47 protein-coding genes (2 of these 47 only partly in view) are annotated in these 57,671 nt (G+C 41.0%); 10 read left to right on the top strand and 37 right to left on the bottom strand.

Features of this window, described 5'->3' with window-relative positions; translation table 11 throughout:
• A protein-coding gene (locus LVD17_RS21075; RefSeq protein ID WP_233760998.1) for a SusC/RagA family TonB-linked outer membrane protein crosses the window boundary here: on the bottom strand, positions 1–867 show its 5' end (the start). 2,217 nt of this gene lie to the left of the window's left edge; the window shows 867 of its 3,084 coding nt (coding positions 1–867); it begins with the start codon at positions 865–867; the stop codon falls past the left edge of the window.
• 446 nt (positions 868–1,313) lie between these two features.
• Between LVD17_RS21075 and LVD17_RS21070 the strand changes: the two genes are divergently transcribed.
• Complete coding sequence (locus LVD17_RS21070; protein WP_233760996.1) at positions 1,314–2,342, top strand: LacI family DNA-binding transcriptional regulator; 1,029 nt, start codon at positions 1,314–1,316, stop codon at positions 2,340–2,342.
• A 24-nt stretch (positions 2,343–2,366) separates the two neighbouring features.
• Here the strand turns inward: LVD17_RS21070 and LVD17_RS21065 are convergent, their stop codons facing one another.
• Positions 2,367–2,546, bottom strand: a complete 180-nt coding sequence (locus LVD17_RS21065) for a hypothetical protein (protein WP_233760994.1) — start codon at positions 2,544–2,546, stop codon at positions 2,367–2,369.
• Between the two features lie 305 nt (positions 2,547–2,851).
• A complete protein-coding gene (locus LVD17_RS21060) occupies positions 2,852–4,126 on the bottom strand; it encodes an uL10 family ribosomal protein (protein ID WP_233760992.1) in 1,275 nt (424 codons plus the stop codon).
• 383 nt (positions 4,127–4,509) lie between these two features.
• Here LVD17_RS21060 and LVD17_RS21055 point away from each other — a divergent pair, with 383 nt between their 5' ends.
• The gene (locus LVD17_RS21055) at positions 4,510–7,488 is read left to right on the top strand and encodes a T9SS-dependent choice-of-anchor J family protein (RefSeq protein ID WP_233760990.1); all 2,979 of its coding nucleotides are present in this window, start codon (positions 4,510–4,512) and stop codon (positions 7,486–7,488) included.
• 74 nt (positions 7,489–7,562) lie between these two features.
• On the opposite strand, the gene LVD17_RS21050 is transcribed toward LVD17_RS21055, so the two are convergent.
• From LVD17_RS21050 to LVD17_RS20965, 18 genes are all read right to left on the bottom strand, one after another.
• A complete protein-coding gene (locus LVD17_RS21050; protein ID WP_233760989.1) occupies positions 7,563–7,754 on the bottom strand; it encodes a pinensin family lanthipeptide in 192 nt (63 codons plus the stop codon).
• Positions 7,755–8,183: 429 nt separating this feature from the next.
• Entirely contained in the window at positions 8,184–8,861 is a 678-nt protein-coding gene (locus LVD17_RS21045; protein ID WP_233760988.1) for an NADase-type glycan-binding domain-containing protein, read from the bottom strand.
• Positions 8,862–8,889: 28 nt separating this feature from the next.
• On the bottom strand, positions 8,890–9,891 hold the full coding sequence (locus LVD17_RS21040; protein ID WP_233760987.1) for an RHS repeat domain-containing protein: 1,002 nt from the start codon (positions 9,889–9,891) through the stop codon (positions 8,890–8,892).
• Between the two features lie 8 nt (positions 9,892–9,899).
• Positions 9,900–10,412, bottom strand: a complete 513-nt coding sequence (locus LVD17_RS21035; RefSeq protein WP_233760986.1) for a hypothetical protein — start codon at positions 10,410–10,412, stop codon at positions 9,900–9,902.
• 675 nt (positions 10,413–11,087) lie between these two features.
• Positions 11,088–11,726, bottom strand: coding sequence for a hypothetical protein (locus LVD17_RS21030; RefSeq protein ID WP_233760985.1), 639 nt, complete (start codon positions 11,724–11,726; stop codon positions 11,088–11,090).
• Positions 11,723–14,980 (bottom strand): LamG-like jellyroll fold domain-containing protein, encoded by a 3,258-nt coding sequence (locus tag LVD17_RS21025; RefSeq protein ID WP_233760984.1) that lies wholly within the window; start codon positions 14,978–14,980, stop codon positions 11,723–11,725. The genes LVD17_RS21030 and LVD17_RS21025 overlap by 4 nt, the downstream gene beginning before the upstream one ends.
• Before the next feature lie 25 nt (positions 14,981–15,005).
• On the bottom strand, positions 15,006–15,554 hold the full coding sequence (locus LVD17_RS21020; RefSeq protein ID WP_233760982.1) for a hypothetical protein: 549 nt from the start codon (positions 15,552–15,554) through the stop codon (positions 15,006–15,008).
• 56 nt (positions 15,555–15,610) lie between these two features.
• Positions 15,611–16,882 (bottom strand): DUF6443 domain-containing protein, encoded by a 1,272-nt coding sequence (locus LVD17_RS21015; RefSeq protein WP_233760980.1) that lies wholly within the window; start codon positions 16,880–16,882, stop codon positions 15,611–15,613.
• A 203-nt stretch (positions 16,883–17,085) separates the two neighbouring features.
• On the bottom strand, positions 17,086–18,234 hold the full coding sequence (locus LVD17_RS21010) for an immunoglobulin domain-containing protein (protein ID WP_233760978.1): 1,149 nt from the start codon (positions 18,232–18,234) through the stop codon (positions 17,086–17,088).
• 6 nt (positions 18,235–18,240) lie between these two features.
• The gene (locus LVD17_RS21005) at positions 18,241–19,902 is read right to left on the bottom strand and encodes a hypothetical protein (RefSeq protein ID WP_233760976.1); all 1,662 of its coding nucleotides are present in this window, start codon (positions 19,900–19,902) and stop codon (positions 18,241–18,243) included.
• 191 nt (positions 19,903–20,093) lie between these two features.
• Positions 20,094–21,572 (bottom strand): hypothetical protein, encoded by a 1,479-nt coding sequence (locus tag LVD17_RS21000; protein WP_233760974.1) that lies wholly within the window; start codon positions 21,570–21,572, stop codon positions 20,094–20,096.
• A gap of 194 nt (positions 21,573–21,766) precedes the next feature.
• Positions 21,767–23,365 carry an alpha-amylase family glycosyl hydrolase gene (locus LVD17_RS20995; RefSeq protein WP_233760972.1) on the bottom strand — a complete coding sequence of 533 codons (1,599 nt, stop codon included), beginning with the start codon at positions 23,363–23,365 and terminating at the stop codon, positions 21,767–21,769.
• A gap of 93 nt (positions 23,366–23,458) precedes the next feature.
• Positions 23,459–26,527 carry an alpha-amylase family glycosyl hydrolase gene (locus LVD17_RS20990; protein WP_233760970.1) on the bottom strand — a complete coding sequence of 1,023 codons (3,069 nt, stop codon included), beginning with the start codon at positions 26,525–26,527 and terminating at the stop codon, positions 23,459–23,461.
• A gap of 69 nt (positions 26,528–26,596) precedes the next feature.
• Entirely contained in the window at positions 26,597–28,012 is a 1,416-nt protein-coding gene (locus LVD17_RS20985; protein ID WP_233760969.1) for a SusE domain-containing protein, read from the bottom strand.
• Positions 28,013–28,021: 9 nt separating this feature from the next.
• Positions 28,022–28,840 (bottom strand): DUF8578 domain-containing protein, encoded by an 819-nt coding sequence (locus tag LVD17_RS20980; RefSeq protein WP_233760968.1) that lies wholly within the window; start codon positions 28,838–28,840, stop codon positions 28,022–28,024.
• A gap of 5 nt (positions 28,841–28,845) precedes the next feature.
• Complete coding sequence (locus LVD17_RS20975) at positions 28,846–29,358, bottom strand: DUF5004 domain-containing protein (RefSeq protein WP_233760967.1); 513 nt, start codon at positions 29,356–29,358, stop codon at positions 28,846–28,848.
• A gap of 18 nt (positions 29,359–29,376) precedes the next feature.
• On the bottom strand, positions 29,377–30,792 hold the full coding sequence (locus tag LVD17_RS20970; protein ID WP_233760966.1) for a RagB/SusD family nutrient uptake outer membrane protein: 1,416 nt from the start codon (positions 30,790–30,792) through the stop codon (positions 29,377–29,379).
• 18 nt (positions 30,793–30,810) lie between these two features.
• Entirely contained in the window at positions 30,811–33,861 is a 3,051-nt protein-coding gene (locus LVD17_RS20965) for a SusC/RagA family TonB-linked outer membrane protein (RefSeq protein ID WP_233760965.1), read from the bottom strand.
• Positions 33,862–34,269: 408 nt separating this feature from the next.
• On the opposite strand from LVD17_RS20965, the gene LVD17_RS20960 reads away from it, so the two are divergent.
• The 4 genes from LVD17_RS20960 to LVD17_RS20945 all read left to right on the top strand — a co-directional run bounded on the left by LVD17_RS20960 (position 34,270) and on the right by LVD17_RS20945 (position 37,326).
• On the top strand, positions 34,270–35,304 hold the full coding sequence (locus LVD17_RS20960; RefSeq protein ID WP_233760964.1) for a LacI family DNA-binding transcriptional regulator: 1,035 nt from the start codon (positions 34,270–34,272) through the stop codon (positions 35,302–35,304).
• A gap of 4 nt (positions 35,305–35,308) precedes the next feature.
• Positions 35,309–36,145: a sulfurtransferase gene (locus LVD17_RS20955; protein ID WP_233760963.1), complete on the top strand. Its 837-nt coding sequence runs from the start codon at positions 35,309–35,311 to the stop codon at positions 36,143–36,145.
• Positions 36,146–36,147: 2 nt separating this feature from the next.
• Positions 36,148–36,624 carry an SRPBCC family protein gene (locus LVD17_RS20950; protein ID WP_233760962.1) on the top strand — a complete coding sequence of 159 codons (477 nt, stop codon included), beginning with the start codon at positions 36,148–36,150 and terminating at the stop codon, positions 36,622–36,624.
• Positions 36,625–36,810: 186 nt separating this feature from the next.
• A complete protein-coding gene (locus LVD17_RS20945; RefSeq protein ID WP_233760961.1) occupies positions 36,811–37,326 on the top strand; it encodes a YfiR family protein in 516 nt (171 codons plus the stop codon).
• A gap of 241 nt (positions 37,327–37,567) precedes the next feature.
• On the opposite strand, the gene rplT is transcribed toward LVD17_RS20945, so the two are convergent.
• The 12 genes from rplT to LVD17_RS20885 form a co-directional block, all read right to left on the bottom strand.
• Entirely contained in the window at positions 37,568–37,912 is a 345-nt protein-coding gene (gene rplT / locus LVD17_RS20940; RefSeq protein WP_155176851.1) for a 50S ribosomal protein L20, read from the bottom strand.
• A gap of 120 nt (positions 37,913–38,032) precedes the next feature.
• The gene (gene rpmI, locus LVD17_RS20935) at positions 38,033–38,227 is read right to left on the bottom strand and encodes a 50S ribosomal protein L35 (RefSeq protein WP_233760960.1); all 195 of its coding nucleotides are present in this window, start codon (positions 38,225–38,227) and stop codon (positions 38,033–38,035) included.
• A gap of 24 nt (positions 38,228–38,251) precedes the next feature.
• The gene (infC, locus tag LVD17_RS20930) at positions 38,252–38,815 is read right to left on the bottom strand and encodes a translation initiation factor IF-3 (protein ID WP_233767977.1); all 564 of its coding nucleotides are present in this window, start codon (positions 38,813–38,815) and stop codon (positions 38,252–38,254) included.
• Positions 38,816–38,919: 104 nt separating this feature from the next.
• On the bottom strand, positions 38,920–40,854 hold the full coding sequence (gene thrS, locus LVD17_RS20925) for a threonine--tRNA ligase (protein ID WP_233760959.1): 1,935 nt from the start codon (positions 40,852–40,854) through the stop codon (positions 38,920–38,922).
• Positions 40,855–40,870: 16 nt separating this feature from the next.
• Positions 40,871–41,989 carry a tetratricopeptide repeat protein gene (locus LVD17_RS20920; protein ID WP_233760958.1) on the bottom strand — a complete coding sequence of 373 codons (1,119 nt, stop codon included), beginning with the start codon at positions 41,987–41,989 and terminating at the stop codon, positions 40,871–40,873.
• A gap of 133 nt (positions 41,990–42,122) precedes the next feature.
• Entirely contained in the window at positions 42,123–44,636 is a 2,514-nt protein-coding gene (locus tag LVD17_RS20915) for a DUF5686 and carboxypeptidase-like regulatory domain-containing protein (protein WP_233760957.1), read from the bottom strand.
• A gap of 45 nt (positions 44,637–44,681) precedes the next feature.
• Positions 44,682–45,323: a SanA/YdcF family protein gene (locus LVD17_RS20910; protein ID WP_233760956.1), complete on the bottom strand. Its 642-nt coding sequence runs from the start codon at positions 45,321–45,323 to the stop codon at positions 44,682–44,684.
• A 34-nt stretch (positions 45,324–45,357) separates the two neighbouring features.
• Positions 45,358–45,996, bottom strand: a complete 639-nt coding sequence (locus LVD17_RS20905; protein ID WP_233760955.1) for a TrmH family RNA methyltransferase — start codon at positions 45,994–45,996, stop codon at positions 45,358–45,360.
• Between the two features lie 37 nt (positions 45,997–46,033).
• Positions 46,034–48,697, bottom strand: coding sequence for a DNA gyrase/topoisomerase IV subunit A (locus LVD17_RS20900; protein WP_233760954.1), 2,664 nt, complete (start codon positions 48,695–48,697; stop codon positions 46,034–46,036).
• Between the two features lie 79 nt (positions 48,698–48,776).
• Positions 48,777–50,642, bottom strand: coding sequence for a DNA topoisomerase IV subunit B (locus LVD17_RS20895; protein WP_233760953.1), 1,866 nt, complete (start codon positions 50,640–50,642; stop codon positions 48,777–48,779).
• Positions 50,643–50,813: 171 nt separating this feature from the next.
• The gene (locus LVD17_RS20890) at positions 50,814–51,257 is read right to left on the bottom strand and encodes a hypothetical protein (protein WP_233760952.1); all 444 of its coding nucleotides are present in this window, start codon (positions 51,255–51,257) and stop codon (positions 50,814–50,816) included.
• Positions 51,258–51,324: 67 nt separating this feature from the next.
• Positions 51,325–52,407: a transporter substrate-binding domain-containing protein gene (locus LVD17_RS20885; protein ID WP_233760951.1), complete on the bottom strand. Its 1,083-nt coding sequence runs from the start codon at positions 52,405–52,407 to the stop codon at positions 51,325–51,327.
• A 142-nt stretch (positions 52,408–52,549) separates the two neighbouring features.
• Between LVD17_RS20885 and LVD17_RS20880 the strand changes: the two genes are divergently transcribed.
• From LVD17_RS20880 to LVD17_RS20870, 3 genes are all read left to right on the top strand, one after another.
• Positions 52,550–53,797 (top strand): sterol desaturase family protein, encoded by a 1,248-nt coding sequence (locus LVD17_RS20880; RefSeq protein ID WP_233760950.1) that lies wholly within the window; start codon positions 52,550–52,552, stop codon positions 53,795–53,797.
• Positions 53,794–54,171 carry a hypothetical protein gene (locus tag LVD17_RS20875; RefSeq protein ID WP_233760949.1) on the top strand — a complete coding sequence of 126 codons (378 nt, stop codon included), beginning with the start codon at positions 53,794–53,796 and terminating at the stop codon, positions 54,169–54,171. The genes LVD17_RS20880 and LVD17_RS20875 overlap by 4 nt, the downstream gene beginning before the upstream one ends.
• Positions 54,172–54,371: 200 nt before the next feature.
• A complete protein-coding gene (locus LVD17_RS20870) occupies positions 54,372–54,800 on the top strand; it encodes an arsenate reductase family protein (RefSeq protein ID WP_233760948.1) in 429 nt (142 codons plus the stop codon).
• A 34-nt stretch (positions 54,801–54,834) separates the two neighbouring features.
• Here the strand turns inward: LVD17_RS20870 and LVD17_RS20865 are convergent, their stop codons facing one another.
• The 3 genes from LVD17_RS20865 to mscL are packed head-to-tail and all read right to left on the bottom strand — an operon-like array spanning position 54,835 to position 56,473.
• Entirely contained in the window at positions 54,835–55,182 is a 348-nt protein-coding gene (locus LVD17_RS20865; protein WP_233760947.1) for a hypothetical protein, read from the bottom strand.
• Positions 55,179–56,006, bottom strand: a complete 828-nt coding sequence (locus LVD17_RS20860) for a CvfB family protein (protein ID WP_233760946.1) — start codon at positions 56,004–56,006, stop codon at positions 55,179–55,181. Before LVD17_RS20860 ends, LVD17_RS20865 begins: the two co-directional genes overlap by 4 nt.
• A gap of 44 nt (positions 56,007–56,050) precedes the next feature.
• Positions 56,051–56,473 (bottom strand): large-conductance mechanosensitive channel protein MscL, encoded by a 423-nt coding sequence (mscL, locus tag LVD17_RS20855; protein WP_233760945.1) that lies wholly within the window; start codon positions 56,471–56,473, stop codon positions 56,051–56,053.
• Positions 56,474–56,616: 143 nt separating this feature from the next.
• Here mscL and LVD17_RS20850 point away from each other — a divergent pair, with 143 nt between their 5' ends.
• Positions 56,617–57,507: a 3-hydroxyacyl-CoA dehydrogenase family protein gene (locus LVD17_RS20850; RefSeq protein WP_233760944.1), complete on the top strand. Its 891-nt coding sequence runs from the start codon at positions 56,617–56,619 to the stop codon at positions 57,505–57,507.
• 129 nt (positions 57,508–57,636) lie between these two features.
• Here the strand turns inward: LVD17_RS20850 and LVD17_RS20845 are convergent, their stop codons facing one another.
• Positions 57,637–57,671: the final stretch of a tetratricopeptide repeat protein gene (locus tag LVD17_RS20845; protein ID WP_233760943.1), read on the bottom strand. It continues 565 nt past the right edge of the window; the window shows 35 of its 600 coding nt (coding positions 566–600); its start codon lies beyond the right edge, outside the window; its stop codon occupies positions 57,637–57,639.

The raw sequence follows: 57,671 nt of genomic DNA, 5'->3' as shown, positions 1-57,671 counted from the left end.
ATTTGCATCGGCTCCTAAGGCAGCAGCACCGGCAAGGTAAGCGTCTGGCTCAAGCAAATCATACTCTTGTGCAACCTTGCTGAAACTAGCTAAAGCTGAGTAGTCTAGTGTCGGCTTCTTTCCTTTACCACTTTTTGTAGTTATTATAACAACACCATTTGCCCCTCTGGAACCATAAATGGCTGTCGCAGATGCATCCTTTAATATATCAATACTCGCAATATCATTAGGGTTAATGAAATTCAAAGGATTTCTCGCAGAAGATGTTCCAAAGCTGACATCTTGACCCGACGCAGTTACATCTCCTCCACTTAATGGGACTCCATCAACAACAAACAAAGGACCATTGCCACTCCTGATCGATGAATTTCCTCTAATTCTAATTGTAGAACCTGCGCCTGGTTCCCCACTAGCTCCTGTTATTTGGACTCCTGCAGTTCTACCTTGAATCAATTGTTCTGGGGATGCAATTACACCTTGATTAAAGTCTTCTGGTTTAATTGTGGTTACGGAGCCCGTAGCATCTTTTGCTTCTATTTCTCCATAACCAATAACCACAACTTCAGAGAGTTGTGTAATATCGCTTTCAAGTTCCAGGTTAATTGTACTCTGAGATCCAACGACCACTTCCTGGTTTTTATATCCGATAAAGGAAAAGATGAGTGTGGCATTATCATTTACCGATATTGAGTAGTTACCGTCTATATCAGTAACGGTACCATTGTTGGTACCTTTCTCCAGAATATTAACACCTGGCAATGGCGATCCGTCGCCGGGATCGGTGACCTTACCTGTCACTGTACGCTGAGCCAGTATGCTACCATAACTGACCAACATAACCGAAAATAGTAGTAAAATTTTCTTCATAGGGGGTTAGATTTAAAAAAGAATAAAATTTGTATTATTTCATGTCACATATTTATTACTGGTCCTATACATGACACACACTTACCCCTGATTATGAGTACTTTTTACAATAAATATGGGGTAAGACTCGTATGTCCTTTACCAATAATAATCATTTAGAGGGCACTTTTCCTAATAAAAAAGGGCGTATTTTATCGAAAACGTCGCCGCAAACGTTTGCATTAACCATGCATCTTCGGCTGCTTGTAAACAATTGACCTTTTCTAAGAGATGATCTCCTATTTGGATTTTTATAATATCACCTCCTCAAAACGAGGCTCTTGGAAGTTTGAGCTAAAAATGGTAGCATTGAGATTAGTTGAATAAATTATGGCGTATTATTCTTCTGTCATAAGATAGAATCATGTTTTCTGCCTCATACCAACGCCGCGATAAAAGGATTTATAATGAAGAGTAATCAAATTACGATTAAAGACATAGCCCGTGAGCTTGATATTTCACCATCTACTGTTTCGCGGGCTTTGAAGGATCATCCTGACATTAGCCCGAAAACAAAAAAGCAGGTCAGAGAACTGGCAGAAAAACTCAATTATCAACCCAACAGTATCGCCTTAAGCCTGCGGAGCAGCAAGAGTAATACTATAGGTGTGGTCATACCCCAGGTAGTACATTTCTTTTTTTCAACCATAATCAGTGGTATCGAAGATATTGCCTATGCAGCCGGCTACAGCGTGATGGTTGCCCAGAGCAACGAGTCTTATGACCGTGAGGTAATGGATACCAAAGCACTCTTTAATAATCGTGTAGATGGAATTTTGGTATCTATGTCAAGGGAAACCACCGACTACGCTCATTTTGAATTTTTGCACAACAGGGGAATCCCGATGGTTTTTTATGACCGTGTATGTGATTCCATAGATTGCAGCAAAGTAGTTGTCGACGATTTCGACGGAGGTTACCGGGCTACAAAGCACTTAATTGATCAGGGCTATAAAAGAATAGCACACCTGGCAGGGCCAAATAGCTTACAAATGTTCAGACAACGCCTGGAAGGTTATAAAAAAGCACTTGAAGAATGTGGCTTACCTATAGATGAAAGCCTGATTCTTCCTGAAAATGCATCAGATGACGAAAATGTAGCTAAGGAACTGACAAAACGCCTGTTGGCTCTTGATGAAAGGCCCGATGCAATTTTTGCCAATAATGATATCGCAGCACTCGGAGCCATGATCACGATTAAAGAGCATGGCCTTAAAATCCCTGACGACATTGGTATTGTAGGTTTTAGTAACTGGAGATTTACTGCGTTAACTGAGCCTACTATCACTACAGTAGCTCAGCCAGGATTTGAAATGGGACAGGAAGCCGCTCGCCTGCTCATAGAAGCCATAGAAGCCAAAGATGATGAGGTGATCACTTCCGTGACAAAAGTATTGAAAACAGAGCTCGTAGTAAGGGGGTCATCAGTTAAGTAAGTTTATAGTTTACTGTTTACTTATTTACCGTTCGGTAACACAAGCTGAGGAGAATAGCCTTAAAACAGAGGTTGTTACCTCTCTGAGCATCGCCTCTCCCGGCAATGGTCTTCTGCCATAATTAAAGATTGTAGCTTCGAATACCGTAGAGTCCTCTGCGAGAGACCCTACCGGGAAGTGGTTTGCTGTTTTATTACCGTTCACTGATTATGGTTAAGGAAATTCCATTCTGCACCGTCATTATGAGGAGGCACGATGAAATAATCCCCAATCTCTGAACACGAACTGATTAACACCTCGAATTCAGTTTGCTGCTTATAATAAGGTGATTACTTTGTCTTTTCCCGAAAGTTTTGTTTGAGGGGTGAATTTTAGTGCTTACTGATAACCCGATTTACTGTTTACTGTCCATAGTTCATACTTACGATCACCAAACTTCCGACTCCGGGCTTCCGACTTCCAACATGCTCAATTAGCAAAAACTGATTACCCCAGCTCCAAACAAAAGATCACTTCCGCAGCCTGAATCCTGTTTTAAACACAACGGGACTGTTGTACAGGCCATCTTCATTGTCATGAAGGACGTTGAACAATACAAGTGCCTGCATTTCGAGCCATTTGGCTACGTTGAATTTTCGGCCTACTCCTATTAATAAGGTCTGCTTCCATTCTCTTTTGGGGATTTCGCTGGATGTGGTGGTCGTTCTCATGCGCTCAGCTTCCATGTAGGCGAAGAAGTTTTTAAATACCATATGATTGGCAAATGCACTGTAGCCATACACTTCTTTACCAACTTGCGAATTTACTCCCTGTTTGTCTGTTTTGAACTGACTACGATAGCATCCGGTGACCCCCATCTCAAAAAGCTTATTGATCCTATAACCTATGGCAGGGGAAAGGTCTACATTCAATGGATTAGTTTTACTAATATTAAAATTACCACCTATGACCAGGCGTTCCCAAAGAGACTCTCCTTTTAATGAAGTTCTTTTTACAGCACTGCTCAGGTCATTGCTGTTCGGCATGTAGGAATACTTCTTCTTCATCTCCCCCATTTGCGACTGCACCTGCTGTATTTTATCAGCATTTTGAGTGATGTATTCCCTGGCATGGGAGGCCATTTTCTGCTTGAGCTCCTGCTTAGCGGCAGCCTGTTTCAGTTGCTCCTGCGTGCTTTCCAACTTGTTTTTATAGTCTTCGAGATGTCCAAGCTCAGAGTCATCCCCCAGTCCGTTAATAGCATCATACTCTTTAGTTCCTTTCAATTCCTCTTCTGCACGTTTTACTGCAGCGTCCTTTACTTGTTTTGTTGTAGTTGAGTCAATGGTAATCTGAGGAACCTCCTCACCCAGCTCATCCTCCAAAGCCGTTTTGGCCCTGGACTTAGCCTCGGTTTTAACCTGATCTGTAGTAGTGGAGTCAATTTTTATATCGGGCACATCTACATACCGGTTCAATGAATCTTTAGCGACTTGTTTTGCTTTATCGCCTGCCTTACTGGCGGTGGTACTGTCTATGGCTACATCCGGAATCGCTATCCGGCTATCAAGGCTATCCTTTAAGGCATTTCTTGCTGTCGATTTTGCTCTTTGTACATCCGTACTATCCGGTGCTATGTCCGCCATCTTACTTTTTAGCGTATCAGATAAAACCTGTTCATTATTATTGAGGGTAGTATCAGCAATTGCATTTTCGGTGTACGTAGAGTCCTTGGGTGTGGCATCCTGTCCCTTCAATTGTATGAAAGAGCAAAAGAGCAAAAGTATAAGGAGTAATCTTTTCAAAGCATATTTTGGATAAGCTGCAAATTTAATACTAATCTCACATTTTTTATAGCATTATCTGTAGTTTCTGATGTCAGTTTACAGTTCAGTGTTTATCGGTTTAAAACCCTATAATTTCCTCAAGGGGATAGTAGTCTCGTAGAAATATTCAAAATTCCAATCCTCACACACTACCTACCACCTCCGACCTGATTCACTGTTCACTCCGAAATTTTTACCGGTTACCACACACTGCTTACTAACACAACCGTGAACTCAAAAGGCATGAACTGTGCACCATAAAGTCACACACGTACTATAATGGTCTCATTTCAACAAAATGCCTTACTTAATAGTACTAATTTGACTTCACCCATAAAATTTTTCAACCAAACCTAATCATTATGAAAATCAAATTTTTATGTTTTTGTGCTATGTTGTTTGCCGGCTTTGGAGCTTATGCTCAGCAAAGTTATCAGGCAACATATTTCACGTCCAGCGAGTATGTACGTGAGATCCCTGCGCTTTCGGCCATGGATAACATCATTGCTGCACAAGGCTTTGAGCATGTGGCCCCTCCTAAGAGAAGGGGCACCAACACTTTTGTTCCAGGCAAAGGTTTGCCGAGAGGTGAAGATCCCCTGATCGCTAAGCAAAAAAGTGTTCAAAGAAGTGCAGCGGAAACACTACTGGCTGCTCCTATTGTTTCCTTCGATGCCCACATCGGATCGGTGCTTAATGACCCGACAGGTGCCATTGGCCCAAACCATTATGTCTATGCCTTTAACAGCGGCTTTGGCATACTTGACCGGTCAGGCAATGTTCTGGCTCCGGAGGCTTCACTGGGCACTTTGTTTCCGGGTGAAACCCTGGGTGATCCTGTGGTAATCTATGACAATTTTGCCGACAGGTTTATTATCATGGAGTTCAGCAATTCTCCAAACGGTATACTGGTTGCCGTATGCCAGGGACCCGACCCTGTAAACGACGGATGGTATACTTACCGTTTTAATACAGGTTCTTTCCCTGACTACGAAAAGCTGTCTATATGGAGTGACGGATATTACATTACTGCCAATAAAGACCAGAACAGTGCCTCCACAAGCCAGGTGATCTTCGCATTGGAACGGGACAATATGCTGACTGGTGCATCTGCGCAAATGATAGGCTTTCCGCTACCAGGGATTACAACCAGCGGCTTTTATAGCCCCGGCGGCTTCAATGCAACTGGCACGACCCTCCCTCCTGTTGGTGTAGGTCATTCAGTAGTATACATGCAGGATGATTCCTGGTCGGGCGTATCTCAGGACCATTTAAAAATATGGACCACTGATGTGAACTGGTCATCTCCTTCCAGCTCCACTATATCATCTCCCCAGATACTGAATACGGCGGCTTTTGACGGTGTGTTTAACGGGGGCTCTTTTCAAAACCTCGATGAACCCGGGAATGGACCCGACCTGGATGCCCTGCAGGCCACTATGATGTACATGACGAACTACCGCCGGTTTGGCACCCATAATTCCGTGGTTATGAACTTTGTGGTCGATGTAAGTGGAAACGACACAAGAGCAGGTATCCGTTGGTATGAATTGAGACAAACCAGTGACGGTGCCCCCTGGACGATCTACCAGGAAGGTACTTATCTGCAACCGGACGGACATAGTGCTTATTGCGGAAGTATTGCTATGGATAGCCAGGGAAATATAGGCATGGGCTATACCATAGTGAGTAGTACGGTATATACTTCTTTAAGATATACAGGCCGGATGGCTGCCGACCCGCTGGGCACCATGCCTCAGGGTGAACAGGTGGTGGTCAATGGTGACTCAGAAGAAAACAGAGGCGATGGCAGGTATGGTGACTACGCCCAGATCACCGTTGACCCGCTCGATGATCTCACTTTCTGGCATATTGGTGAATACTTTAAAGGTAACAATGTACGAAGAAGCCATGTGGTCGCTTTCAAACTGGGTTCAGGCTCCAGCGATACAGAGCCCCCGACGGCTCCCACCAATCTGACAGCCTCCAACGTAACCTCATCCAGTGTTGATCTTAGCTGGAATGCCTCTACCGATAATGTTGGCGTTACAGGGTATAATATTTACAATGGTGCCTCTCTGGTAACCACTGTTAGCGGCACAAGCCATACGGTAACAGGTCTGTCGGCAAACACAAGTTATACCTTTACTGTAAGGGCAAGGGATGCAGCAACTAATGAATCAGGTGCAAGCAACAGTGTCAATATTACCACTTTGCCGGCTGCAGGATGTAGCGGAGGAATCACTTCCTTTCCTTACACTGAAGGTTTTGAAAACACCATCGGCGCATGGACTCAATCTACCAATGATGACCTGAACTGGACGGTGGATGCCAACGGAACGCCATCCAGCAGTACCGGGCCATCGAGTGCCGCTCAGGGCTCATATTATATTTATGTAGAAGCTTCGGGTAGTGGCTATCCCAACAAACAGGCGATCATCAATTCTCCTTGTTTTGATTTGAGCTCAGAAAGCCAGGCTTCGTTTAATTTCAAATTTCATATGTATGGAGCCTCCAACATGGGTAGTATAGCCTTGGAAGCCAGCAATGACGATGGCCAGTCATGGACTTCTTTATGGAGTATGACAGGAAATCAGGGCAACAGCTGGCAATCCGCCAGTATTGACCTGGCAGCATACCTTGGTGGTAGTGTGCAATTGCGCTTTAACAGGATCACGGGAAATACCTGGCAGGCAGATATTGCTATTGATGATGTTGAACTTTCTATAGGAAGTACCGGCGGAGACTGTGTTTCCGGTGACGTAGAGTTGAGCATCACGCTTGACAATTACCCACAGGAAACCTCATGGACACTGAAAAACTCAGCAGGCACTACTATAGATTCCGAAAGCTACTCTACTGCCAACCCTGACGGGTCCACTGTGACCAAAACCTTCAGCGGACTGGCAGCAGGTACTTATACTTTTACTATTAACGACAGTTACGGTGACGGTATATGCTGCGGCTATGGTAATGGATCTTATACCTTATCAAGCACTCAGGGGGTGATTGTAACCGGTGGTAATTTCGGAAGCTCTGAGGCTACAGAATTTTGTATTGAATCTGCTTCTGCGATGTTGAGGACCAATGCACTCAACGGTGAAGAAACAGACCTGTTCCAAATATACCCCAACCCTACCCGGGAAAGACTGAGTATTGCTGTAAAGGATCATCAGGTTGAAAATGTTCAGATCTTCTCGATGTACGGCATGCTGGTCACTGAAATTAACGAGGAAGGCCCTTACGAGCAAATAGATGTTTCGCATCTGACGCCGGGTACTTACTTTATCAGGATCACTTCAGGAGACCAGAAGGTAACCAGGAAGTTTATTAAGGAATAATATCATATAAAATCAAAAGAGGCTGGATCTTATCATTTGATCCAGCCTCTTTTCATTATTTTTTGATGCGGTAATTACTGGCAATAAGTACCTGAATCCTCGCAGCAATACGTCCAGTACCCAAAAGTAACTACTGTAGGGCATTCATGTTTACCACAAACAGTAGCTGACGCTCCACCCTGTACTTTTACAGTTTCACTTTTACCGGTAGGCATTTCAGTGACAAAACTTTTCACTTTAAGTTGCTCAATCTTAAGCTTTTTCATAATTAGTAGTTTTAGATGTAGAAAATTATACTTCCAAACCTACCCCTGAAAATGATAAGATGGTATCACTGGATACAGGTATAATTGGTGTTGGAACGGGAGTTGGGCTGATTTTGAAGAAGGTAGATTAAGGGTTAAGAATATATAAAATCTAGAGTTGAAGCTGCATCAACATAAGGCATTAGGGTTTTCGGAATAATATTGAAATACCGGTACAACAATTAGGTTCGGAATTTATGAGGCCGTGTCACAGACACTGGTGCTCATTTAAAAGTCCGTAGTCATCCTTCGGAAGACTACGGACAGGAGGGGGTTTGCCATGCTGGATGCTTTCCTGCTTAAATCCAATATCAAGGATAATTTGGTTTCGTAAGCCAACAAAAAACCCATCCGAAGCTGGACTTTATATATCTAATATTAATCCTTATTCTAGTTCGGAGCCCCTGCGGCCAAAAATTCGGAGATTGCTACATCTTTATATTTAGTACCTGGGTAAATCTCAACTATTTCAAACTTCAACCTATCCCCATTTTTTAATATGTTCTTAGCATCAAGGTTCTTGTCAGCAGCTAAGTTCTTAAAGTAATGACCGATATAAACACTTTGATACTGCCAAGTATCTTGTAATTCAATAATACATAATGGGGTAGAGTTCAAGTATACTTTTAGCTGTTTAATTCTAGAGTTCTGTTCCCATAATTTTTCATTTTTGCAGTAGCCGTTAAATACCTCCAACTTACCAAAAAATTGACCTGAACCTCCAAACTTAGTATCAGGGTCAAACTCTATTGAATAAGTAAAAAACTCTCCGATACCATAGTCATTTTTACCTTCAACCCATGCTGTTTTTAAGTTTAAATCAACAATATTATTTATATCATAACTACTGACCCCTTGACTTTCAAAACAGCTTGATGCTTCTAATGATCCTAAAGATCTTGAATGAAAGCCCCACCTTTCACCATTTTGCAATTCCTCAAGGCTATTAGCATATTGATAATCACTTGCACTTGCAACTTGAGATTTTATAATATCTAAACTACCTTGAACAAAAGAGTTCTTCAACCCAAGACCTAAAACTAACAGCAATACTAACTTTATTTTCATAATGAATTTATAGCAAAACAAGTACCAATTAATCAGGGTTATTCATTTTAGGTAAAATCATCCTCATAAACTGTAAAGCTGTTACTGGATGAATTTTTCTATTAACATGTACCTTAAAATCTTTAACTCCCTCCATTTGTTCGTTAAAACGCTTCCAATCTGCACCATCTTTATTTGGCCCAGGGCAAATTAGCAAACACCCTTGAGAAACAGGGCTTCCTGCATATCCGCTCAAATTACTCCGGTGAATAAAAACACCATTGAGATAGCCTGGGTCTCTATTAGGGAACGCAGGATTTGTACCAAACCTAGCTGGCACTTTTCCTCTCTCTTCAAGCGCCCAGTGTGACTTTAAAGCTCCTGATTTTCCTTTTTTATCATAATTTTCATCATGTATTCCATCAGCAACCACCCCATATTTAGATGGATCCGAACTTACAGTATACCCCTTATAGGTTTCTATATCATCAGCACCATCTGGTCCATAGACTGTTACAGCAGCAAGTATTGCTCCTTCCCCGTATAAATTATTTCCTTTCCCTAGTTGTTCTTTTGTGTAACCATCAAAAACAACCACAGCTTCAGCTCCATCCAATGTTATAGTTTCATTAACCTCTTCTCCATCTTCGTTAGTATAAGAATAACTATGCTCATAAGTATCCCCATCGTGCCAATGGTAACTATCATCATCATCTCCCTCAGCTTTATAATAAAACCAGTCCATTCCATTTATATCAATATATATAATTGGATTATTAGCTGCATAATGATAAGGTGTCATACTAATAGAATTCTCAGCTAAAGGATCAATTGCATACCATTGCCCTATTTCAGGATCGTACATCCTAGCACCATAGTCAAGCCAGTCTAAATCAAGCTCATTCTGCTTCTCCTTGCCGTTGTAGAGATATTTATTAGGTGTTGCAGTTACTCGATTATACGAGTTAAAGGTTAGACCAAATGGATAGTAATCATCCTTCTGCACCACATTACTCTCCGTGAGCACCACCTTCATATCATCAAAGAACACTCAGTATTCTAAGTTTTTCTCCTTTTCAACAAGAGATAAATTAAAAGCACATTGATGCATAAACTGATAGTCAAAAAAATCGATAAATAATGGCCTTCCTGCTTCGGCTTATAACCCTCAGTCCTTAACCCTTCTCTAGTACTGCTGATTATGGGTTTATCTCCTACCCCCAATTTCGTTAAATCATCCTCTGATTCCGACAATAACTTGGTACCCTCACATATAGACGTGCCTAAATACCTATTGAAGGTATACGCCCTAACAAGGCAAACTGAATCTTTTTTGAAATTTACCGCACAATCACTTTCATCATTAAAGATAGTAATCGTATCAGAATCTATATATTTGAGTCCTTCACTAGGCCAATATTCCAACACCTTAATATTGACAACATTCGCTCGACCATATTTATTAAATAAATTATGATTAGTATCAGAACTTAGAACAACGCCTTTAATAATAATACGTTGTTGATTCCTTGATAAAGTATCATTAGCTTTTAAATAGTTCTCTATTTCCACGGGGAAACATATACAAGCTTTTGTCGAATGTGTAAACACAAACGCAACCCTAAACAAAACAACACCCACACATCTTACCATCATCTTATAGTATAGTATCATTTATTGCAGTTATTCGTATCACAATTAGTGTTATAATTAGACTTGGATTTGTTAGTACCATACCTTTCCTGCATTGCTTTTATGTAAGTTTGATTTGCACTCCTATCTAAAACATTTCGATTATTGTTTAGATCATTTACAATACCATTCCCATCCTGCATAATACCAGAGTTTAAATGTCCTCCTTCTTTTTTAATTCCCTCAGCACTATGACCTGCTCCGTGGACTATATGGAAGGATTGCCACTAACATTATTAGTGCAACCAATCATCATAATCACAACATACGATTCTCTATAACAGATGGCGATTTACTATTCTCTCATGATAGATTATCCGAAGATGGATTGGTTGGAAAAATTATCGATAGAGGTAATTTTCTGGAAGCAGCTAAACGAATGCTTGGACTGAACTAAAAAAGCCTCGCATTGCTGCAAGGCTCATTTATTTCAGTTCACCGCGGAAGTAACTTCCGTGCTGAGAGATGAGTGGATTCTTTATTCTTTAGATTTTGAACAGTTCAAACCACCATGCCAAGCATGTCGGGAACGGAGGAGTGACGAGGAACGATAAGTTACAGCCATTGTATAATATTATCATGGTAACAAAAGTATTCCTGTTGATTATAATTAAGACTTAATATATTTTTCAGAACATCAACATTCATATCCTGACCATTTTGAATATAGTCTTTTAAATCATCTAAATACTTTACATCATGAGATAAGCGAAAGAGATAAAAACATGCCGCAACTTGAGCATTCTGATAATAATCTTGACTATCAATGATCCTATTTAATCCCCCATAGAATTCTTCAATAAATTCATAATTTATTCTTTCATATAAGAAAAAGATCGAAGAAAAAACAGAATGCTCTGCCTCACTACGACTTAGTATTTTAATACACTCCTCATAAATGGAAAGTATTTGCCACTTATTTGCAAAGTCAATTAAGTCTGAAACGAATAGATCATCCTCATGATTAAGATTTTTAATTATGTATGATTCCATCAATTTTATTTGCTCAGGATTGAACAAATCATACTTACCAATAAAATCAGATGTAATTAAATTATCTTCATGATTTAAAAATAATCTCAGCTCATCATTTGAAATAATTATACCATCATTTATGATCTCATTTATAAGATCATAGGGCTCATCAAATTGGTCAGAACTGAGCCTTGCTTCTATATTTTCAATATACCTCATTTTTCTACTTCTTCTGAATCATCATTATTATCCCTCTTCTTATTATTCTTCTTACCCTTTTTATCCTTACTTTGCCTACTATGTCTATCCCCGCTTGCTTTCTCATGAGCCTTTAATTTACGAGCCGCTTCTTTCTTTTCCGACTTACTCGCAGAAGGATTAGATAGAATTTCTTTCAGCCGTTCAACTTCATCAGGTTCTAATTTATGATTACCCTTTCCTCTTTGAGCCATTTGGAGAATATATCCCGTCAGTGCCTCTACATCCACACGACCATCGTTAGTAACGAATAGTGAATTTAATCCAGGCACAACCATAATTAGTTCAGCAAGTTCAGCTAATCCTACTGCAACACCATTAGCTAACATCATATCAGGCTTCTTAAACAGAAAGTTATAATTTTCCCCCTCTTCAAAATCCATAGAAGCCGCAGAAAGAATTTGCCCAAAAGATAGGCTCTTATCTGTTGCACCGGAACCATATAAATTTTTTCTTACCTGATAATACGTGGTAGTTCCATGATAATTAACTGTTCCAGCTATACCTGTCGACTTTGTAACACTTCTTGAATTCTTTACAAAATTTCCGCCTGTAGCCCTAGCAAATTGTCTAGCCTGCCTTACTGTCTTGCTTTCCCATGGCCAATCACCATCAGGATCTACATATCGTAATGGATTATTAAATGAATAATTATACGGAGACAGATGATACCCTCTTTCTCCCTCGTAATCAACAACAGTCCATCTACCAATATCAGGCATATACATTCTAGCTCCAAAATCATCCCACCCCAAATCAAGATCGTCTATTCTTTCCTTACCAGTATTTAAAAACTTATTCTCTTTCGCTGTGATTCTCTGATAGGAATTAAATTGCAAACCGAAAGGATAATAATCATCCTTCTGCACCACATTACTCTCCGTAAGCGCCACCTTCATATCATCAAAGAACACGCGCGAAGAACTGTTACTCTCGTTGCTTAGGTAAATATAGATGAAGCCGGCTTTTTCTACAACTATATCATTTAAAGCTAAAACCTCATGGGTATTGGCATTGGTGCCAACCTGAGCAAAGCCATCCTTCTGGAAGTTCATTTGCTCATCGAAGAGAATGTAATTAAGATAAGCCGCTGGTCTCGTATCTCCTGCGTTATTACCATTACCCACTAAACTTGTACCGTTCTCAGCAGTAAAAGCATCATAAGTCGATTGCTCAAAGGTATTACCACCATTTGCGCCACCAAATGCTCCGGCTACAGCCGCAAGGATAGCATCGGCAGGTTGCAAATTCCCATAGTCACCAGCTTCGTAATAGCTATATACTTCCATGTCTATCTTATCACCCGGACCTACCGGTAAGCTGATTGCTGGTCCCGCGATCTGGCTATTGTTCAGCATCACTACTTCATCGTCACCGGTCACATGGATGCCACTAGCGGTGGCATCGGCACTGTTAAACGCTTCTCTCGTTTCCTTGAGGTTGCTGAACAATTCTTCTTCCTCCGCCGCAGTCTCACTCTCAAACCTGCCCGTAAACTCGATTGTCTTTGGTTTCGTCGTAAAGGTCAGCCTTGTATTTCCCAGGTGGTCTTTTAAATAGTACTGGTATTCTAACCCGCCTGTAATCTCATCGATCACCACCCTTCCTTCTTCATGTTGGATCATCGTCAGCTCACCGTCTTCATAGATCAGCTCTCCAAAGTATCTGGTACTTTTGGGTTCTTTGCCTTCTTCGTAGACGATCTGTTCCTGTTTGACCCCTGTAGCGTCGTATTTGTAGATGATGTAGTTGTTGGCATCTTTCTCCACCCTTACCGGCAGGTTCAGGTAGTTGTAGGTGATGGCGATGCCTTTGTTCCTGTCTACGATCATGTTGCCATTGGCATCATATTCATAGTCGTCGCCTGCAGTGTTTTTATCAGTGAAGCCTTCCCATCCTGCTGCATCGCTGACTGCCGTAAGCTGGTTGCCGCCGTTGGCATAGCTGTAGGTCAAAGCATCTATAGTGCGCAGGTCTTCTTCTATCGATTGCCTGTTCAAGCTTTGGATGTTGCCGTTCAGATCATAATTGATGTTATTTACACTGTAACCTCCTTTTGCTGATGTCCAGGTACTTGATGCTGTACTTCCCTGAGCATATTGTGCTTTGGTAATCCGGTTCATAGGATCATAGCCATAGGTGTATAGCTTTTCTTCTGTATCCTCGTGAGTTTTCCACTTAATAGCCGATATGTTGCCATTGTATTGCGGTTTTTGTACCAGTGTATTTTCGGTCAGAACAAAGGTCTTGGTAATAGCTTGTACTTCGGTACTATACGCTGATTGGCCGTTGCCGTAAATGGCTTCTATGTGGTAATGATATTCAGTGTTGGCACTTAGAGAGTGATCTTTATAGGTTGACGCCCCAGGCTCAGTTGTGGCCACCAGGCTGTACCCACTTCCTGAAGTTAATGATCTTTCAATTTTATAAATAACATCTTCAACACCTTCCCATTTAAGTTGAATTTTATCAAAATCAATGGCAATTGCCTCCAACCCCCGAGGGGTAATACAATTTGATGGGTTATATGATACCAGCAACTGAGCAATTTCTGTTGAATTTAAGGCATAATTGAAAATTTTCAATTCATCAAAAATGGCATGGGAGTAAAAGCCTGTCTGCATACGGGCAATATATACAGGTAAATCAGTATCATTAATCACGACTGTTCCAATATCACTAGAGGCTACCAATATGCCGTCCTGGTATAGTTTTAAATAGTTGCCTTCACGGACTCCTGCGAGATAATGCCATTCCCCTAAAGATAAAGGAGTGCTTGATATGGCCTTATACTTCTGTGCCCCACTTTCAATATTAAAATGGGGGAAATCAGAGTTCGTTCCCCCTATATTCAGGAGCCATTCATTTGTACCTGGTTTATTGCCTATATTCCACTTCCCTACTCCCATAATGTTGGTATTATCGATAGTAGCGGATAGTTTTTTAACCCAATATGCCACGGTAAAATCATTGGCTTCAAAATTATTACTTTCATGGTCAGGGATTTCCACATAATCATCTTCTCCGTCAAAGCTTAAGCCCTGCCCATCATATCCGGCAATCCAGGTTGCTCCATACACTGCCCCATCAATGCTATTTGCTCCTTCATCTGTCAGGGTAGTTCCCTCGCAAACATTAAAACCCCATTGTACCTGCCCTAATAATGGTATGGCAAAAAATGTTAATAAGGGCAAAAACAAAAATATATTTTTCATCACTTTCCTTAATTGTTAATTATTTTTAATTACCGGTCTCAACTCCGTTTAATGGATGGTTATAAAATAGTTCCATACCAAAAAGGTCAGGGTTGGCATCATCTGTATTTCTTCCCTGTTCAATTTGAAGGGTACTGTTGTTTACACTTTCAAGCCAGCCCCTGATGTTGTACCGATAATCAATGGATTGGTGAGGCGTACCGTTGTCCACATGAAGGTTCTTTTCTGTCAACTCGCCCAGCTCATTATATTTGTGTTCAGCTAACAGCACTTCCCCTTGAGACTGACCATTTACCATTAGCTCATGAAAACCCTTCATAAGTCTACCTGAATGATCGTAGAGATATCGTTTTTTTATATCATAAGTCATACTTCCTTTCTGATGGCTTGTCTTCGTTGCTAACACCCACCCTGAAAATGCATATAATGTACTATATTTATCTATGTTCCCACTATAGTTTGCGGTTATGCTCTGTACTACCCTATAACGTTGGTCATAATAGCTCACTGAACTCAACCATGTATTGCCGCCATCCAATACTTTCACTTTACTTCCTGTAACCAGTCCTTTCACATAAGCAAATGCTGCCGATGGAAACGTACAAGTGCCCTCTGTGCAAGGTTCAGCACTTAACTGAGTAGGGTCATATTCAAAAGCCGAACCATAATCCGGCAGACTTTTAAAACCATAATTATCATAATAGGTAATAGTAAGATAGTCATCTTGGGGTACTCCTGTAGGAAAGGACAAGTCTGTATATCCGTGTAAGTTGCTATTTCCATTGTACGTCTCATACCACCATCTTCATCCCCCACTCTGCCTTTTACATATATTTGCATTTGTTGCTGCCTTAACACAACCGGGTGTGTATAAATACCGGTAGCTATAGAACGATTTAACTGTTCATATTTAGTAAAGGTCCATTCACGCCCGGTAGTTTTCTCCGGATCTCGTTGATTCCCATCTTGCGTCAACACCAGGCGGTCTCTGTCATCATAAACCATATATACCCAATCAGACCCCGGCACCCGCTTTTCAATCATACGCTGACGGTTATCATATTTATAACTGAAGCACCATTGAGACAAAAACCTGTCATCAATTGTCGCTCCTTCATCTAATTTTTTATTAGCCATAGGAGGCAATACAAACCTTAGATTTCCAAAATCATCATAGATGTAGTATGTGTCCGCCCACTCCTCAGAGAATCCATTTTTATGGGTCTGGACTCGCTTTAGTACGGTCTGTCCTTGCTTGTCAACAAACTCCAGTACCTGGTGACCTTCTTCATCAGTAGTAATTGTTTTGGCAAGCTGTCCAATGGTATTACCATTTCCAACAGTATTACTAAAAATTCCCTGGCTAACAGGAAGATCACCTGAAATATCCCAATTTTCAACGCCATCATTTGTTGTGTTTATTTCATAACCATACTTTATTGTTTTTCCTTGTGTTGGGCTTCCATTTACCGGCTGCCAAACACTACCTGGAGAACCTTGTTCTATTACTCTGTTTAATGGAGAAGCATCAAATACTTTTTTACTAAAAGGGCTAACATCGTGAGCTACATTCGAAGCCTCTTGATAAAACAAATATTGATCACTCTGAGTATAATGGCCATTTATAATTGCATCTGTCTTGTAATGGCCATTAACTCCCTTTCCATATGGCAAATAACTCATGGGTTGCCTGTTGTAATTGTCATATACAAATGGAATAACAGCATCTATTTGCCCTGGAAGACTTTGTTTATTTACACCTTGAATCGCCCTCCCTAGTCCATCAAAATATGTTGTTTGTAAATCAGCATTCGCTACTACATCATTGAAATTAGCTGTACTAACAGGCACTTTGTAAACTATTTCTGAAACATAATTCATGCAATTATGTTCATCTATCATAATGTCCCTCGTTTCGGACATAACAGTGGGACAGCCTGTACCATAGGTTGCGGTACCTGTGACGGTATAAGTTCCAGCGTTACTTAATGTCCATACAAGATCACCTCCTGTACCGGGGAGTGTTGAAACCGTAGTACTTCCATTTTTTAATGCATAATTTACATTTAGTTGAGAGTTTAATAAGCGGATGGAAGTTTCCTCTCCTAAGCAGATACTGCCCCCCCCCCTGTAAGGCTCTTTAAAATAACAGGTTTTATAGTTACGTCAACTTGTGTTTTGGATGTACTAAAACATCCATGTTCTGAAACCCCTTCTACAAAGAAAGTGGTATTTGAGTTTATGGTTGGTGAATAGGTATCTCCTGTATGGAGATAAGTACCGGAACTGGAATACCATCTGTCACTTCTTGATGAAGAAGTTAATACTACGGTTCCTCGCTCACAAATATCTACATCAGGAGCAACGGGCATATCTGCTGGATGCCACCATGTTGAGTGGTAAATACTCAGTGAAACATGTCCGCCCCACCCAAAATTGCTTTTTGCCCTCAAATAAAATGCTCCACTTCCTCTATCAGTAATTACCCAGTTTACTCCCGGTGAATAGGGGTTGGATTCATCAGTTCCTAGTGATCGTTGCCAATACCAAGTAGTTCCTGACGGTGGTGTGTTGGTAGAATAAAGATCTGCTTTATTACAAGACAAGTTATACTTGATTGGAGATGATGGAGCAGAAGGGAGCTGCCCAACGTAAACCGTTTTAGTATTAAAAGCACAATAGGATCCTCCACATTCATCCGTTCCCCATTTAAGTGTTTTTGTTCCTAAAGATGTCCATTTTACAGAAACAGCATTCTTATTGTTATTAGCTCCTTGAATTGTCCCTCCTACTGCTGTCCAATAGCCATCCTGAATAGGGGACCAGCCATCGTAACAGGTTGGGCAGGTATAACTTTCTGTTGAATTTAAAAGCACATAGTGAGGACCTTGTATAGAATTCCCATCAGGGTAAGGGTCTCCAACATAAACTGTTAATGTTCTGAATGATCCTGTAATACCTGAATATGTCTCAAACATCCGCTTAATATAAAAGGTACCTATCGTATTCCATTTTATACTAATATATGTTCCGTTTGATTCATCCTTACCCAATATTTGAGCTCCCGAGATATCGGCCCAATATGTTCGTTTAATCGGAGAGCCAACATTTGGCGCATCAGATGATTTACAATTTAGACAGGAGTATTCCCTCGTTTGATTTTGCAATACCGTCTGCTCCCCAGTAATCTGAGCTTCAGATATTATATTTTGGGTAAAAAAGACAGTAAAAAGTAATACTTTAAAGAACTTCATGTAGACTTATTTATAGTGATACTGGTAAGCTTTTAAAACCTTTTGATCATGATCCTTAATTGACTTTAGTCTTCCAAGGTTATCATAGTAATAATAAATGGTTCTTCCATTTGAGTCAGTTTGAGAAGCCATTCCAATCAAAGGATAGTATGAATAAGTAATGATTTGAGCATTTTGAAGAACTGAACGCAAGCTATTTTCCTGAGATTGTGACAAGCCCCCTGCACCTGCATGGAATTTCGCGCCAAATCCTGAAATGGCTTCTATCTCAGAAAAAGTAGCATTAACAATTTTAGCAACAGGTAGTGTATGATTATACCCCCAAATATAACTCCCTGGTATACCGTCCTTTCCCTTATACTCAAGAGGGTTCCCCAAATCATCATATCTGGAAAATGTAATTTCGACAACAGGATCTTCACCGCCATAGGCTATTTCCACAAAATCAGGAAGCACTAAACCATTACTTGTTTTATAATTTATTTTAGATACGGATAGAGGTGCATCGTTTACTAAAGACTCTGTTTTTATAACTTCATTAACCCTGTTTTGTGCTATCAATTCACTTTCACTGGAGGTAGGATTAGAGACATCCTGCGGATATGTATAGACCTCCTTTTTTGTCTCTCCATCACTTTTTTCAGTTTCCATTCTTGTTACCTGAGAATGTGCAGAGCTTTCGTAGTAATATTTTGTGTCTTTTGATATCTCTTTATTAGCCTCATATTGAGTAGAAACTTGAGAAGTAAGGTGAAGGGATTCAGGTCTAAGGTTATAATGAACAAAACCTACGCCTTGATAAGTACCCGGCTTTGCAACTGCAAATGCCGGAGTTTCAATATTTGATAACTGTATTGAGTATGAGTATTTATCTTTTTGTTTTAGATTTCCAAGTTCATCAAATATCTCTTTTACAACTAATTTACCCGCATATGGGCTTTGCGTGACAGGTCTTACCGGAATGTTATTATAGTTTGTGTACCCATTAAACTGTTGATATGTTTGAGGTGGATAAAAGGTATACACTGTTTGTCCTTCACCTGCTTTCTCTGTCACTCTTCCGTAAGAAATATGAGAACCGGAGAAGTCAAGAGTATATGGATCATCTGTAGTTAACAAGTAAAACTCTCCTGAACGGTGATTGTTAAAATAATCTTCAGCTGGCTCAAAGTCCATTAGAAAAAAGTAGGCACTAAGTCCAAAAATTGGTTGATCTGCATCGTAGCTCTGCCTGTATAAAAACTTAGGATTATAAAGCAAGCTGGACTGAGTATAGTCATATGAATTTGAAAGAAGAACACTTCCATCATCATCTTTGAATTTAATTGAAGCAATCCTTAAACCACCGACCAGGTAATCATCGGGTTGAGGAGGAAGTTCTTCAAGCCTTTTTAAGTCCAAATCAGCCCAAAAACATAACCCTGCATAACTTTCGTGTCCATACCCATAAACCTTTACTTTATAGGTTTTACCAACTGTAACTCCCAATACATTTGTAATATATCTTGTCCCCTCATTATCATCATTTTGTCCATCCACTGTACTATACGCATCAAACACATCTACACGCACGCCACTTTGCATATCAATAACTTCATAAATTGGTCCGAGTTGAACAGTCGGCCAACATTGACTCCAGGAGGTCCAACCGTAAATGGTGCCTTCCATTCTTAAAAGACGGCTATCAGCAGTGAAAGTAGCTTCTTTAATAACAATCGGAGGAGGATCAATAGGAGTACCCGATGTTGTATTTAAATCCTTCAGGGTAACCCAGGCTTTATTTTTGATAACAGGGTAGTCGCTTTTGTGGCTTTCGTAAATAAATTCTGTGGATCCTTTTGTCGGGTAAATTATTTCCTTTAAGGTACCACTTTTGGCATAATCCAGTCTGACCTTACGATCTGCAAAAAATCATTAATACATGCATCATAGTAAGGGAAGAGATCCGGATACAAACTTAGGTTATCATGTTCTCCATTAAAATATCCCCAACTATCTCTCGCGAATGATATTCTCGGTGGAAGGCTGTAAGTTTCATTATAAACAAATGAATGCGTCTTTTTATCGGCTTCATCGCAAGAAGATTCAGTAAAAGATAAAAGCTTTAATCTTTTTTTACTCGTCTCTGACAAATCTGCACCAAACAATAAATAATTTACGGGTTCCCGACTAGTTGAAAAATAGTTGTACGAAAATTTAAACTTTCGGATGCAACTTCCTCTATACCTGATTTCAATTTGATCAAGTTTAAGTGGCGTACTCCCTAAATAGCCATGTAAGTCAGTTCGCCCAGATGATGTAAATATTATCTCCGTATCACCCGCTGTAATCTTGGATAAAATAGGTACACTGTAATTCTGCTGGCTTAATACATTACTCTGGTCAACTATTCCACTAGAACAATACAGTTCCTCATGATTTTTTAAAACACACCCTCCTGACCCATCTGCATAAACCATACAAGTATGCTTGGATTGATTAGATATTATTCCAGTAGCATATTTGTTTTCCTTGTATTCTAATTTTATCTCTCTATTTGTTTTTGGATTATAAACTTTCGTTAATACCCAGGAGTTATCTTGCCATTGATTTGATGAACTATTAATATTTGAAGAGTATACCTTTTCTATCGCACCTTCAGTTTTGCCAAATGTAAATTTTGTTCCATCCTCAACAGTAATGTCCCATCCCATAAATCTAGATCGGGTAGAACCTGAAGTATACACCTCCTCAATTATTACATCCTTCTGATCGTAACTAATCGGTTCTCTATTTTCATTGAAATAGAATTTACCGGAATGGTCACCAGCGTTATAAGAATATATATCTGGCTGACCATCCTGATATCCATAAGCTAGATTATTTAAGTATATTCCTAATTCCCCTCCCTGCTCCTCAAATACATCAATATTATTTTTTAGCTCAGTCAGACCATAGCTAGAATAATATCCTAGTGTCGATACTAGTCCTTGATGGGGTGCATAATAGTTTCCCTCATCATAAGTACCTCTAACTATTCTCATTAATGCTCCTCCCACATGAAGATTCCATTTAAGGCCTACGACCGATGCCAGTTCCTCTACCTTGACACCCGAGGCATCATAAGACAATGAGATAGGTAGAGACATTCCTCCATACTCTAAAGTATAGACAGGTATCGAAATCTCTGGTGAACCAGTATTTAAATTCACGGGTAACGTTACATCTTTGCCTAGATTAGCAGATTCCGGTGAATTAATCTGAGGTTGTAAATCGGTACTTTGAAAGGTTCCCTGAGCAAAGGAGAACTGAGTGGAGAAAAATAAAATTATTCCACATAAGAGAATGTTATTAAACATAAGGGAAGTTAATTAAGGGAAACAAGACAATTCCAATATAATATTGAACCTGAAAATATTTAGCGCCGCAATTTACCGCTTTTTTTTTCGCAAAAAAAATATTGCATATTTTATTGCACCTGCTATTGAGAAGATATTATTTAGAATTCTCGTATTTGGCATTATTCCCGACCCTGCATTGAATGTTTGGAATCTCAGTTCATTTTCAAAATCAAGCATTCGTAATCGTACAAAAAAACCTGATTTTCTCTAATCTCACCGCGAAAAACTATATCCATAGATCTTTCTAATATCCCCTCCAAAACCTGCTCCTCCCCCGAAACATTATGAACTACCAGCAACTCTTCTCCATCATAAATACGCTTAAATACTAAAAGCGCAGGATTAGGCTGCTCTACCATTTGAATGTCGCCGTAGGTAAGTATATCGCTGCTGCGGCGTAGGGCGATCATCTTTTTGTAGTGGTTAAAGAGGGAATTAGGGTCATCTATTTGTTCACTAAGGGGCTTGACGGATTCTTCAGTAGTGAAGGTGGGTTTTATCCATTGGGTACGACTTGTGTCATCTGCGGCGGTTTCCCATAGAAATGGTTCACGTATGTGTTCATCGGGTTTCATGCCTCGCATGCCTATCTCTTCTCCGTAGTACAGGTATGGGGCTCCCGGCAATGTCAACAAAATGGAGGCAGCCGATTTGGCTTTTTCAATGTTATTATTGAGGACACTCATCACCCTGTTTTGATCATGGTTGCTGAGGAAAGTGGCAATGGCAAAATCGGGGTTGTATTGTCTGAACTTTTCCTGTCCGGCGGTATAATTATTTACGATGCTTCCTTTTTCATCGGCATTCCAACTATGACCGGCAATAGCGGCCGAAACATTCACCCCCTTGTTTAATGTCTCAAGGATGCTAAATGCCAGGTCAAAGTTAAATAATGCTGAAAACCCCTCGGCATAGGGTGCCTGTATGTCGGTGTTGGCCCACACCTCTCCTACCAGGTAAACATCAGGCTTTGCTTTCTCCATTTCTGTTCTGAATTCCTTCCAGAATTCATGGTTGTCCTTTGCCCTGTCATCGGGGTAAATGTGCTTGGCGGCATCTAGTCTGAAACCATCAACACCGACTTCCTGCAACCAAAACCTGCCAATATCATAGATCTCTGCCCGCAGTTCGGGGTTATCGTAATTGAGGTCGGGCATACCTCCATAAAAGAAGCCGTAGTAATGCTCAGCAGTGGTATCTCCGTTTACAGCATGCCATTGGGTAATATTATCAGAGTCAAACGAAACCTCTTTTTTAGCCAATTGGTCTGCGATAGAGTCCTTGTCTGCCCAGACATAATAGTCGCGGTATTGGCTGCTTTTATCCTGTATGGCACTTTTAAACCAAGGGTGTTCTGAGGAGCTATGGTTAATGATCAGGTCAATGACAACCTTGATATTGCGGTTATGGGCTTCCTTCACAAACGCCTTAAAATCTTCCATGGTACCATAATCCGGGTGAATGGCCCGGTAATCGGTAACGTCATACTTATGGTAGCTTGGCGAGGGCATAATGGGCATAAGCCAGACCGCCTCCACACCCAGGTCTTGCAGGTAGCCGAGCTTTTGTGTCATTCCGTTGATGTCGCCAATACTGTCGCCGTCAGAGTCGCTAAATGATTGCACAAAGATCTCATAGGTGATGCCATGCTGAGGCCAGGCCGAGATAAGTTCATTGGTTTTTTGCTCAGATTGACAGGCAATGGCCAGCATAGAGACCAGGACTGGAAGTATATATTTAGAAGCTTTCATAGTTGTTTTGGCATTCCTCCCCTGTAATTAGTGGGTCAGAATGTCTTTTGGAATGTTTAAGTACCTGCAAAACAGGCAATACCCTGATTAATTTTACTGATCTGCCTTAACAAACTTTCTTTTCTGTAAGTCTGTACTATTCTTTACGGTTAGCACATATATACCTTTAGGTAATGTGCTAATGTCCACATGTCCATTGACATTTCCTGCAAGTATGCTTTGCCCTGCAAGGTTGCGTATTTCAAATGTGGTGCTGCCCGGCATTCCATCAATCTTTAAATAGTTTTTCGCCGGTATAGGATAAACGTTGAGTTTATCAGTGCGTCCATCCTTGATGCCTGTAATAAATTCACTGGTTGTAATTGTGGCTTCTCCCGAATCTGATGTATAATGCGCGTTTTTTGCTGTCACTTTATATGTGTAAGCAGTCAGCTCTGCTACGTTTCTATCGGTGTAGGTACTTACATCAGCCCCCAGAGTCGTCACCAACTCAAAGCCGGCTCCGGCTGACCTCCAGACCTGGTAGTTTGTTTCTATGGCTGAGTTATCCTCCCAGTTCAGCACCACTTCATTTCCTGACATATTTGCTGATAAACCAGTCGGGGCAATGGGTTGAACAAAATCAGTCAGCTCAGCCACCACTTCAGGTAACTTTACATCTGTATAAATCCTGAATTCGCCGGGCTGTAGTTGCAATGTTTCAGAGGTTGCATCCACAATTAGCTCATCTCCCTTGGCAAAATAACTATACCAGCTTCCCGTATGAGGAAAACTTATGGTTATGTCTTTCGCAGAAAGGTTAAAATTAGCCACTACCAAAAGGTTCATTTCATCTGTCGAGCCGGGATTACTTACAAACGGATCTGTTTTGAGTACGATCTGCTTTACCAGTGTTTCAGATTCATTAATGGTAGTAACATTATCAGAAAATATGGGGTATGAAGTTTTTAGTTTTACAAGCTCAGCCGTTACATCATACAGTTTTAACCGTTCCTGATCTTCGTCATAACCCAACCCTCCATCAGCCCACGGAATAGGCTTCTCTCCTGTCCTGCCATTGAGTTCTATTGATTTATCGTAGCCTAATTCACCAAACTGCCAGATCATTTTTGGCCCACCAATAGCGTAATAAACAGCAGAGGCAGCCTTCACCCTCTCCAGAGCTATATCCAGGTCTTTGGTATTGTAGCTTCCGGGAATCGAATTGCCAAAGCTAATATTCCGGTAAACCAGACGCTCTTCGTCATGGCTTTCCATGTAAGCGATGAGGTTAGGTTCCTGCCAATTACGGGTTTTATAATAGGACCAGTCAATAGATGAATTATCACTAAAGCCAAGCGTGTTCTGGTTAAAATTATGGTTCATATTGCCCCAAAGCATGATGCCATAGTCTGCCAGCACTTTTTCTTCGCTGTTGTCTGCGAGATGCTCGAATATAACATAAGCCTCCGGGTGGTGTGCCCAAATAGCATCAGTCATTCGTTTTAGAAGATCAATGCGTGTTTGATTGTACGCGCTCCAGGCTCTTACATCAGAACCTTCCGTAAAGTCCTGCGTGAAACCTTTGGTGAGGTCAAAACGATAGCCGTCAAATTTGTATTCATTCAGCCAATAGTGGTTAACCGTATCTATGAAATTTTGTGTGTAAGCAGACTCATGGTTAAAATCATAAAACACATTGAAAGGATGGCGCGGAGTAACATTTAGCCAGGGGTTATCCGCTGCCGGCTTGAAGGTCGATTCGTTCCAGTATAACTGGGCCAGTGGATTATCTTCATGGGTGTGATTAAGCACCATATCAAGAATAACCGCTATCCCCCGCGAATGACATTCGTCAATAAATGCCTTCAAATCATTTTTAGAGCCATAGTACTTATCAGGGGCAAAAAAATAAGATGGGTTATAGCCCCAGCTCAGGTTACCGGAAAACTCCATAACTGGCATAAGTTCAATGGCATTGACACCAAGTCCCTGGAGATAATCGAGCCGGTCAATAATACTTTGATAGTTCTGCTCTTTATCAAAATCCCTTACCAGTAACTCGTAAATGACCAAATCTTCTTTTGCAGGCTTCATAAAGTTGGTTATCTGCCAGTGGTAAGGAGTCTGACCTGTTTGCAGAACAGAAACATTGCCTGATGCACCGCCTGGATAGGTTTTCAATGCCGGGTAAGTTGCGGCAGGGATAAACGGATCATTATTAGGGTCGAAAATCTTATCTGCATATGGGTCTCCTACTATGATTTCTTCATCAACAAGGTATTGAAAAGCATATTCCTGACTTGAGTTAAGCCCACTTATTTCCAGCCAGAATAACTCTCCATCCTGTTTCATTTGATAGTTGATTGAGGGCATCCAGTTATTAAATTCTCCAATAACATAAACGCTGGTTTTACCCGGAGCCTCCAGGCTGAGGGTTACTTTTGATGGGTCTGTGTCATAATTTATACCTTTGATGATATCGGCAGGTGTAACAACATTTTCGGTAGCTTGCCTTACAATAAAGTAGAATTTATCCGTAGACACATCGCCTCCCACTGTGGCAGTAACTGTGGCTTCAATGGTACCACTTTCAACGACATTATGTGTGTAGCTTAACTCTGTACCGGTTAAAGACTCAACCACAACATTATTGATTTTCAGTTCAAGATCCGCTGATGCAGAACTTAATGCCACAATATTGATAGTACTGCTAGGGTCTACAAAAAAGTACTCATCGGAAGGTTCGGAAAAAAACACCTCCAACTCCCCAGTTGAAATATCAATAAACAGATCTTCCGGGCTTTGTCCATTGCCCCAATCATCAGCCTTTACTTTAAACCCAATTCTGGTGATCTGATCTGCTGGTTTGTTAAAAAAAGTAGTTGGGGTAAAGGTCAGGGTGAAAATATCAGGATTCCCTGTTGCACTAAATTTGGCTGCAGACTGTGCGCTGGTTGCGGGATTGACATTCGTTGGAGCATCACAATCAGAGGTACAATCAGGAAGCCATGCCCAAAGCCAAAGTGCTGACTCATCAGCCAGAGAAGGTACTGAAGAGACATCTACGGTTAATGTTAATGGCTGGTCGGCTGTTGGGAAGGCGGGGTTAGTGGAGAATGTCTGGGCCGTTACGGTCAGGCACAATAAACATATAGCCTGGATTAATAAAATAATGCGCATAAGTATGAAGTTGAGAAAGAAATGGAGGAGCCTATTTAGCAATTGCCCACGTGCCCCTCCATAAAAAGATTAATTTATACTGTAAGAATATCCATTAACAGGATCCAAGTCTAGTGTAATGGTATACGTGCCTCCAGAAACCGGGATATTTGCGCCTCCATATTCCATTGAGCCATCATTAGCATCATCACCAAAATTAATATCCCAACCATCATTAGCTCTAAATTTTAACTCTCCATCAACAAGAGTTACATCAATGGTCCATTTATAATCTCCTTTCGCTCCCGAATGCTCCATATCTGTATCTGGATCATTCCAATCATTTGGTGTACCACTGCCTATAATGGCCCAACCTATCTCGGTCACTGAATAAGTTCCGTTGGCAGCATCAAATACTACTCTATAGAATCCATCAGAAGCAACCGTTACGTTTTCTTCTCCTTCCTCTATCCATATACCTTCCTCACCAGGCTTCTTACCTATGTCTCCCGTATAAGTTCCAAGTGTTGGCAAAAATTTAAAGCCGTCACCAGCTACAGTTATATATTCATATATCTCAAATTCAGTCGATGATCCCGGGATTAATCTAAATGGTACAGCCGCAAATTCATTCCATCCGGCAGAAGTTGAGCCTCCGACAAGATAAAGCTCGGTGATATTCACAAATCTCCTAATCGTTAAGGAGAAGGTTTGATTCGATTCCAGTAACAAATCACCAGATTGTGCTAAGACTTTCCATTGAATTGTAGTGCTCTTTCCTTCCTCAACTCCAAAGTAAGCAAGTGTATCTTCTAATAATTGATGTGTTAAAGCAAGGTAATTCTCCTTCCCGTCAACATTCGAATTAAACTCTAAATCAGGACTCGAAAAATCACCATCTGGCAATATAGCCTGCCATGTATAAACCACATCATTCCCTAATCCTGAAAAGGCACTATCCCATTCAAATTTAACCTCAGAAAGTGAGGCAGCTATATCCAGGTTTTGGGTTGACTCATCCGTCGGTGATAACAAGTCAAATGGAGAGATAGCATCCACATACCGCCTAACCGTAATGGTATTTGCCTCAGCTACCTTAGTTAAGTCCCCATTGGTTGCTGATACTGTCCATTGCACCTCGATCTCCTCACCAATGTTCAATCCCAATGCTGCCAAAGCCTGATCAAACTCTTCATTGGTCAGTGAAATTTTTGTGGCCGTGCCATCATTATCAGACGGAAGTGAAAGCAGCGGAAAGCTAAAATCTCCCCCTACTTCATCAACTAACCAGGTATAGTTTACTGTTGAGTTAAATCCACTTCTGGCTTCGTTCCAGCTAATTACCACTTCCTCATCAGGAGCCACCGAACTCAACTCTATTCGTGCCCCGGAAACAGGGCTCAATTCAAAATCGCGCAGACTCTCCAGGCCTGAGCCTTCAAATTCTTCCTGCTCGCATGAAAAAGCAACAAAAACTGCTATAAGTATTAGATATATATTTTTCATAACTGATTATTATTCTTCTGTTAAAGGAAAAGCCTCAAATGTATCACTTTGAACAGTGCCTTCTGCATTTCTGAATATGTAGCCAATTTTGGTTATTGTGGCTCCTTCAGTGACATCAAAGAATACTTCCGGTATGAGTGATAAGGAGTATATGCCGTCTCCCCTATCGGTAAGTTTCAATTCAGGGGTAGAACCGACATCTGACCACTGTGCTTTGGGCACGTCCAGAAAATCAGTTCCATCCGCATTCTGGCCGCTTACAAAAAGATATGCATAGATCTCAGTGACTGACTTCATATCAGAACTACCTGTAAGGTTCTGATCAAAAAACAATGTCACCACATCTTCACCTGTAAACTTTACCGGAAAGGTTCGGTTTTCAGTTGGTATGAATATTAAAGGCTGCACTGCCACTGTCAAATCATTATCCGACTGTTTACCGTCTCCCCAACTTTGGCTCTTTAGTTTCAGGCCTATCTTTCCTATTTCAGAAGGTGCCTTTCCAAAGAAATCTACAGGGGTGAATGTAATTCTATAAACGTTAGGGTTAGTCTCATCTCTCGTTACCTTTGCATCTTCCGTATTCTCTCCGCCTGCAGGATCTATATTTGTAGGTGCGTCACAGTTTGTTGAGCAGCCTTCGGCAATCCAGGCCCAAATCCAAACATCTCCGGCATGGCCAGCCAGACTTGTGCCCGATACGTCAACGGTAATTGTTACTTCATCCTCCGCAGTAAATACTGCCGGACTTGTCGTCACGGTTTGAGCATTCCCTGCCAGAGGCAATAAAGCAAGCAATAAAATTTTTAATATGTTCTTCATCATCATTTCCTTTATTGTTTGATAAATCGATATCTGTAGCTCAAAAAGGCACTTTTCTCACCTTTGCTGTTGGTTTGATACCTTGTAAACTTCAGGTTCAGTACTCCTTCCCTCAATTCCAGATAACTTTCAAACTCAAGCGCCTCGCTATCTGCAAATATGATCTGAGTTGGCGCTTGCAAGTTATCCAGCGTCCATTGCCCGGAAGTAATCCCTATAATCGCCGGAGAATTTCCACGGTCGATCGTAAAGCCTGAAGGATCTCCGTCACTAACTTCCAGGTTCATGGTATAGTCAGTGTAATTAAATATCTCCGTAATGTCCATGGTCTGAACAAAAGCCGGAAAACCTTTTCTTACAGCATCCTCATCAACCTGAATTACCGAAGCCAGCTTCCATGTACCAGCCAGTTCATTTACCTTATCTACAGGCTCTCCAACTCCACCATATTCTTCAATACACCCAGTGGCAAGCAAGCTGCCAAATACCAGGAGTGCAATATTTATAAATGTCTTTTTCATCATGTTTTTCAATTTTAGTTGTTAGCAGCCTCCTTCAATGTTTGGCGTGAAAACATCTGTACCTCCTGCACCGGCTATTTCAGTATCTGGGAACTGTATAGCCATACCCGGACAATCCCATGCAGAATTTCTGATCCTGAGATCACTTTCTCCGGCTGCACCTCTGCGTCGCAAATCATGGAACCTTTGTCCTTCTGTCACCAATTCTTTTCTTTTCTCCTCCCTCACTGTGTTTAGTAATGAAGCCTGGCCTACACCGCTCGATACAGGTGCTAAACCAGCTCTGGCTCTGATATCATTGATATCATCAACGGCTGTGTTTATTGATACTGACGTATTTAATTCAAGGCCTGCCTCTGCTCTTATCAGTTTAAGCTCGGTTACATGCATAAGTGGCACATCGAAGTAATTTACACTGTCATATTTAGTAATGAATATAGCCTCGTTCTCTGCACCTTCATTATCTATCCGGTACCACTCTTGCCCTCTCAGATCATTAGCGTCAGCTGTAGCCATTTCATACATGTCTCTGGAGATCCTTAAGGTTGGAGGGTTATCCCCATCAGATCTGAAGTGTGTTGAAAGTTGTGTACCCCTGTGGTCATTAGGGTTGCTGACCATTTTAAAAATGGCTTCGTTAGTACTTTCAGGAGAATAACGGACCTGAAATTCTTCTGCATCCGGATTGAAAGCATGAGGGCCGTTGTTAAGCACATCACTTGCCATATTGAAGGCTGCTTCATAATCGTGCATGAAGAAATGAACCTTGGCTAAGTAAGCCTTGGCTGCCCAGGAGTCTGCATAAACTCCGTTTGAAGCAGGAAGTGAGTTCGCCGCATCAGACAAGTCACTCACAATCTGCTCATAAACCTCTGCCACTGTATTTCTGTTTTTTGCTTCGGCAGAAGGTTCTGTACGCAGCACCACGCCAAGGTGTGTATTCTCAGATGTGAATCCATAAGGTTGGGCAAACAATCTGACCAACTCAAAATAGCAAATGGCTCTCAGGAATTTAGCTTCCCCTCCTATCCTGGCCTGCTCGGCCTCAGATAAACCTTCGATCAAATCCAGATTTTTAAGCAACACGTTGGCACGGTAGATCACATAATGTGGCTCATCAAACATATTTTGAGTGTAGCCGGTAAAAAATGTACTGGTTTTGTTATAGTATGCTCTGAAATCAGCGTTATTCAGATTGGTCTGGCTACCATCGATATTATCAGACATTACTTCCGATATCGACTGTACCCTTCCTCCAAAAAAATCTCCACCGTCACCTCGCAGGGCGTCATATGCAGAGTTCAAAAGCTCCTGCATATCCTGGGGAGTCTGCAATGCTTCATCAGCTATTATCTCTCCTTTTGGCTCTATCTCCAAAAGGTCGTCGCACGATACAGTGATAATAACAGCTAAGAATATGTATTTAAATATTTTCATATTATTCATCTTGTTTAATTAAAAGCCCACATTGATACCAAGCATAAAAGCCTTCTCCTGTGGAGCTGTTAAATAGGTCACATTCGGACTCAGGTTCCTTCCCTGACGGCCATTATGGTCTCTCACAATCTCAGGATCGGCTCCCGGGTATTTGGTGAACGTCACGAGGTTGGTTCCGTTGAAGTAAACTCTGGCGCTTCTCAGTCTTAGTTTACTTACCAGCTCTGAAGGCAGGTTATATCCAAGGGTTACATTTCTGATACGGCCATAGGTACCGTCATACAGGAATTGTGTAGTGTTCAGGTTCCAGAAACTTGCCAACCCTCCATAGGTGGTGGGCTCCATAGTCAATCTTGGGAATTGAGCAACATCACCTGGCTCTCTCCATCTGTCAACAATTTCTCTGCGCATGTTCCAGTCAGATACTACTCCCAATTGTCTTTTACCTGAATCATCATAGATGTTACCTCCAATGGTAAACGTGAAAAGCACGCTAAGGTCAAAGTTTTTGTAGGTAAACGAGTTGGTAATACCTCCGGTCCAGTCCGGCACCACACTACCTACAGGCACCCTGTCATCAAGGTTAAACTCGTAAGTCTCATTTCCCTCTTTATCCAGGAATATTGGTAGTCCGTTCTCAGGATCTACTCGTGAGAACCTGTTCAGGAAGTTAACACCTACAGGCATACCTTCCACCACCCGTGTATCACCGGATCCGGCAATGGCATCCGGAGGGGTAGCCCCGATGTCGATTACCTCATTTTCAAGATGCGAAGCATTGATATTGGTAGTCCAGGTAAAGGCACCGGTAAGATTTCTTGTTTTTAAACCTACCTCAAAACCTCTGTTGTTGATTTCAGCTATATTTTCGAAATACCTTTGGAAACCGGTAGACACCTGTACCAGCCTGTCTATTAAAACATCGGTAGAGTTTTTATCAAAATAAGCCACTTCGGCTACAACACGGTCATCAAACAAGCCTAATTCAAAGCCAAAATCATACGTTCTTTGAACCTCCCACTGTAAGTCAGGATTTTCAAGCCTCACAGGAAATATAATCGGCTCCTGGTTATAAGGATTACCATCATTACCTTCCCTTCTCTGGAAAGTACCCCACCTTTGATAGTTTGGAATATCTGCGTTTCCGGTAATACCCCAGCTTGCTTTAAGTTTCAGGAAATTAACCAGACTACTCTTGGGGAAGAAATCTTCTTCTGAAATTACATAACCTAAACCGGCACTGGGGAAGAAACCATACCTGTTGTTTTGCCCAAACCTTGAAGAACCATCAACCCTGGCCGATCCTTTCAGGAACAGCTTATCTTTGTAAGCGTAGTTAATACGGCCAAAGTAACTGATGAAAGACCAGATCTGATCAGGGGCAGTTTCATATACCGGGTTTGACAATGGCTTGCCTTCGCCATCCAAACCTCTGTCCGGAATGGAAGGATCTTCGTAGAGTGGACCGCTCACGCCAAACGCTTCTATTTTGTTCCATTTTTCAGTGAGTGAACGTTGGTATTCTCCTCCAACCAGGAAGGTAAACTTATTATTCTCTCCTAGGCTATAATCATATGAAGCTGTCGCTGACATGGTATAGTTTGTAACCCAGGTCGGGTACTGTCTTGAAATGTTTTCCGTATTTGTCCATTCGGCAGGCTCAAACTGATCATCTTGGAGGTCCATGTAATCCAAACTACCGGATACGTTAAGGTTCAGCTTTTCAATCGGCTCATATGTCAATGCCAATGTTGAAATAGACCTGTTTTCCCTGGTTCTCCAATCAACCAGTTCCTGCTTTCTTACCGGATTGTTTCCGGCAGTAAAGTAGGTACCATCAGGATTCCTTACCGGATAAATGGGCAAAGCGTCTGACATAGCGGCACCTAAACCTCCATCCCACGCCCCGCTAACTCTATTATTGATACCCTGACTCAGTGTAGTAGTCAAACTGGCCTTCAGATTATCCATAATGTTATAGTCAAGGTTAACTCTTCCGCTGATTCTCTCATAGCTGTTTCCTGCCAGAAAGCTTTCGTTGTTGCTATAGGAAACACCCACATAGGAGCTCAGCTTTTCATTACCCTGGGTCATGGAGAGGTTATACTCTTGTTTAAATCCAGTCTGCGTTACAAGATCGATCCAATCTGTATCTGTTTGCCTGGCCTGCTCCCAGGTAATTCCGCCGGGAAGGTCAGCCAATCCTACATTCCCGTCATTTTCCCAAGCCTCTTGTCGCAATTGCAGCCACTCCTCAGAAGAAAGCAGATCAACCTCTCTGGCTGGCTTTGAAATCCCCACCTTCGTACTGAATTCAAATTTAGGTTTGCCGGTTCTTCCTCTTTTGGTTGTAATCAGTATAACTCCGTTTGCTCCTCTTGATCCATATATAGCCGCTGCGGAGGCATCCTTTAAGATCTCGACCGACTCTATATCGTTAGGGTTAATGGTAGCCAGAGGGTTATTATTAAATGCTCCCCGATCACCATTTAGAAAATAATCCTGGGTTATGGGGATACCATCAACCACGTAAAGCGGATCACCACCGGCACTTAGTGATGCAATACCTCTAACGCGGATCATTGATCCGGAACCAGCCATACCACTACCCTGAATTACCTGAACACCAGCGGCTTTACCTTGCAAAGCTGCCTCAAAACTGGGAACTGAAATGGCCGTAAGCTCCTCACCTTCTATCTTCGCGATGGAGCCTGTTACCTCTCTTTTGGTTTGCACGCCATACCCTACTACCACAACTTCGGCCAACTGGGTAACATCAGCCTCCATGGGTACATCAATAACTGACCTTCCATTTACAGGAACCTCAATGGTAGTGTACCCTACATAGGAGAAGATCAGCGTAGCCTCCGAAGCCACTTTTAAGCTATAGTTACCATCTACATCGGTAACCGTTCCATTGTTGGTACCGGATTCAATAATATTGACCCCCGGCAGGCTCAGGCCATCCCCGGCATCCGTAACCTTTCCTGATATAGTCTGTTGTTGCGCGCAGACCACTGAGGTTGAGATGCTAAGGACCATAAAAAACAGTAGTAATTTGTGTTTCATAAGCTCCATTTTAAAATATAATTTTTTTAAGATATACGGGTTGATTGGTAATTAATTCAAAATTTACTCTAAGCGGGATGCAAACGTTTGCATATGTTTCATTCCTTTAATTTTTTCTTAATTACGTAATCATCTCTTAACTAATCTTGTAAAAAATTCAATACCAACAAATTTAAAAATCGCCTTTTTCTGGCAATTTTACATGACACCGTCACCGCAAACGTTTGCGGAATATCATTAATTTTCACCAATCTCAACTTTCACACTAAAAGCCTAACCATTTGACTTTCACCAACTACCAATATTGTACTTTTTATAGAAATTGGACTTTTCACACATCTTCCCCTATTTCTTTCTTAACAAATCTGCTTTTATTATATTGGCAGATCAATTAGCGGGCATGTTCGAATGAAAAACACTCAGATTACTATTAAGGATATTGCAAAGGAACTTGGCATCAGTTCATCAACTGTTTCCAGAGCTCTGAAAGATCATCCCAATGTGAGTCCGGAAACGAAAAAAGCTGTTACTGACCTGGCCGAGAAGTATAACTATCAGCCAAACTCTATAGCTCTTAGTTTAAGAAGAAGCAAATCCAATACGATCGGAGTCATAATACCCGAAATCGTTCACTTCTTTTTCTCTACGGTGATCAGTGGTATTGAAGACATTGCATATAGTGCCGGCTACAGTGTCATTGTTTCACAATCAAACGAATCCTACGACCGGGAAGTCATGGATACATTTGCTCTATCAAAGAACCGGGTGGATGGCATACTGATCTCCATGTCGCGGGAAACCACCCGATATGACCATTTTGAAACTATACATAAGCGCGGTTTGCCTATTGTATTCTTTGATCGGGTATGTGATGCCATCAATTGTAGCAAAGTAGTTGTGGATGACTTTGACGGGGCTTATCAGGTTACCAAACATCTGATACAACAAGGGTATAAAAGAATAGCCCACCTGGCCGGCCCAGAAAGTCTGATACTTAGCAAGCATCGTATGGATGGCTACAAAAAGGCTCTCAAAGAACACGATATGGAGTTTGATGAGTCTATCATCTTACGTGGCCGCGCTGCAGATAACGAAACGCTGGCAAGAGAGCTAACCACTCAACTCCTGAACTCTGATAACCCACCGGATGCTATGTTTGCCATAAACGACAGGGCTGCACTGGGCGTAATGAAAGCTGCCAAGGAAAAAGGCCTCAGAATACCTCAGGACTTTGCCATTGCAGGTTTCAGCAACTGGGAATTTACCGCTATGACTGATCCGGCCATTACCACAGTAGACCAACCGGGCTTTAAAATGGGACAGGAAGCTGCAAAATTACTTATCCGGGAAATTGAAGCCGAAGAAGATGAAATAATCGAACCTGAAACCAGGATACTAAAGACTGACCTGATCATTCGAGGATCTTCAGTAATATCAGCTTAAAACTATGATGCCTCTGACCGTTAGCCCACAATGGCTTCAAGACAATTTCGAAGATCCTGATCTTGTACTTCTTGATGCCAGCACCCAAGATAATAAAGCTGGAAAGCAAAGTGATTTTGACAGCCTATTCATTAAAGGCTCCAGGCAATTAAGCTTAAAAGCTTTCAGCAGGGAAACAGATCTGCCTTCGATGTTAGTTTCACCCGAGGTTTTCCAGGAAGAGTGTCGAAAGCTTGGTATTAGCAGTACCAGCAAAATTGTGGTATACGATAACCTGGGCATCTATACCAGCCCCAGGGTTTGGTGGATGTTCCGAGCAATGGGTCATAAAGATGTTGCCGTGCTGGATGGTGGATTGCCGGCCTGGGTCAGTCAGGGTTTTGACACCGTTCATCATCCGGAGAAAACCACCCGCACCGGAAACTTTGCTGCCAGCTATAACGCCGGTTTAATAGCCGGAATAGATCAGGTAATTGACAACCTCAGCACAAGAAGATCATTAGTTATTGATGCACGCTCTGAGGGAAGGTTTAATGGCACAACCTCCGAGCCCAGAGCAGGCCTGAAAAGCGGACACATCCCCCACTCTGTCAACATCCCTTTTGAAAAAATACTTAATCAGGGCAGCTTTAAGTCTCCTGAGGAACTAAAGGAGATCTTTACCCAAATTATTACCGAAAACAGGCCCCTGATCTTTTCCTGTGGCTCAGGGGTAACAGCCTGTATTGTAATGCTGGCTTGTGAAATGACATGCACAAATGACAAGGCTGTTTTCGATGGCTCATGGACTCAATGGGCTTTAACCGAAGGTTTACCCATTGAAATATTGGGGCACGGGTAAATATGCCGATAATTATACTCAAAACTGTAATTCAGGCTCCCATAGAAATATGCTTTGATCTATCAAGAAGCATTGACCTTCATATTGAATCAACCAGCCATACCAACGAGCAGGCCGTTGCAGGGAAAATAAGCGGATTAATAGGTTTAAATGAGGCAGTTACATGGAAGGCCAGGCATTTTGGGGTTGTACAAACCTTAACTACGAGGATTACAGAATACCGGAGTCCCTGGGTGTTTGTTGATGAAATGGAAGAGGGGATCTTCAAAAGGTTCAGACATGAACATCATTTCACTAACTCGGGGCAGCTAACTATAATGACAGATATTTTTGATTATGAATCTCCATTCCAGCTGCTCGGAAAACTGGCAGATCTGCTACTCATCAAGCGATACATGACTTCTCTTCTTAAAAAAAGAAATCAGGTAATTAAGGTATATGCGGAAAGCAACAAATGGAAAGGTATTATCCATCTATGAACATTTTCTTTGTTTAATGATTTTTACCCGCCATTCACCAGTCAGTCATTTTTATAGTGCAAACACCTTACTCATGGCTGCTATTCCAATGAAAATCAAGCCTTAATGCTTCCTTGAATTCTAATTAATATTAAGGTAACTCTCCATCCTTACCTTCGCTACAGAACTTACAAACAACAAACAAAGATGATAAAAAGAAAGTTGGTTTTAATAGTGGGTATACTATTGGCCACCAGCCTCAACCTATCCGCACAGAATTACAAAGCAAAATTCATCAATGCCTTTACAAGGTATATGGACTGGCCTGATCGCGCCAAGCAGGGCTTTTTTAATATAGGCGTATACGGATCATTTGAACTCTACAAGGAGATCTCTGAGGAAACAATGGGGCGGACAGTTGGCAGCCAGAATATAGTAGCGATAAACATTTTGAAAGAAAACCAACTGGAACTTACCAAACTACACATACTCGTTATCGGAGAAAAATATTGTACGCCGGAACAATTAAACAGAATTACCTCGAAATTTTCCAACAGTTATACCCTGATAGTGACTGAAAATAATGGTATTCTGAACGGAGCAGGGATTAGCTTTCAAAATAAAGGCACCACACTAGGCTTTAAGTACAACCTTGGTAATATCAAAAATAAAGGAATAGCAGCCAGCGGGCAATTTAAGAGTATGGGGGAAGAGGTGAATTAAGGGCCAGCTATCAGGCTGAGTTTCCAGAGGTCACCCACATTTCGAAGCTGTGCTTGACAGACCGTTGTTAATAGCAATAGTGCAGGTTGATCTTACTTCACTGATAAGCTTTATGTTGAGCGTTCTTATTTTCCAATCCACTAACACCACAGGTTTTAGGTGTAAAAGTGATATCTGTAGTTTTAAAGGGCAAAAAAAAGGCTGCCGAATGGCAGCCTTAACAATACAGATCGGGTTAAACTTATTTTACTTTTTTAACGATAGCTTCGAAAGCTTCAGGGTGATTCATTGCCAAATCAGCCAATACCTTTCTGTTAAGATCGATATTTGCTTTTTTAACATTACCCATGAATTGTGAATAAGACATGCCATGAAGTCTTGCTCCGGCATTGATCCTTTGGATCCACAATTTTCTAAAGTCCCTCTTTTTTGCCTTTCTATCGCGGTATGCGTAAGTCCAACCTTTTTCGACAGCATTTTTAGCTACTGTCCAAACATTCTTTCTTCTACCAAAGTAACCTTTGGCAGCTTTTAGTATTCTCTTTCTGCGTGCTTTAGACGCAACATGATTTACTGATCTTGGCATTTTGTTAATTGTTTTTGGTCAATGGCGTCTGCTTTGTGGAATTACCCTTCAGCAACACTTTAAAGCCTATTAACCTGGTTAATCATTTTAAAACCTTAATTAATGTCAGGCTGCTAACTATTATAAGTTAAGCATAGCCTTAACGTTAGGCTCATCTGTTTTATGAACCAACGCCATTTTAGTGAGATTACGCTTTTGCTTAGTCTCTTTTTTAGTCAGGATGTGGCTTTTGAAAGCATGCTTTCTTTTTATTTTGCCAGTACCCGTCAGCTTGAATCTCTTCTTCGCTCCTGATTTTACTTTTACTTTAGGCATTTTAAATATTTATTTTGATCTGTATTATTTCTTTGATTTAGCTGGCTTGGGTGCAATGAACATTGTCATACGCTTACCTTCCAGTTTAGGCAATTGCTCTACTTTACCATAATCTTCAAGCGCCTGAGCAAACCTCAATAAAAGTATCTCTCCTCGCTCTTTAAAAACGATCGTTCGACCAACAAAGTGTACATACGCCTTTACTTTCGCCCCTTCTTTCAAGAACTTCTGGGCATGATTCAGCTTAAAATTGAAGTCATGCTCTTCCGTATTAGGACCAAAGCGAATCTCTTTGATAACGGTCTTCTGAGCCTTCGCCTTAATTTCCTTCTGTTTTTTCTTCTGCTCGTACTTAAACTTCGAATAATCAATGATCTTACAAACCGGAGGGTCAGCCTTTGGAGAGATCTCAACGAGATCCAAATTCTGCTCCCTGGCCATTTTTAAAGCTTGTTCGATAGGATATACATCCACTTTTACATTCTCACCAACAACCCTAACCTGGCGTGCGGTGATCTTCGAGTTTACTTTATAGGGCTCCTCAACTCTCCCTCGAAAGCCCTTTTTCTGAAATTTTTGTTTGCTAATTTTAACCTCCTTAGTTTAATTCGAAAAAACAGGTTGCAAATATCGCTATATTATTTGAATAAGTCAAAGTGTATATAGCTTTTTACAATTGTTGCAATCTAACTCTAATTAAAGTCAGATGCACTCACTTGCTGAAAATGATCTACAAATTCAGCCAACGGCATACTGCCTAGGTCACCTTGTCCATGCCTTCTCACCGAAACCCGGCCTTCGTTCTGCTCCTTCTCTCCTACTATTAGCATAAATGGTACCTTTTTAACTTCGGCGTCACGTATTTTCCTGCCAATTTTCTCATCCCGGTCATCAATGAAGCCTCTGATATCTTTCTCGCTCAGGTTAGTAAAAACTTCCTGAGCATATTCATGATACTTTTCGGAAATCGGAAGTATCGCAATCTGATCCGGTGCCAGCCACAGTGGGAAATTCCCTCCACAATGCTCTATCAATACCGCCACAAACCTTTCCATCGACCCGAATGGCGCACGGTGGATCATTACCGGGCGATGTTTTTGGTTATCCGCACCGGTATACTCCAACTGGAACCGGTGAGGCAGGTTATAATCCACCTGTATGGTTCCTAGTTGCCATTTGCGTCCGAGTGCATCCTTGACCATGAAATCCAACTTAGGGCCGTAGAATGCTGCTTCGCCTAACTCTGTTACTGTCTCCAGGCCCTTCTCATCGGCTGCTTCCTGGATTTCTCGCTCGGCCTTCTCCCAAAGCGCATCTTCACCTATATACTTCGCCTTATTCTCAGGGTCTCTTAAAGAGACCTGAGCAGTGTAGTCTTTAAAACCTAAAGCTTTAAAGACATATAACACCAGGTCGATTACCTTTACAAATTCTTCCTTTACCTGGTCGGGACGACAGAAAATATGGGCATCATCCTGGGTAAATCCACGAACCCGGGTAAGACCATGAAGCTCACCGCTTTGTTCATATCTGTAAACGGTACCAAACTCGGCATACCTGACCGGTAAGTCTTTGTATGATCTTGGTTTATGTTTGTAAATCTCGCAGTGATGCGGACAGTTCATCGGTTTAAGTAAGAACTCTTCGTTTTCATTTGGAGTTTTAATAGGCTGGAATGAATCCTCTCCATACTTTTCATAATGCCCGGAAGTGACATACAGTTCTTTACTTCCAATATGAGGTGATACCACAGGGTCATACCCTGCTTTCACCTGAGCTCTTCTCATGAAGTTTTCAAGGCGTTCTCTCAGAATAGTGCCTTTTGGCAACCACAGCGGTAACCCCATACCCACTTTCTCTGAAAATGTAAACAGTTCCAGTTCCCTGCCCAGCTTTCTGTGATCACGTTTTTTTGCTTCTTCAAGCCTTTCAAGATGTTCCTTAAGTTCCTTTTGTTTAGGGAAAGAAACTCCGTAAATCCTTGTCAATTGCTTTCGCTTTTCATCGCCTCGCCAATAGGCTCCCGCTACGTTCATCAGTTTAATGGCTTTGATTACGCCTGTATTAGGAACGTGAGGTCCCCTGCATAAATCTACAAAGTTACCTTGCTCATAAAAGGTTATTTTGCCATCCTCCAGATCCCGGATCAACTCAATTTTATATTCATCACCTTTCTCTTCAAAGTACTTTAAAGCATCTGCCTTGCTTATATCTTTTCTTGTAAACTCGCTCTTGTTTCTGGCCAGATCGAGCATTTTCTGCTCCACTTTTTCCAGGTCATCTTCACCAAATTCCTTATCACCAAGATCTACATCGTAATAGAACCCATTCTCAATGGGTGGACCAATGCCAAATTTCACTCCGGGGTATAATTCTTCAAGGGCTTCAGCTAAAAGGTGAGCGGAAGAGTGCCAGAATGTGGACTTTCCTTCATCGTCATTCCAGGTTAACAACTGTACGGTAGCATCATTGTTAATAGGCCTGTTGGAATCCCAAACCTCACCATTCACTTTTACAGAAAGCACATTGCGTGCAAGACCTTCGCTAATGCTCATGGCAATATCATGACCTGTTACTCCCTGCTCATACTCCCTGACCGAACCATCAGGCAATGTTATTTTGATCATTATTTAAATCTGATTACTAATTATCGTCTAATTCCTTTTTTTGTACCGGAGGCGGCATATTTTTTATGGCTGAATCTCTGGCTGTACGCTGCTGCTCCAATCGCCACAAATATGCAACTTTTCTTTTCAAATTGTCCAATTCAGTAATAGCTAAATTAAATGTTGAATCCGACTCTACAATCAGTTCATAAACATCTATTGCATCCTGATATTTGCGAAGCTTCTCTAATGACCTGGCTATTACCAGTCGGGCTTCCAGAAACTCCTCATTTTTTATAAACGCCTGCTCTGCCATCATCCTTGAAGAGTCATATTCGCCCATAAGATAGTAGATGTTTGACAACTTATACAAATCCATATAATCATCTCTTACCGAAGCTATATGTTTAAAAACCTGTACCGCACTATCCAATTGGCCTGAGCGCTGAAGTAAGTTCCCCTTTTTCTCCATGAAATCCAGATTATCGGGATCAAGCTCCATCAGGTGATTTACAAAATAAAAGGCCTTTTCATTATTATTCCTTGCTATATTTATATCAGCCAGAATTACAACGGGTCTGATATATGACTTATCTAATTCAATTGATTTTTCAAAGTTGTCAATAGCCTGAGCGGTATCTCCTAACGACAGCATGATCTGACCTTTCAGAGTAAACGATTCAGCAGACGGCTTCATACTGGTAAGCCGGTTAATCGCTTCTCTCGCTTTATCACTCATGCCAACCCTCAGATACTCTTCAGCTATTATCTTATAGAGCTCCTGACTGGTCTTACCCATACTCTCCGCTAATAATAATGCTTTGATGGATTCATCAGGCCTGTTTAACTTTTGATATATCATGCCTTCCATAAAATGGTACTCTGCATAATCGCCCTTAATATCAACTGCTTTTTTTATATTTTGCAGTGCCCTTTCAAAGCTTCCCTGTTCAAAATGAACTCTGCTTAACTGGTAAAAAACTTCAGAGTTATCAGGGTTATCATCAGCCAGATCATTGAGGAAGTCCAGTGCCTCTCCGGCATTTACTTTTATTTCAGTACTGAGTAGTGCATCTTTAGAATGCTCTACACATCCGCTAAAAACGAAAAGAAAACCGAATAAATAAAAAACAACAAGTTTACTGTTCAGAGACATCAATATAGTTAAATGGCCTACACAAAAATAACGGAATGCCGAAGGGATAAAAATCAAGACTGGCTTAATTTCAAAAATAATTTCGATACCTGGTAAAAGGATATCCCCTCTGCCCTAATCCTCCCTCAATTGATTAAAGGATAAACTGGAAGCTAATTTTAACACCAAATTTGTCAGCATCAGGGTTGTCCAGGTAATTGAGCCTATGAAGAAAATCAACCCGAAGTACTTTGAGAATATTCTCAACGCCATAACCTACTTCAATATAGGGCTCATTTTTACGGAAAGAGCCTATGGGTTCTACAATTGCTCCATCTTCTGTAAACTCAGGGATCAGCGCCTTATTTTCCTCACTTAGCTGACCATATATAACGTTGGCAGTTGCAAGCAGTCTCCATTTTAGCTTTTTCATTAATGGAATCCTGTTAAGCAGAAATCCCTCGAAATGGTGATTATACTTCAGATAAGCATAGCTATCACTGGCAAACTCAGAAAAGTTCATCAGGTTAAATGCCGCGGAGGTATAAAATAAAGATTCATTACCTATATGTGCCTTGAGTAAAGGGTATGGCAGCGTTTCAAAAATATGTTCACCAGTAATGGAGAAATTTGAAGTTCCGAAAAACCCCATCTTCATATTTTTTGTAATGTTAATACCTAACTTATTATAATTAAAGTCACTCTCCAATATACCCTTAAGCCCTCTAGTGTACCTTAAAGTAACAATTGGCCACTTTTGAGTCCCTAGGCTTATGCGTTCGTTGTCATTCTGCACAAACACTTCATCTTTTGCAAACCGCGTCTCCAGCACCAGTTCCGAGGTCTGAAAGTTTCTTGCGGTTGGAGAATCTGTTTGTTCCGGATCAGTGTAATAAGCAAAGTTGTACAAAGGGTCAAAAGTGCGATACTGGAAGCTGGCTTTTTGTGTAAGGCCTTTAAAAACTTCTCTTTGAAAGCTAACCTTGGCCTGATTATACCGATAAGGCCTTATAAGGTTTCCAAACTTTGTAGCGGCCAGGAAAATATAATTATCCAGAAGATCATCAGCAGACAGTCCTACCTGATCTATGTCCCTGGTATACTCTGCACGAAGGAGAGTCCACCGGTCACGATCAACGATCATTTCAGCAAAGCCGCGGTATTTTAACTCTTCATCTTCGGTTCCGTAGGCTATCCGTCCTCCAAAAACAAACTTATTGCTGAAATCTATATTGGTTCTTGCTCCAATCTGGAAGCGATGGCCCTCCACAGTATTGTTGGCATAAAGTGACAGGTAAGGCCCTACATCAAATTTCCCTACTTTCTTATATCCGTTGATGGCCACCTTAAGAATTTCAGTATAGGTTTTTACGACTGGTATATTTTTGAGGGTATCTATCATTTTGTATACACTCAGCTCCGTGGGAGTCAGCGGTTCATGTCTGTGGCTATCCCAGAATTCATTTCCGTTACCAATTTTAAAATCCTCGGCTACCTCTATGGGCTGAGCATAAAACTTAAGATCCTGTGGCTGGTTAACTTTTATATTTTTATTGGAAGTGTAAAACTTGGCTAAGACCCCTGCCATATCCTTGGTCACCTCTCCTATATCCAACAGCACCCTGTTCTTTACAGGTATCCACGGACCAGCTTCGGTAGGTGCCAGTTCCTGCTGGATCTTTATCTTCTCTACATAGTTAAGGTTAGCCGTAGACGATACCGTGGCATCGATCTGCTTTAGGGCATATTCTTTTTTGGTAATCCACATGGTACCTTTAAAAGCAAGATCCTGTTCACTTTTCGGGAAAAAATCAAGCCTGTAACAATAGTCATTCCCCACATAAGCGCTGTCTGTAAGGTCATAATCATAGTACAGCTTCCATCCGTCAGCCATTGGGGATACAAACTCCTTGCTGACTATATTTAACCAGTTCTGATAAAAATTATACTCCTGAAATGATGAGCCTATAAACTGGGAAACCAGTGTGCCATCTTCAATACCAACACCTGTAATTTTTGTCTTTATGATTTTCTCATGCTGCAACTTTGGACTATTGCGGTAATAATATTCAGATAAACTCTCGGATATGAAAACAGGTAATACAGGCTTGCCATCCTCTCCTGCTATTCTTTCTACGCTATCCATCACCGTGGTGATTTTCTTCATGATCTTACGCTTTCTGAATTTTTCCGAAATGTTATCTACATCGATTTCTATTTTGGTATACGTCTCATATTCGTAGGCGTCGAGAGACCTCTTGTTATTTTTATCTTTATTTCTCACCACCTTGCGCATGATCTCGAAGGCAGGATTCTCACCGGCTACAAAAACAACTTCCTGAAGACTAAGTACATTCTCTTCAAGCTGGTAATTAATAATTTGGCTCTGACCTTTCTTTACCGGCTTGGTTTTGGTAATATAACCTATATATGAGGCCGTAACGGAGTCGGTGGGTTGTGTAGTTTCAAGGCGGTAGTTCCCCTCGAAATCAGTAGTAGTACCTATGCTGGTGCCTTTAAAAACTATATTGGCAAAAGGTACGGGATCCCCCGAATTGGCATCTGTTACTTTTCCTGATACTACAGTTTTCTGAGTATATCCTGAAAATGAAAGTAGAAAAAGAAAGAGGCTGAAAAGTAATGGTCTGAAAGATTTAGCGTGTTCCAATTTTTCAATTAAAAAATTAATAGCATGAATTTACTTTTACCGAAATCAGATGTCAAGGGTTTCCTTTTTACCTAAAAATTTTGGTTCTCTATTTATTATGTAAAGATCCCACACGGCAAGCATTCGTGCAAGATATTCTCTAAATTGTACTTTTAATGATTTCTCAACTTCCTTCGTAGTCATTACCACTGCATTCATATCATAATAATTACTTATAAACAGAGCCCTGTAGCTATGAAATGGTTGAGTGATAATAATCACATCATCCTGCCCAAAGATTTTTTTACACCTTACTATGGAGTCCAGTGTACGAAACCCGGCATAGTCCAGTGTAATATCACCATAAGGCACTCCCAGTTTTACCAGTGCCCTTCTCATCTTCTCAGGTTCGTTGTAATACTTAGTTGCATTATCTCCACTTACCAAAATATGTTTCACTTTTCCTGTATGATATAACCTTGCAGCTGTCTGCATCCGTTCGTAGAAATATGGGTTGGGGTTCCCATTGATCAATCGGTGACTGGTACCAAGAACCAGGGCCACCTGCGAGGTTTCCACATCATCTATATCATCATAGACATGGTTAAATGTACTCAGGTAAATCCATAAATTGACCATGAGCAAAACTGCAAGCGCTACAAGTATGGTATATCCTACTGCCTTAAGTATGATTTTCACAAAACGCATGACTCAGTTTGAACGAAAAATCTTCATGAATGATTTAAGATTTTAAAAATTGTTTCTCAAGAATTTCCGATCGGCTGACAATAGTTCTATACCAATTGAGCTTAATTTCGTTTTTTTCGTTTTCTGTTAATGTCCAGTTTATCTCTGATCTGAATAATTTTTCAATAAGAATATTGGCACAAATAGCTGCACTTACAGAAAGGTTGAGGCTCTCACTAAACCCATACATCGGTATAGTCACCAGTTCATCAGCCTGATCCTTTGTAAAGCTGGAAATACCAGTTATTTCAGTGCCAAAGACCAAAGCCACAGGGCTTGTCATATCAACATCATGTACAGAAAGACACGCTTTCTCAGGAGAGGTTGCCAAAATTTTATAACCTTTTTCCCGAAGTGAATCGAAACAGGCAGCTGCATTATTTTCAGTATCCCGATAATTATAAACGTTTACCCATTTAGATGCTCCATGAACAACTCTGGGGTTTAGTTCAAACGGGTGCTTATTCTCTATAACATGCAGATCCTGAATACCAAAGCAGTCGCAGGTGCGTACTACCGCACTTGCATTTTGCGATTGGTAAATATCCTCAAGCACAAATGTTAAATGCCTTGTCCTTCGAGATAAGACTTCATCAATAAGCTCTTTTTTATGTTCTGTCACATATGTGCTCAAAAAATCAAGTAACTTAAGTGAAGTTTGGTCCATCATTCTAAAAGTCCAGCTCGATAGTATCGCCTATGCCATACTCACCATCGTCCTTACCTTTGGCTGCACCGGCCTCCTTGGAGGCTGCTTTTTCCACCTTTTCACCATCATCATCTCCGCTAACCTCACCGTCCTCTTGTTTCTCAAAATCCTCTCCGCCAAGGTATGTCACTTTCTTTATCGTTTCCGGGTGCAGCCTATTTCCTATAGCTTTCCACCCTTTCACCTCTATGAGCTCATTCAGGGCCATCTCTTCAGTAAACTTATCCTTGCTCTTACCTTTGATATACTCCACTTCAACCAGGGGTTTATCTTTGGTTGATATTGCAATAAGCTTTGAACCGGCCGCTTCGCTAATAAAAGTAAAGGCCTTATTCACCGAAGTCGTTTCTATCCTGAAGCGTTTTACAAAATAATTCTTGCTATCTCCATCATAATGAACCACTGAAATCACCTTTCCCGGATCAAACCTCTCAATAAGCATCACCTTGTTGGGTTCATACCTGTTAGTCAGTTCGTATGAAGTTAGCTCGTAAGTACCATCTTTGTAAATAACCAGAATATTGTCATCACCATTAAACTTCCCTATGTGAGTACCTCTTTCATCCTTATTTAATCTTCCAACGACCTCGTCATACCAGATATCAAGGCCACTAAGGGTCGATACGCCTTCTGACTTTAACTCGATCTTTCTTACAGGGTACCTTGTGAGAATATTACCACCAGCACCGCGCCCCTTAATGTCAAGGTCGGCAAAATCAAAATCAAAAATTTTCTTTCTGGCAGAGCTTCCGGATGTAAGCTTCACATTGATGACCTCAGCCTCTCCGTTAGGGTTCGCGCTAAGGTAGAGCACTTTTGAGCCTTTATTGCCTTTAGTAAGGTCATATTCCTTATCCCTGGTCACAGCGGTAACATTGAAGCGCTTGATCATCGAGCGACCTGTTTTGCCATCCACATACACCAGATTATAAGTCATGCGCTCATCACCTTTCTTCCATACACCCACATGCAAAATGCCCTTACCCATAAATACTTTCTCGGATATTCTGGAGACTACGCACTTCCCGTCCTTTCTAATAACTATAATATCATCCAGGTCTGAACAATCAGTTACAAATTCATCTTTCCTGATGCCATATCCTACAAAGCCATCTTCACGGTTAACGTACAGTTTCTGGTTGTTGGCTGCTACTATGGTGGTATCTATAGAATCAAACGACTTGATCTCTGTCTTGCGCTCCCGGCCTTTGCCATACTTTTCCAGCAGCTTGCTGTAATAGTCTATAGCATAGTCAATAATGTGCGCAAGGTTATACTCGGTTTCTTTTAGCTCCTCTTCAAGCTTTTTAAGCATTTCATCGGCCTTAAAAGAGTCGAATTTGGAAATACGCTTAATTTTGATCTCCGTAAGCCTTACAATATCCTCCTCGGTGATTTCACGATAGAATTGTGGTTTATAGGGATCAAGCCCCTTATCGATGGTAGCAATTACCGCTTCCCAGGTTTCGCACTCTTCAATATCCCTGTAGATACGGTTTTCAATAAATATCTTTTCCAATGAAGAAAACAGTATTTTCTCCATCAATTCATGCTTTCTGATTTCAAGCTCCTGGGTAAGCAGGTCTACCGTCTGATCGGTATTCACCTTAAGTATTTCCTCTACGCCCATGAAGTGAGGCTTTTCTCCTATGATCACACAGGCATTTGGCGATATGGAAACTTCGCAGTCGGTAAATGCATAGAGTGCATCAATGGTAATATCCGGAGACTGACCAGGAGCTAAAGACACCAGTATTTCAACATCCTTTGCCGTATTATCCACCACCTGCTTGATCTTGATTTTCCCTTTATCATTGGCTTTGATAACAGACTCGATCAAACTCGTGGTAGTTGTACCATAAGGGATGTCTTTAATAACCAGTGTTTTTTTATCGTACTCTTCTATTTTGGCCCTTACCTTAACCTTTCCCCCTCTAAGTCCATGGTTATACTCCGAAAAATCGGCCATACCACCCGTGGGAAAATCAGGATAGATCTTGACTTTTTTACCCTTAAGTAAGTCTATTGATGCTTTGATCAGTTCACAAAAGTTATGGGGTAGTATTTTGGTAGAGAGACCTACCGCTATTCCTTCAACTCCCTGAGCAAGAAGCAACGGAAATTTAACAGGTAGGGTAACAGGCTCCTTCTTTCTTCCGTCATAGGACAGTTGCCACTCTGTAGTTTGAGGATTGTAAACTACATCGAGGGCAAACTTGGATAAGCGAGCTTCAATATATCTTGGTGCAGCTGCACCATCACCTGTTCTAATATCTCCCCAGTTACCCTGAGTCTCAATGAGCAGGTCCTTCTGCCCTAAATTTACAATGGCATCACCAATGGAAGCATCACCATGTGGGTGATACTGCATGGTACTACCTATTACATTGGCTACCTTATTGAAACGTCCGTCATCCATCTCTTTGAGGGCATGCATTATACGTCTCTGAACCGGCTTAAATCCATCCTGGATAGCCGGCACTGCTCTTTCAAGTATTACATAAGACGCATACTCCAGAAACCAGTTCTGGTACATCCCCGACACCGGGATGACATCATGAATTTTATCTTCGTCTTTATGTTCGCCCAATCCGTTATCGTTGCTATCTAAGTTATCCTCTGCCATTTTATACTTAAAAAAATCCTGTTTAGAAAAAAGATCTTCGGGACCAACAGATCAACCTAATGACCTTTCTAATATAAATTTATGCTACTAACCCCTCTACAGGGTCCTTTTCAATACGCAGGTTATCTACAATAAACCCTTGCCTTTCCGGTGTGTTTTTACCCATATAGAACGACAACAACTGCCCAATAGTAGTCTCCTTATTCAATATGATAGGGTCGAGGCGGATATCTTCGCCGATAAAATTACCAAATTCTTCGGGAGAAATCTCACCAAGTCCTTTAAACCGGGTGATCTCTGGCTTACCTCCCAATCTATCAATTGCTGCTCTCCGCTCCTCATCAGAATAGCAATAAACGGTCTCCTTCTTGTTTCTAACCCGGAATAATGGTGTGTCCAGAATATAAACATGTCCCTGCTTAATCAATTCAGGAAAAAATTGCAGGAAGAAAGTGAGCAATAGCAAGCGAATGTGCATGCCATCGACATCTGCATCGGTTGCAATCACTATTTTTCTGTACCTCAAGCCTTCAATACCATCTTCTATATTAAGAGCATGTTGTAAAAGGTTAAATTCCTCATTTTCATAAACTACCTTTTTGGTCAGATTAAAGCAGTTCAGGGGTTTGCCCCTTAAGGAGAACACTGCCTGTGTCTGCACATCTCTTGACTTGGTAATAGAACCACTAGCAGAATCTCCCTCAGTAATAAAGATCATGGTCTCATCAGTTCTTTCCCCTTTTTTATCATTATAGTGCAACCTGCAGTCTCTCAGCTTTTTATTGTGCAGATTAGCTTTCTTGGCCCTGTCATTTGCCAGCTTTTTAATGCCAGCTATTTCTTTTCTTTCCCTTTCTGATTGTAATATTCTTTTCAGAAGGGCATCTGCCGCTTCAGAGTTTCTATGCAAGTAGTTGTCAAGCTCTGTTTTGAGAAAATCATTTACAAAAGTCCTCATGGTAGGCCCATCCGGGCCTACATTCTGTGATCCAAGCTTGGTTTTGGTCTGCGACTCAAATACCGGCTCCTGCACTCTTACTGCGATGGCCCCTACGATAGAAGCCCGGACGTCTGTAGCATCAAAATCCTTTTTATAAAAGTCACGAACAGTCCTCACAATAGCTTCTCTGTAAGCTGCAAGGTGAGTACCTCCGTGTGTTGTATTCTGACCGTTGACAAAACTATAATACTCTTCACCATACTGATTGCAGTGGGTCAATGCCACTTCAATATCATTACCTTTCAGGTGTATAATAGGGTATCTCAGATTTTCAACATCTGTTTTGCGCTCCAGCAAATCTTTCAATCCATTTTCAGAGTGAAATCTTTGTCCGTTAAAATTAATGGTAAGCCCTGCGTTCAGGAAAGCATAGTTCCAGATAAGGTCATTCAGGTATTCGGGGATAAAATGAAAATTCTTAAATACTGACTCATCCGGCTCAAAAACTATCAGCGTTCCGTTTCTTCCACTTGAACTGACAACTTCTTTATCATTGACAACATTACCTTGCTTGAATTCAGCTACCTTGGTCTGACCATCTCTGTAAGACTGTACTTTAAAGTAATTTGAAAGTGCATTTACAGCCTTTGTACCTACACCGTTAAGACCTACAGACTTCTGGAAGGCTCCGGAGTCGTATTTACCCCCTGTATTTATCTTGGAAACACAATCCACTACCTTTCCCAAAGGAATCCCTCTACCGTAATCCCTCACTTCTACCCTATGGTCGGTGATTTTAATATCGATAGTTTTCCCGTATCCCATCATGTGTTCATCGATACAGTTATCCACTACCTCTTTGACAAGAACATAAATACCATCATCCTGGGCTGACCCATCGCCTAATTTACCAATGTACATACCCGGCCTGAGTCTGATATGCTCTTTCCAATCCAGGGACTTAATACTATCTTCGGTATATTCAAAATTATTCTCTACAGCCATTTATTTAATATTATGTCTTCTTCTCGACAGGCGAATAAACACCAATTTTAAGATTTATTCAAGCATTTAAAAGAAATGAATTCATTGGGCATCTCCAGTAAGAATTTACATAGAAGTACCTAAATATCAGATAATTAGATTATTAGTCAACATTAATTGACCAGAAATTAATCACGAGGATGCCTGATGCCTGATCAACAATACAGGCAGTGCGATTATCCATATAACTATCAACCCCAATGCCACGTAGATCATGTAACCAAAGTTATCGTAGTTAAAGTTCTCCCCACTATTGACTAATGATATAAAATTCCAGATTACGATAAAAAAGAAGTTGAGAACACCCGCAAGACTCAGTTGCCAGTTTGTCATAAGGACATTAATGGACTCTTTACGATACCTTAAAGATCTTGAAACAGTATATAAGGAAAAGTTGGCTATAACAAGAGCTGCCAACGATAAATAAAAAAAGGTCTCTCTGCTAATATATGACATACCTCCTTCGGGTGCAATCTCATATGCAACTTGTTCGGGCAGTCCTGCATAGATATATAACAGTACTGCTAAACCAATAATTAATGAGAGAAACCAGAAAGATTTAATCAACCGCGCCATATGAAAATTAATTTTTGTGCGAAGTTATGTTTTTATTTAAAAGAGAAAGACGCAATGATTAATTTTCTTACCTCTCCAGATCATACTCTTCTAAAATCACTGTCCACTCCCTTCCATTTATCTCACTTAGTAAAACGGGCGTTATCCTACTTCTCAATTCGCTGTTTTTAGGCAATGAAAAACCATAGTATTGGGTGGCGAATTTTGACGGGATAACCGCTACTTTTGAACCAAGCCCCATATTTTTGATGGTATACTTCATAATAGGTTCATCATAAACCACGGCGTTGACCTCTTCATTTGCCAGCTGTTGCAGAGCCTGTTTTATATTTTCAGTTACTGAATGAGCTATGTTGTTACTTTCGAGGTATTGCTGCCCTGACGATGCTTTTACTGCCAGGGTATGAACTTTTTTAAGATCCTTAGGCCCCTTCACGGCAAATTCAAGCTCATTGACGGTAAGTGATGAGGCGATACTGGCCGTAAAACCACTTATAATGATTATTGCTGTAAACATCCATATCAAAGCCACTACTCTGCCTCCAATGGTTTTAGGAGATTTATCTCCATATCCCACGGTTGTCATTGTTACTGCCGACCACCACAAGCCATTCCAGATGCCTCTCATACCAGGTCCAAACTCTTCTTGGTTCCGTCGTCTTTCAAATAGCCAGACGAGCACCCCAAAGCTCAAAAGCACCAGAAGTAATAGCAGAATTGCTTTCAGGAACTGTAGTGAAAAAAAATTGCTTAGAAAAGATAACCATTTGTTCTGCTGCGTCTTATCCACTGCTATGGCCAGATTGGTAATAAAAAAGGGTTGAGTAAAATCAAATTGCTCTACCCGCTGGCTGGTTACTGTTAAAGGGTTAATGCATACATCAACCTCTCCATGCTTTAATGCGCTTAGTAACCCATTCAGGTCATATTCCCTGTATTCGAAATCCAGATTAAGCTCTTTGGCAATATTCTCCCAAAGCGCTACGCTAATACCGGTGTACCGACCGCTTTCCTGCTTTATAATAAATGGTGGTGTGTGCTTTACTCCAATGACGAGCTTCTGATTTTCATTTTCAGCGGATTGAGCATTTAGATCACGGATTCCTGTAATAGAAAGTAAAAGTAAAATGACGAGTGATCGGATAAGCATTTTTTATCTGTTTATCGTTTTGTTGATCCAATATTTTAAGACTAATGTTAGCCAGACCATGTCATTTTACCAAACCTTGTTTTAAAAAACAGAGATTTAAACTAAATTTATTTAAGTTTAGTTTTTTAATAAAAGCGCCCCTATGGATATTAACCCTATAGTCCTTTCTATTCCTATTTATTTTTTACTCATTGGCATCGAGCTGATTGTACAGCAGATCTCCAATAAAAAGATCTACAGGTTAAATGATGCAGTAACCAACATTAGTTGCGGCATTACACAGCAACTTACCGGGATATTCTTAAAAGTTATTGGTGTGGGAGTATATTACCTGGTTTACGAATACCTGGCCGTTTTCGAGATCCCCTCAAACTGGTTGACCTTTATTGTATTGTTCTTCGCTGTAGATTTTTGTTACTACTGGGCTCACAGGATGAGTCATGAGATCAATCTATTCTGGGGTGGCCATGTGGTGCATCATCAAAGTGAAGACTATAACTTCTCCGTGGCACTTCGCCAGGGAAGTTTTCAGATACTCTGGACTTTTGCATTTAACCTCCCCCTGGCCGTAATTGGCTTCAATCCTGTAAACTTTGTACTGGTTTCCGCCCTGGTTACAGTGTACCAGTTCTGGATACACACAGAGACCATTGGTAAGCTGGGCATTATTGAAAAGTTTATGAATACCCCTTCTCACCACAGAGTACACCATGGCAGAGACCCTAAGTATATTGATAAGAATCATGCCGGGGTATTTATCATTTGGGATAAGATGTTTGGCACATTTCAGGAGGAAGAAGAAAGACCGACTTATGGAATTACCAAACCAATTAACAGCTGGAATCCTGTCTGGGTTAATCTGGACCATTACATATGGATGTGGGACTATTTAAAAAAGATACCTAAATGGAAGGACAGGCTGAAGTTTATGTTTTACAAACCGGGCTGGTTTCCTGAATATATGGGCGGATATCAGCCCGCTCCGGAGGTAGATAAGACACGCTACAAAAAGTTTGACACGCTTTCTCCTACCCCGCTTAATCTTTATGTACTTTTTCAATACCTGCTGGCTTTAGGAGCCACTGCTTTTTTTCTATTTCAGCAGGCAAACTTTGCTTCCTGGGAGAAAGTAGCATTTGTTACGGCGATCATTCTGACTATTATGAATTGTGGCGCGTTGTTTGAAATGAAAAACTGGGTATGGCTACTGGAAAAGGTAAGAATATTGACGATATCGGCAGGTGCAATTGCCCTCACATATTATTTAAACCTTAACCTCTGGTTTATCATTGTTTCTATCACTTACTTTGTCATATCAATGAGTTGGATGATCCTGCTCAATTTTTCAGTAAATAAGAATCAATCTCTAGTTACCGTTAAAGAATCTTGAAATTAAGATACTGTATTTTTCTAAGTGTTGTGGCCTTGCTATACTCGTGCAATAAGGCCATTGACATTCCCGGTTTTGATGAAAGTAAATGGCAAAGTGACCATAATGGCTGCTCAGGCGCCAGGCTGCAAATGATGGATAACCTTGAGCAAACCAAAGAGCATATCAAAGGCCTTAGTGAAGATGAGGTAGTCCGGGTTTTGGGCAAGCCCGACAAAAATGAGCTCTATAAACGTAATCAGAAATTTTACATTTATGAGATTGACAATGCTCCGGAATGCGAACCCAACCCTGGAGATACAGATCATATCTACCTGAATATTCGCTTTAATGCGACCGGTCTGGCTAAAGAAGTTTTGATCTATCGTGATTAGGGTGTTTCCTCCTGTCTGTACTGTTCGTTTACAAATACCCTTCATCTCTCAGAAATTATGTGAATTGTAGTACTGGCTTTGCTAAATAAAAATTTCGATAAGTCGAATCCTTACTGCCTGTAAACTGTTAAGGAAATAAGAGGGGCTTTATTTTCTCCTTTTTTTTTCGTAAATTATAAACAATCTAATTCCGATTTTATATGAGCAGTATACAATTTCACCCCAATGAACTTCTTTTGATCTATCATGATCCAAGTTCAAGTACAGGCAAACAAACACGAGCCTATGCACGATCCGTAAGCAACCATATCAACGAGGTAGACTTACACAACGTACGTTTTACGACTACTTTATGGAAGGAGATCATCAATATGCTGGGTTGCAAGCCAAAAGACCTGCTGGACAAGTCTAACGCGGATTATCAGGCTAAAGTAAGGGGTAATACCTTTACTATGACAGGATGGCTCGAAGTGCTCATGAACAACCCTCATCTGTTGAAAGCCCCTATAGCGGTATTTAACAACCGGGCAGTACTTTGCCAAAAGCCTACAGATATACTAAAGCTTGAGGTAAATAGCAGGAGTTCATCGAAAGTACCTCCGCACCTCCGCCCAAGAGTTATTGAGTAGCATCTGGTCCTGATACTGTCAGATCCAGGTAAACCTAGTCTTGCTTCAGCAGCAGCTCGAAGATATAAGTATGCGGGTTATAGGCATTTGATTTGAAGTGCTCCAAATTCCCTATGCGTTCCCCGTTATAATAGACCATAAACTGGTTAGGCCCTCTTGCTTCGTAAAGAGCCTCTGTTTCATGCCCTTGATCAAATACAGTAACAGTATCTCCGCCTGTTTCTGATGTCCAATCTATTCGAACCAATGCCGGATTAGCTTCGCCACGGGCATTTAACAATATATGATTAGAAAAAAAAGCCCTCCGGATATTATCCTTATTCAGGTAAATGACCAGAAATGTAGCGATACAAATACCCAGTACCCAAAAAAAAGCTTTCATTTTAACCGAATACCGTCAGATTCAATATCTATAAGCTGATCTTTATATAAACCTCCTATGGCTTTTTTAAAAGCTTTCTTGCTCATATTAAACTGCTCCGTAATATCATGAGGCTCAGACTTGTCATGGTATGGTAAAAAGCCTCCATGTTCACGCAGGCTTTCTAAAACAATCTCACGGTTTTTATCAATAGCTCCTATCCCTGCCGGATTCAGCGAAAGGTCTATTTTCAGGTCTTCTCTTATCTTTTTAATAAAACCTGTTTTTTCATCACCAACGTTGACGGGCTCAAAAACTTCGTTGCGATAGATAAGACCTTTGTGCTTACCGTTGATTACGGCTGAATAACCAGCATCTGTTTCTGAATAAATCAGCAAATTCACCTGGTCTCCTTCTTTAAGTTCTCCAAGGTTAGCATTACTCAGAAAGGTATTGATTTTGCTTACTCCAATCAGGCGATCGGATTTATAGTCAAGACATATCCTTATTATGTAGCTATGACCAACCTGAAATGGGGCGTGTTGTTCCCGGTTAGGCACAAAAAGGTCCTTTTCCAGCCCCCAATCCATAAAAGCCCCATGGGGAGTGATATCTTTGGTTATCAGTGAAACAAAATCGTCCACCTTGCCTTTGGGTTCCAATGTAGTGGCCAAAAGCCTGTCTTCCGAGTCCTTATGAATAAATACCCTTAAAATATCACCTACTTCCGTACCCTCAGGCACGTATTTTAGAGGTAAAAGTATTTCTCCAAGTTCAGAATTCAGATAAACACCAAAGTCTACCTCTTTGGCTACTTCAAGTTCATAATAGTTGCCTATTTCCATAACCACAAAACTACACAAAAACGATTACCCACAGGCATGATACACTATTGAGCTCTGCTATTCTTTTCCCTGATGGCATCTCTGATCTCCATAAGTAACTGCTCCTGGCTTGTTGGCCCCTTTTCTGCCTCGGCAGGCTCTTCTTTTTTCTTCTTCAGGTAATTGTTGTACAGTTTTGCCACACCGAATACAGCTAAAGAAACAATCAAAAAGGTTATCATGTGATTCAGAAATGTACCATAATTGACCGCCACCTCCTGAACAGTACCATCTTCCAGGGTCTTTTCGCCTATCACATAATTAAGCCTGGCAAAATCTACTCCTGCTATTAACTGCCCTACCGGAGGCATTATGATATCATCCACCAGTGACTTGACAATCGCACCAAAGTATGTTGCCATAATCAACCCCACGGCCAACTCCACAACATTGCCACGGGATATAAACTTTTTAAATTCTTTAAACATGCTCATAATGAAATTTGGATAGTTTCTTTTCAATGACAATTGACGTGGATCGATTGTTTTACGAAATCGTTTACAATCATTCTATCCCTGCCAAAACTTACTATCTTTGCCCGGCCAAATTTTAACCAAAAACACATCAATTCATGAAAAATATAGCCGTAATCGGATCAGGAACAATGGGGAATGGTATCGCTCACGTATTCGCTCAAAACGGATACAAGGTATCGCTCATTGATATCTCTGCTGATGCCTTGAAAAGAGCACTCGGTACGATTGAAAAGAACCTTGACCGACAGATCAAAAAAGAAGCGATCACAGAAGATGATAAAAGGAATACGCTAGGTAATATCACTACTTTTACCTCAACCGAAGAAGGCGTGAAAAATGCCGATCTGGTAGTAGAAGCAGCAACAGAAAATATTGATCTGAAGCTTAAAATATTTCGGGATCTGGATAAGATTTGTGATGCCAATACTGTGCTTGCCACTAATACCTCATCTATTTCAATAACAAAAATTGCAGCTGTAACCGAAAGATCTGACAAGGTTATTGGTATGCATTTTATGAATCCAGTGCCTGTAATGAAGCTTGTGGAAGTAATCAGAGGGTACAATACTACCGATGAAGTAACGGCTACGATCATGGATCTATCCAGGAAACTCGGAAAAGTACCAGTGGAGGTAAACGATTATCCCGGTTTTATTGCCAATCGCATTCTAATGCCAATGATCAATGAAGCCATTGAGTCTTTATATGAGGGTGTGGCAGGTGTAGAGGAAATCGATACAGTAATGAAATTGGGAATGGCTCACCCTATGGGACCACTTCAGTTGGCTGACTTTATCGGTCTCGATGTATGTCTTTCAATTCTCAATGTACTTTATGAAGGTTTCGGCAACCCTAAGTATGCACCATGCCCGTTATTGGTAAACATGGTAGAGGCCGGTCATAAAGGTGTAAAATCAGGAAGCGGATTTTATAGCTGGGGACATGGTACAAAAGATTTGATTGTAGCTGATCGTTTCGCCAGATAGTTGCGGTTTACTGCCCCCTAATTCAGGCGCTACTGTCTCTTTGGGTTTCCGGTTTACAGTCCTTTCATTAATATGAAACCAGAACTGAAAACCGGGAACTACAAACAGCCAGCAGCCATTAACCTGATATCATTTGCAGTATTTACCCATGACATCAGCTGCAC

It is taken from the genome of Fulvivirga ulvae, assembly GCF_021389975.1.
Classification (GTDB): domain Bacteria; phylum Bacteroidota; class Bacteroidia; order Cytophagales; family Cyclobacteriaceae; genus Fulvivirga; species Fulvivirga ulvae.
This window is presented reverse-complemented; position numbering and strand designations above follow the sequence as displayed.

Bases quoted from the DNA above. Each gene is read 5' to 3' on its own strand.
- LVD17_RS21070 (WP_233760996.1), top strand. From the start codon at position 1,314: ATGAAGAGTAATCAAATTACGATTAAAGACATAGCCCGTGAGCTTGAT.
- LVD17_RS21055 (WP_233760990.1), top strand. From the start codon at position 4,510: ATGAAAATCAAATTTTTATGTTTTTGTGCTATGTTGTTTGCCGGCTTT.
- LVD17_RS21050 (WP_233760989.1), bottom strand. From the start codon at position 7,754: ATGAAAAAGCTTAAGATTGAGCAACTTAAAGTGAAAAGTTTTGTCACT.
- LVD17_RS21045 (WP_233760988.1), bottom strand. From the start codon at position 8,861: ATGAAAATAAAGTTAGTATTGCTGTTAGTTTTAGGTCTTGGGTTGAAG.
- LVD17_RS21030 (WP_233760985.1), bottom strand. From the start codon at position 11,726: ATGAGGTATATTGAAAATATAGAAGCAAGGCTCAGTTCTGACCAATTT.
- LVD17_RS21025 (WP_233760984.1), bottom strand. From the start codon at position 14,980: ATGAAAAATATATTTTTGTTTTTGCCCTTATTAACATTTTTTGCCATA.
- LVD17_RS21015 (WP_233760980.1), bottom strand. From the start codon at position 16,882: ATGATAGATGAACATAATTGCATGAATTATGTTTCAGAAATAGTTTAC.
- LVD17_RS21010 (WP_233760978.1), bottom strand. From the start codon at position 18,234: ATGAAGTTCTTTAAAGTATTACTTTTTACTGTCTTTTTTACCCAAAAT.
- LVD17_RS21005 (WP_233760976.1), bottom strand. From the start codon at position 19,902: ATGGAAGGCACCATTTACGGTTGGACCTCCTGGAGTCAATGTTGGCCG.
- LVD17_RS21000 (WP_233760974.1), bottom strand. From the start codon at position 21,572: ATGTTTAATAACATTCTCTTATGTGGAATAATTTTATTTTTCTCCACT.
- LVD17_RS20995 (WP_233760972.1), bottom strand. From the start codon at position 23,365: ATGAAAGCTTCTAAATATATACTTCCAGTCCTGGTCTCTATGCTGGCC.
- LVD17_RS20990 (WP_233760970.1), bottom strand. From the start codon at position 26,527: ATGCGCATTATTTTATTAATCCAGGCTATATGTTTATTGTGCCTGACC.
- LVD17_RS20985 (WP_233760969.1), bottom strand. From the start codon at position 28,012: ATGAAAAATATATATCTAATACTTATAGCAGTTTTTGTTGCTTTTTCA.
- LVD17_RS20980 (WP_233760968.1), bottom strand. From the start codon at position 28,840: ATGATGATGAAGAACATATTAAAAATTTTATTGCTTGCTTTATTGCCT.
- LVD17_RS20975 (WP_233760967.1), bottom strand. From the start codon at position 29,358: ATGATGAAAAAGACATTTATAAATATTGCACTCCTGGTATTTGGCAGC.
- LVD17_RS20970 (WP_233760966.1), bottom strand. From the start codon at position 30,792: ATGAAAATATTTAAATACATATTCTTAGCTGTTATTATCACTGTATCG.
- LVD17_RS20965 (WP_233760965.1), bottom strand. From the start codon at position 33,861: ATGAAACACAAATTACTACTGTTTTTTATGGTCCTTAGCATCTCAACC.
- LVD17_RS20960 (WP_233760964.1), top strand. From the start codon at position 34,270: ATGAAAAACACTCAGATTACTATTAAGGATATTGCAAAGGAACTTGGC.
- LVD17_RS20955 (WP_233760963.1), top strand. From the start codon at position 35,309: ATGATGCCTCTGACCGTTAGCCCACAATGGCTTCAAGACAATTTCGAA.
- LVD17_RS20950 (WP_233760962.1), top strand. From the start codon at position 36,148: ATGCCGATAATTATACTCAAAACTGTAATTCAGGCTCCCATAGAAATA.
- LVD17_RS20945 (WP_233760961.1), top strand. From the start codon at position 36,811: ATGATAAAAAGAAAGTTGGTTTTAATAGTGGGTATACTATTGGCCACC.
- rplT (WP_155176851.1), bottom strand. From the start codon at position 37,912: ATGCCAAGATCAGTAAATCATGTTGCGTCTAAAGCACGCAGAAAGAGA.
- rpmI (WP_233760960.1), bottom strand. From the start codon at position 38,227: ATGCCTAAAGTAAAAGTAAAATCAGGAGCGAAGAAGAGATTCAAGCTG.
- thrS (WP_233760959.1), bottom strand. From the start codon at position 40,854: ATGATCAAAATAACATTGCCTGATGGTTCGGTCAGGGAGTATGAGCAG.
- LVD17_RS20920 (WP_233760958.1), bottom strand. From the start codon at position 41,989: ATGTCTCTGAACAGTAAACTTGTTGTTTTTTATTTATTCGGTTTTCTT.
- LVD17_RS20910 (WP_233760956.1), bottom strand. From the start codon at position 45,323: ATGCGTTTTGTGAAAATCATACTTAAGGCAGTAGGATATACCATACTT.
- LVD17_RS20900 (WP_233760954.1), bottom strand. From the start codon at position 48,697: ATGGCAGAGGATAACTTAGATAGCAACGATAACGGATTGGGCGAACAT.
- LVD17_RS20895 (WP_233760953.1), bottom strand. From the start codon at position 50,642: ATGGCTGTAGAGAATAATTTTGAATATACCGAAGATAGTATTAAGTCC.
- LVD17_RS20890 (WP_233760952.1), bottom strand. From the start codon at position 51,257: ATGGCGCGGTTGATTAAATCTTTCTGGTTTCTCTCATTAATTATTGGT.
- LVD17_RS20885 (WP_233760951.1), bottom strand. From the start codon at position 52,407: ATGCTTATCCGATCACTCGTCATTTTACTTTTACTTTCTATTACAGGA.
- LVD17_RS20880 (WP_233760950.1), top strand. From the start codon at position 52,550: ATGGATATTAACCCTATAGTCCTTTCTATTCCTATTTATTTTTTACTC.
- LVD17_RS20870 (WP_233760948.1), top strand. From the start codon at position 54,372: ATGAGCAGTATACAATTTCACCCCAATGAACTTCTTTTGATCTATCAT.
- LVD17_RS20865 (WP_233760947.1), bottom strand. From the start codon at position 55,182: ATGAAAGCTTTTTTTTGGGTACTGGGTATTTGTATCGCTACATTTCTG.
- LVD17_RS20860 (WP_233760946.1), bottom strand. From the start codon at position 56,006: ATGGAAATAGGCAACTATTATGAACTTGAAGTAGCCAAAGAGGTAGAC.
- mscL (WP_233760945.1), bottom strand. From the start codon at position 56,473: ATGTTTAAAGAATTTAAAAAGTTTATATCCCGTGGCAATGTTGTGGAG.
- LVD17_RS20850 (WP_233760944.1), top strand. From the start codon at position 56,617: ATGAAAAATATAGCCGTAATCGGATCAGGAACAATGGGGAATGGTATC.